The following is a 57,671-nucleotide window of genomic DNA, read 5'->3' on the forward strand; positions in this document are numbered from 1 at the left end:
CCCTGCAATCAAATTGAACCTTAAGCCAAGTCTTTTCCCTCTATTTCGATAACGCTCTGCAAGGATTTTGAAAGTCTTTAATGCACCAAATACATGCTCAATCCCTATTCTTCTTTTATTAATTTCTCGATTATATGTTTTTAGCAAAGGATCTAATTCACAACGTTTTTTAGCCTTGCACGGTAACAGGCTATTGGGATATATAGCATAAATCCCTTGGTAACCTTTATCTGCAAGAATAAATGAATTTGGGATCTAATTCACAACGTTTTTTAGCCTTGCACGGTAACAGGCTATTGGGATATATAGCATAAATCCCTTGGTAACCTTTATCTGCAAGAATAAATGAATTTTTTGGAACTAAATGCAGATTGCGTTTGAACAGTTCAAAGTCATGTACAGCGCCTTTGCTCATACATAAACTTAGTATTTGCTGAGTTTTACAGTGAATGATCGCTTGTACCTTAAATGTGTGAGCCTTTTTCTTACCACTATAGCTTTTCTTCTGTTTTTTTAGGTCTTTGAATTGGAATTTCAGTAGCATCTACGATCACAACATTCCAGTCTATACCTTCACCTTTGGGGATATCTTTGGGTAAATTAAACAAACCTGACTGGATTAAACTATCTTCAACTTGACGAACAATTCTGGAAGCTGTTGGCTCTGATACACCATAACTTGCAGCAACATGAAATAAAGTTCGGTATTCTCTCCAATAGCTTAAGCAGAGTAATACTTGATCTTCAAGACACAGTTTCGGTGGTCTGCCTTTAGATGGAATTTGCATCTGCATTTGTTCAACCATTAAAGAAAATGTCGAACGAGATATGCCTGTATAACGCTTAAACTGAGAATCAGAAAGCTTTTTTGAATCGAGATATTTCATACACAGATTATGCTTGAAAATCTTAATTTTTGCAGGATGAATATTGAATAAAAAGATGTATGTTTTTTGATTTATGAAAGAGGTTTAATAAGAATCAGAAAGCTTTTTTGAATCGAGATATTTCATACACAGATTATGCTTGAAAATCTTAATTTTTGCAGGATGAATATTGAATAAAAAGATGTATGTTTTTTGATTTATGAAAGAGGTTTAATAGTTTGATATATAATGAAGAGTAAAATGAAGTTTTTATGGTTTATTTTAACTGGGGTCTTGATATTAGTTTGGCTTTTTTTCCCATCAATTTTTAATTGGTGGGCTATTCATATATGGAATGTTCCTGTAGATCAACTAGATGAGGTCAGTAAATTAGGCCCACTGGGAGACATATATGGAAGTTTAAATACACTAATCTCGTCTATAGCTTTGTGTGCAGTTGCTTTTTCAACATGGTTGCAAGTGACTTCACTAAAAGAAACAAGGATAGCTTATGAAAGACAATTTAAGTTAGCAGAAGATGTACATAATGAACAGATAAAAGAATCAAGAGAAGCGGTATTTGCGAACAAATTTTATTCTTTACTGAATTATAAAAAAGATAAGTTAAATAATATTGAGCTTACATTAAAAAATAATGAGAAAGTTAAAGCATATATAGTTATTATAAAACTGTCGATGATGTTTGGAAATGAATTTAGAGAAAATAATTTTAAAGAGAATTCGATTAAAGATTTAAGAGTATGTTTTTTTGAGATGTCATTAAGAATATGTAGTGATCCAATAAGCCCTATAATTTCATATTTTTATGCTTATATAGATATTATCAATTTAATAAAAAATGCAAAAATTCCTGAAGATGATAAAGATTTCTATCGAAGTGTTCTAAGTAATTCGATGTTTCAAGAAGAACAAATTGTTTTATTTTGGATAGCACCAATGTTTGCTAATTTACGTCATATTCTTATTGATAGTGAGATATTTAATATGTTCTCTGCTCAAGAGAATTATATTGAATATGCTTTAAAATATCACGATATTTCTAGCTTCAGAATTGAGGAATGGAAAAAAGTTTTCATAGAAAATAATAATACTTCAACCTGAGTTGTGTGGACTTATTTAAAGTTATATAGTTTTTGACATCTCAGAAACTTGATGTATGTATTCGTAATAATAAACTCTTAGTTACTACGTGACATATCACTTGTCATTTCTGAGATTAAATTTGAGTTTGATCTAGTGAGTTATTTCTTACAGTAAGCATGAGAAATATAACAAAAGTGGAGAATACAGTGATATAGCTAGCAATAGTTAACAGTTACAGTATTCCTTACTACAAATTCGGTTAAAGCTAGAGATTTTAAATTATCTGGTAGTTTAAAGCTCAGTTCAATAATTACTTCATATCTTTTCTAATTTTATTATAATTTATAATTTTTTATTCAAGCTATCAATGTGATAGAGTCACTTTCAATACAAAATCAAAAATTGTTGATATGACTTTCAGTTTTATATTTTTAAGAACTGTGTTGGTATAAATTACTAGGAAATATAAGAATAGAAGAAGAAAATAAGTGCAAAATTAATTTTTATTGGTATGAAATCTCAAAATGGTAGAAATTTCAAAAGAATAGTAGTTGATTTTCAGCCTGAATTTGAATTAGTATATCTATAAAATACGATATAGTGAATCGTAACTTAAGAACTAATGTCTGGATAACTGATCTTTCTGATAAGTTAAATAGTATTTGGGTGGTAGGTACGAAATTCTTTATCTGGTTATGACAAGCGATTTAGGAAAGAGGGTATATGCACAAATTTTCAAAAATTGAGCTGGTAACAAATCATTTAACTAATGCGCTAGAGGATTATCTAAAATTAAAAATGAGTTGTGATGGCGTATATACACAGACGACAAAAACAGAAGATGAAAATTATAAAATTGAAGTCGTTATTGATCCACCAAGTGATGTTTTAGAAACCTTCAAGAATATAGCACATGATATTAAAGATTATTTAGATACTATTGATTATAAAGGGAAATTTGAGTTTAAGTTTATTGTGTAGTGATATTTAGATTACATGCAATATGTAAGGTTTTCATTGAAGTAAACTTCGTATTTTTTACTCGCTTTGCATGATTTATATACCCACAAGTCTGGCTCTTTGTGGGTGTTTTTTGAATCATTTTAAAATAAATGCCAATAACTACCAAGTTTCATATCCCATTCTTTAGGTTCAATGACCATTCTTCCAGCATTAGGTGTTAAGGTTATTTCGCTGAAATAGATATTATTTTTTGATATTAGAAAATCTATTCGGCTATAACCATATTTAAGGCAGAGCGCTTGAGATAGCTCAATTAAGATATCTAGCCGAGCTGGTTTCTTTAAATATGCAGGGCTATTGTTTTTTAAATCAACTGTAAATGGTTGGAGAGTCCACGATGTATCGTAAATATTTGAATATTCATTTTTGAGGCCATCTTGTACATCTACTTCAATAAATTTGGGTTGACCTTCAAAGCAATGAACTCTACATGTGGTAATGGTTAATTTAGTCTCTTGGTCAATCAATAAATCAACATATTGCTCAGCTAGAATTGATGGCTTAATATTTTTGTAATGCCATTCTCTTTTTTTGAAATACATATTTTGCTTTAAATGATGCGCTAATTTGTTTTCAGCATTTCTTTGATCAAATTTACGCTTATCATTGCATACAATTGCACTACCACTATCATGATTACATTTCAAAACAAATCTGTCGGGCATTCGACTAAAGTCAATTTCACTGAAAGATTTATATACGCCGATCAATGGGACCAGATGAGAAGAACAAATTTTATTGCTGATCACTTCTCTTACAGCCAATTTATCAGCTAATAAGGTATGTAATGGATCTCTTTCGAAAATCATTCTTGCTGTGACTTTTTCATTAAAACTTTTAGGTTGATCAAAATTGGGAATATAACCAAGTTTATTAATAAAACGTTTGGTTAAATATTCCTTATCAGAGACAAAATATGCTCTTATAACTTTTGCAAAATAGGTGAGATTGTCAATCATTTGTCAAAACCCAATTAATGATCGTATAAGTATAAATAGCCAAAACTTAAAAAATTTTTAAAAAGCGACTGACTTTATGTATGAGTATTATAGGAATAGGCTTATTGTTCTGAATATTTCATATTTACTTTCACTTAGGGGATGATTGAAAAAGTTGATCGGGATACGTTTTAAGATTATAAAATATTATATTCAATCAATAGGTTAAATCCGTTCTTTATATGTGTGATAATGGCATATTGGGTATTAAGAGTGTTGTTTTGTCATTCAGTAAATTTAAGCTTTAGATCGCTTGGAGTACGATCCTTGGGTGATTTTGCTAAGGATTTAATCAGTCTGTTACATAAAATTTACGATACCTATATGAAGCTTTACCAAAAGGTAAAATATTTTCTTGAATCTTAATATGAATTGTGTAAAATTTAACCAGTGAAGAAGGTTGTGCTTTTCACTTTGACTTACTATTTAAGTCTTTAATAAACCCACCTATTTTTTAGGTGGGTTTATTAATTTTAGCCTAATCAATAAATGATAGATGTCTGACTTTTATCTAAAAGCATAAAAACGATTAAAAAAATGAATATTAGTATCTGTGGAGAACTGAATAGTTAAGTTTTATTTGAAGAATATTGAGGGTTTAATGTGAATTTCAGCACGTTTTTTAATAAAGATGAATGAATTCATATTCCGAATAGCTACGGTAAATTGATATTCTGCTTACTAGTTTGACCTAATAAAGTTCAAATAATGTGCTTTTTGGTCCAATAATGTGGTCTATTATTTTTTTGTTTAAAATTTATATGAAGGTATGGGTTGTTTATTTATAGATTTGATGTAAATTCAAAACAACATCTTTAAAATTAATTCTTATGAATATTTGCATAGGCGGTCCCTGGCATGGAAGTAAGTTGCTTGGAAATGATAATAAAAAGTCTTTTAAAGTAAAAGGCAAATTAGCAGATTCAACGACAAACTACTTCAAAAGAAAAATTCAGTTTAAAAACGTATTTTATATTTTTTGGGTATCTGATGAACTGATGTTATTAGATGAGAATGAAATTATTAAAAATTTTTTACTTAAAAAATTAAATATTATTGTTTAAATAAACTTCATATAAATGAAAGGCGCTAAGGCGTCTTTTTTTATATCTTTCCGTTCTGCCTTGGTACACTTGGGTTAGAGTGAAATGGTGATCATTTGCGATCATCCATGATTTTTTTATTTTAATTGTTTGATGATTTATTTTAACAAATGGTAAAAAATATATCTTAAGTTATTTAAATTGTTTGATATTTTTCATAATTTATTGTATAAAAAAGAAACAACAATAAAATGAGGGTGAAATCATGATAGACAAATCAATAAACATCGTTTTTTTCTTTTTTGTATTTATTGTTTTAACTTTACTTGTGCACCTGTTGGGAAATGTGCCAACTGGAATATGGTTTCCAAAGTAGAATTGTTTAATGGAAAAGCTCATCTTGAGATGGGCTTTTTATTTTATGGAGGGATTGATTTTGATCCAACTATTAAAATGTATGTTTGGCTTTCATCGTGTGATTGAGACACATTATTGTAAAGATGGCGAGTTGGAGGTTTGTCATCATTGCTTAAAAGTTGTTAAAAAATAATCATATAAATGAAATGACAAAGAATACATGATATTTCAATTTTTATACCCAATTCAAAGTTAAGCTGTTCATAATATTTTTTTACTTTGCGATTGTGAGTTTTGAAATGCCAATACCTAAAATGAGTGAAGCTAATGTTGATTCCAATCAAGCGCCATATTTTTCAATTGAGCAGCTTAAAAGATTTTTGAAAACACAAATTAGATTAAAAGCCGATCAGGGAGAGTTATTTGTAAGTGAATACATCACTAAAGATTTCGCTCAACATGACATAATTAATTTGGGTGAAGAATTTAAGAAAGCGGGCTACAAGGTGAGGATCAAAAATGCTGGTAAAGAAAAAATATTTTCTGTTTTTTGGAATTAAAACACTGTAAGTTTTAAGATCTCCAGAAAGAAATAACAACAACTTGATTCCACCACCTAAATGAACCAACTTTTATTTTTTGATTGGGTTTAATTTTTCAATCAAGATAAGACTCAATGATGAAAACCATTTCAATAGTCTGTCTCGTTTTATTGTGGGGATGAACCACATGTCAAAAAAAGATACATATTCACAAGATCACTATAAAACTCTGCATTTGCTGGATCGAGACTATGAATAGAAGTCAGCTATTGGTCCTGTAGAGGGAATATGGCATAGTTCTGCTATAGAGATGTAGTCAACTGAATAGCCTCTGAATTAACTGGGAGATGTTTATGTGGGTTTATGAGAGAACAAAGTGAATAATTTAGAAAATGAAGGTTTAGAACAGTAATCTCAACAAGAGCAAAAAGACTCTAGCGTATTGAATGATATCGGGAATTCGATCAATCCATTGGATGCTGTTGATCCGATCGTGGAAACAGGTCGGTTTATTGTGAATACGAGTAAAGATATTGTTTTTGACATTGCCAACAACATCGATATTGATATAAGTCTTTAAAATTACTTAGCGAGTGCACCCATCAAAAGTTGGGGCTTTAATTTATATGATTGAACTTTTTTTGTAGATGACATTCAAATCAATGATGAAAAAAATTCTCTTGGCATTTCTTTTATTGAATTCGAAATTTAGCTTTGCTGATCCAATAAAACCAACTTTTCTTGAAGAAAAATTAGATATTAAAAAGTTTAAAAAAGAGCTAGATGATAAGCATACATCTAAAATAAAAAAGTCGCTTTTTCTTGTAAAAAGAGAGCCAAAATTGGACCAGCCTAGATATAAAGCAGTTATGCTAAGAGTCGCTAAGGATAGGCAGGATAATTCTTTTAAATATATGAAAATGATCAATTATGTAGACTGTGATAAAAATAAAACTTATACATTTTTGTCATTTTATGATGAAAATGGCATTACACATGGTATTGGTTCATCTAATGACGATCTTGCAGATGATAGCCCATTAAGAAAACAAGTCTGTATCATTGAATGATGGTGAATAGTTGAAGAAGTATGCTTATTTTATGATTTAAAATTGACACATTTCACGTTATTTAGTAAAACTGTGATTGTTAATTCATTATAGTGAATAAACATACAATAATCCTTAATCAGCGCAAAATTAAGGGGAAGCCTCACAGTGATGTGAGGCTTTTTTATTCGAATGATTTATTCCAAGCGGCGTTCGAAATCATTACTGAGTAGATCTCTGTGACTTTGTTTAAAACTAATAGAAATCATGCTCAGCTTTAAAACGTTCTAGATTCCGAAGTGCATCTTGATAACGTGAGCGTACTTGACTGCTATTGCTTCGGAGGTCGGATAATTTCTTTTTATAGTCGTCGCGATCTTTGGTAGAGAGGTCTTTACTATCTAACTTTCCAAGATAGTAATCTAGGTTGTTTTGTGAGGTATTAAACTCTGAATTCGCATGATAAAAGTTATTGGCGACTTGATAATAATGACGTAAGGATTCACGTTTCTCTGCAGGGCAAACTCTAAAATTACCGCGACCTTCTAAAGCTTCATAAAAGATATTTTCAGGTTGACAGTAAGCCCCTAAACCTTTTAGGTAACCCATTTCATAAAGATTTTGACTAGGAATAATATTGGCTTTTTTACAAGAGGAATAGTATTTATCTATGTGGGATTTATTTCCAGCAGCGCCATCTTTTTCACCAACGTTAAACCAATTTGCAGTTTTACATTGTTCAACACTCATTGCAGCACAACCGGAAAGTAAAACCGTAAAAGTAGATAAAATTACTATAAGTTTCATGAAAAATTCTTCCAAACGATTTTTGAATTACTTTTAAAAAATGATTTTATCATGACAAGGTCAATAATTTCCTGATCATTAATATTGATTCACATGAAAAGTGAATCTAAATTATTAAAAATACAATAGGGTTTTTATCTTGATTCTGCAGCTATTGCCGATATCGTATTTTAACTTTGGCATATCTTCAGCTTGAGCATAATGTTTGTATCGCAGTTGATAAATATAAACCTAGGAATTCTATCTCCAAAAGAACAGAACTGCTCAATTCTTAACTTCATTTAATTTAAAAATAACGGATGGACAGCTAAATTTAATAGATTGATAATTTGTTCAGATTTTTCTAAAAATAGGATTTTTCATCTAACGCTATAAAAATATAGTGGATTAAAGCAAGACTGCAAATCCAAAACATAGACAATCATTGAGCTCAGTGCAGTGGCGATTACACAGAAATTTATCGTTACTTATTTAATTTCATAAAACTTATATACTATGATTTTATAGTTAAATTTACATTGATCTTTAAAGTGGCTTAATTCTAATGTTTGGGAAGATAGTTTTTACTGTATCGGTAGTCTTATCCATGGTTTTTTTTGTTCTAGGTTTAACGGAAGCTATTGTTGAGTTTATCGTTATTGGATGCCTTGGTTTTATCGCATCGGGCTTGGTTTTTAAACAAATGAAAATATCATTCAAGCAGAATGACGACTAATTTTGTGGTTTTAACCAAGAGTACTTTTGGCTAATTTTTATTGTCAAAAAATGCTATGCAATCATGGTGTTGGAGTTAAAAATTAATTGGATATTTTTGAACTGTAATTATTTTCACAGATTTCTTATCTACTATTTGCCTATGAAAAACAAAACAAACAAAAATTATAAAAGTTGCTAAAAGAAGAAGATCTAATTTTACCATAGTGATGTAAGCACTGAGCTAAAAAGTTCAAAAGGTTGATAGAGCCCTCATTGGAGGGCTTTTGTGTGTCAAGGTGCTGAAAAACATTAAAAAAATCACATATTATTATAATAAGATAATATTTTATTATCATTTTATGATATTTTTATGTTGTTATATAGCGTTATAAATCTATATAAATCATCTTATATTGAATAAAAGGGGCAAAAAATAATGGCTAAAATTGACTTAAATCCATTGGCTGAAATTGATGGCTTCACAGCAGCAGCACTTGTAGACTATACAAGCGGATTATCACTTGCCGCTCAAGGAACGGGGATCGATTTAGAACTTGCTGCTGCTGGAAATACGGAAGTTTTAAGAGCAAAAATTAAAACAGCAAAAGCACTAGATTTGAAAGATACGATTGATGATGTTTTGATCACACTCGGGAAGCAGTACCATTTATTACGTCCACTTGAAAAGAATAGCGATTTATTTTTATATCTGGTATTGGATCGCCAAAAATCGAACTTAGCGATGGCAAGACATGAACTTCGAATTTTTGAAAAAGAGTTAGATTTTTCTTAAAAACATCGATTGGCTATTATATTGGATACGGTGTAATAGCCATTTTAAATCATCAATACTCAAAAATAGAAAGTATATTTAGTATATAAATACAGCCCGAATATAGGTTATCTAAAGATGTTGAAACTTGAGTGAAATAGTCGACTTAAGTCTATGAATGTAAAGTTATAAATATGAATACCATAAAATAAAAAAATATCATTGAAAATCTCATAAATGTTATTAGAATTCTATTTCTAAATAAATTAAGAGATTGGGGATATGGAAAATAAAACAGCAAGATTAACTATTTTGATAGACCCGAACAAAAAGGAAGCTTTTGAGGAATTGTGCAATCGTCAGGATCTAAAGCCTTCACAAGTGGTTCGCCAACTGATTCGTGAGTATTTAGAAAAGCATGGTGTAGATTATGCGACTAAACCCACTTTACCGAAAAAGTAACATTTCATTTAACTATTTTATCAAGAAATAGGACTATGCTTTTAGGGGGAAAAGCGGGTTTTATTTCTATTGAATCAGAAAAAATTGAGTAAGATTGATCAAAAACATTGTACTAATTACTGAAGATTTTGATATTTATAAATTTTTAATGTATTTGATTCTTTAAAGCTGACCAATTTGAGCTTGATGATAGTGAGTAAAATAAGCAAAGGAGAGCTTACAAGCAGGTTGATGGCTTGTAAGCTTTCTTTTTTTGTAGAAAAAGAAAGCTATAAAAAGGACACCCAAAAATAAATTTTTGAATTCAACTTTGATAAAACTATTCCTTGAATTTGGTCTTTAAAAAACAATACTTTTCATGTATTTGAGATTAAGTGTATTTGCATAAATTTACCTCAAGTTAAAAATATATAAATGATAATTATTATTATTAGTAATTGCATTTGAGGTTTTGCTCAAATACAATACGCAACAATTCTTTCACAATTCCTCCGTAATTTAAGTTGCGTATTAACATGAATAAACAATTAAGATTCCAGACACTGTCAATTTCTATACTCACCGCAATGTCAATTTCAGCATATGCAAAAGATACTTCTGAAGATGCGACAAAGTTAAAAACAATTGTGGTGACTGCGAGTAGTCAGGCAGTAGATGTTAAAGAAGCACCAGCAAGTATTAGTGTTATTACAAGTGAAGATATCGAAAAACAACCTGTGGGTAGTCTTGGAGAATTATTAAGTAAAGTCCCCGGGGTAACGGGTGGAATTAGTCCTTCGAAGGAAGGTTCTAAGATTAAATTACGTGGTTTGCCAGACAATTACACATTGATTTTAGTTGATGGCAAACGCATCGGGTCTTCAAGAGATGTCAGTTATCGTCCAAATTTAGGTCGTCAGGATTTAAACTGGATTACACCCGACATGATTGAGAGAATTGAAGTTGTTCGTGGTCCAATGTCTTCCTTATATGGTTCAGATGCCATGGGTGGTGTAATTAATATTATTACAAAGAAAATCCCCAGTGTTTGGGGAGGTAATGTCACTTTAAATTATACTCAGCCCACAACTTCGTCTGATTTAGGTACGTCTTTACAAACAGGTGTTATGGCCGCTGGCCCATTAACTGATAGCTTAGGTCTGCGCTTGACAGCAGGGATGACAGAACGAGAGGCAGATAAAAAATATAAAGCAGGAAATGGGACCACAGGTTCTCAAGATCAAAACTACAATGCGATGTTGCACTATCAGCCAACAGATAAACAGTCACTCAGTTTTGAAGCAGGGCACAGTATTCAAAAGAATGAAAAAGGTTCTCAAATTAACGCCACAACAGGTGCTGAACAGGAGACCAGTTGGGGCGCAAATAAATTAGAACATAATACATATAGCATATCGCATGAAGCTGAATGGGAGATTGGTAAATCCAAATTAAATGCTTATTACAATGATTATGATTCGAGTATAGGTGAGGTTACGAGCAAATCAAATGAAATGATTGTTGAAGGTAGTTTAACCATGCCATTTGAGGCAATCTTTAAGCAGGTCTTAACTGTCGGAGGCCAATGGAAAAAACAAGAATTAACCAATACTGACACGATTGGCACTCTACCAGGCGGGAGTTGGGATGGACAAGGATATAATAATCCTAAGGTAGATAATAAGAGCTGGGCATTATTTCTTGAAGACAATATTTCACTGCTCGATAATTTGACATTAACAATAGGGAATCGTTTAGATCATGACGATAAATATGGTGCACATCATAGTCCACGAGGTTATTTAGTTTATAGTCCCACAGATGATTTGGTAATTAAAGGCGGGATCTCAAAAGGTTTTCGTGCACCAACAGTGAAAGAATCATCTCCTGGTGGGGCAACTGAATCTGGTGGGAATGGTTGTAATGGGCTAAGAGGTAGAACTTGGTATGATGAGAATAAACAACCACATGAATATACGGGTGGTAGTTGTTTTATGACAGGTAATCCTAACCTTAAACCAGAAGAAAGCACAAACTATGAAATTGGAGTAAATTATACTGGTTTTGGTACAGACCTAGGTTTGACGTTTTTCCATACAGATTTTAAAAATAAAATTGATTACTCCCCATTAGGTTATTATTACGGTACTTGGTTTACTCGCAATGAAAATATTCAAAAAGCGGTAACGCGTGGTATAGAAATGGTTGTAAATTTCCCGATTTTAGACAATCTAAAATGGAATAATAATGCAACGTATTTCTTAAAAGCAAAAAATGAAGATACTGGTGCAACTTTACTAACCACTTCAAAATTAACGGTAAATTCAGCTCTAAATTGGCAGCCAACAGATCCACTCAATGTAGAATTGTCCGCGCAATATTTAGGTAAGCAATATTTGACCGATAAAGGTGCTACTCCTACGATGCAAAAACCACATACGATTGTAAATCTAGCAAGTAATTATCAAGTGAATGATAAATTGACTGTACGTGGTGGTTTTACTAACCTATTTGATAAAAAGCTGTCAAATGGTGGAGATAACTATTTGGTAGAACGTCAAAAAGTATTTGTAGGCGCAACCTTTAAATTTTAATCAATCATACTGAAGTGAAAACTCACTTCAGTAATAAATCATGCGTTATGAAAACCATCTGCGAATGGTTTTTTGCTATGTATTTTTTATTTGGATGGATGGAATGCTGTGTATGAAATAGTGAAAACAATGATTTTTTAGGGTTTAGGTATTCTTCTATTCGTACCAAAATTTCCCCCAATATTTTTTGATCATTTTATAGTTTAATAAAATCAGTTGGTTATATATGTTTTAAAAAACTTTGGGTATTTTATGTTTTTTATATTTAACTTGCTGTTATCAGGGTGTTTTTTGATTTAAAATTATAGTTCACTGCCATATAGGCAGCTTAGAAATTTATCTATAAGGTTTTTACAGTCATTTGCTGGTTCACTGCCATATAGGCAGCTTAGAAATATACCGGGTGTTGAACCCATCCCAAAAAATTGTTCACTGCCATATAGGCAGCTTAGAAAATATGATTAGCGATCTTTGCCTCAGTTTTACTGTTCATTGCTATAGAAGTAGTTTAAAAATCAATAAGAGAAAAATAGATGATGTTGACTGCTAGATAAGTAGGTGATTTTATTTTGTATATTTTAAGCAGTGATCATTTTATCTGTAGAGAAAGCCACCTTAACGGTAACTTTCTCTACATCTAACTCATTGGTTTATTTTAAGCTAAATCAATGTTTAGCTAATTATAAATAGGTTTTAGAATTACCAATCGTATTTTAACCCCACTCTAAAATTAGTTGGTGCACCGTAGTAGCTATTGCCTGTTGTTAAATAATACTTTTTATCAAAAAGATTATTTATATTGAGATTGGCTGTTAATTTATTGTTTATTTTATAATGTGCCATTAAATCAACAACACTGTATTCACTCTGGGTAAATTTCTGATCTGCTGATTGAATTTCACTTTGCCAACGTATGCCTCCGCCAACGGTTATTGCTTCATTAAGATAAGGAAGTTTATAGGTTGTATAAAGTTTGGCAGTATTACTTGGAATATTAGGGTTTAAGAGCTTACCATTACGATCTCGGCTTAAATTACGGGCAAAGCTTGAGGAGATTTGCCAAGTATCTGTGAGTTTTCCTGTGGCTTCTAATTCAATACCGCGACTCTTGGTTCCAGATTCTGCTGTATATGCTTGAGATCCATCAGGTGCTAAATGTGAGTTATCAGGCTGTTCAGGAATCGCGACCGCAAAATTATCTTCTTTATTTTCATAAATTGCAGCACTTAGATTAAGTTGATTATCAAAAAAAGCGCCCTTGATTCCAAGTTCTGTACTATTTCCCTCTAATGGATCTATATAATCTCCAGTTCTTGTTTTTAGATCTTGTGGGGAAAATATATTTGTATAACTCGCATAAGCAGACCAATTAGGGGTGAGATCATAAACTAAGCCAATATAAGGGATCAGTTTATTTTCTTCTTTTCGATTGGTTATTGTAATTGTGTTTTTCTCATATTTATTGTCCTCTTTTTTTAACTTCCAATTTTCTAAACGTGACCCAAGCAACAGTGCTAAATCATCACTTAATTTAAACCGAGCTGCGGTATAAAATGATGAACTTGTATTATTTTCTTTGGTCCATCCTACGGCCGGGTTATTTGGACGTGCAGGCGTATTCCCATCCCATTCATATATATTATCAATATCTCCACTCCAACCATTAATCCACCAATTGGTAAAGTACGGCTGGCTATTCTCACTTCTGGTTAATGTTGAACCAAAGATCACATCATGGGTTTGATTAAATAAATTAAATGAGCCGTTTAAGCTAACATTAAACAAGTCTTGAATTGGTTTATAAGCCCAGTGCGTAGAATAAATCGAAACCCCACTACCAGTTTCTTTGTTGGGTGTTCCACCACTTGCATAGCCAACTAATTCGTCTGAGTCCGTAATGATACGTGCTAGTGAAGCCTTTAATTTCCAGTTATCATTAAACTGATGATTGATATCGGCAAAGAGTGAAGTGGTTGTTCGATCTGAGTAAGACCAACTGGGTGCTGCTGAATCTGATCGCGACCAGTTTGTTCGTGTCCCATCGCTATAAAAAGCAGGCAAACCGCCACGAGCTTGTCCAGTAATATAAATTTGTTGATAGCTTAAGCCTAGACTTGCTTGAGTCTTATCTGACAAATCAGTGTCAACAACCGCATAGGCCACTTTGCGTTCTTCATTAAAGCGGTCTATGTATGAGTCCGAGTTCTGATAAGCAACTACAGCACGTCCACGAAGCGTACCCGATTGATTAAGTGGTGTTGAGATATCGCCATCGAAACGGTATGAATCCCATGAGCTAAGATCTGTACTGATTGATGCTTTAAAATCTTGTAATGGTTTTTTTCGAATCATATTAATACTGGCGCTGGCGGAACCTGCACCAGTCATTAAACCTGTCGCTCCTCGTACCACTTCAATTCTATCGAAAAGCGCAGTGTCTTGGCTTTGAAAAATAGAAGAGTAGGTACTTAGGAGTTTTACACCATCAAGTAAATAGCTATCTACACTTTTACCGCGTGAGTAAATTGGTGAAGAATCAGAACCTACATTTCCAGACTGGCTAACTGTTAATCCTGCAACTTGGTTTGCAACATCGGTCAGTTGTGTAAGATTTTGATCTTGCATTCTTTGGTGGGTCATCACACTAACCGATTGCGGTGTTTCTTTTAGGCTGAGTGCCAAGCCTGTTGATGCTGTGGTGGCTTTTGCAGTATATAAACCAGAGCCTTCGGTTGTAAGGCTATTGGTATTATTGGCAGATACAGTGATGGTAGGAAGTTGTGTAGAATTTTGTTCTTGACCATCAGATGGGTTCGGTGCTGCAAATACAGATCCATGTATTAAACAAATAGATCCGCCCCAAAGTGCAGTTCGAATTGCAATTGCTAATGCATGTTTGCTTTGATGTTCCTTCATTAGATTCTCGTATGAGTCATATTCATGTACTTAGTCGTTTATGTTTTAAAAAAAGCTCATTTTTATGATTTAAATGCTGGGCATGTTGTTGGATGTAACAACAGTAGAGAACAGAAGCGAATAGAGGAGAGCAACTATTTGTATGATCAATAGATCGATGTCATGTAAGTTTGAGATGGATTTTTAAATATGTCCAATTGGATTTATATACTAGTTTTTATTTAATCTATTGTTTTATAGGTAAAAATTATTATGAATTAAAGGTTGTGTTATAAATGCTGGAGCAGGCTAAAAAAGCTTGTTTCATATCTCGTTTTACCGTGGCTTCAGAAATATTAAGTTTCTCACCGATTGCGCGGTAGGTCATACCTTCCATTTGTGATAATAAAAAGACCTGTGCTACGCGTTCGGGTAATCTTTCTAGTGTTTGATGAACTTGATACAAACTTTCTCGAATACATATTTCATGTTCTACAGATGGATAGCCATCCTGTGGTGTATGTATTAACGCATCTAAATATAAGTGTTCAACTTGTTGGTGGCGCCAATGATCAATAATTACATGTTTCGCAATTCCCAATAACCATGCTTTGGGTTCTTTAATATTTTCAAAACAGTAATTACTTTTTAATGCACGATAAAAAACCTCCTGACTAAGATCTTCAGAGTGATGATGGTTGTGAAGTTTATGTTTGAACCACAAAAGTAAAGTATTTTGATGGTCTTGATAAATATGATCAAACCATTGCTGCTTTTGTACGTTCAAATGCATAAGAGTTGCCTGTTTAAAAAGCGAACTACATGGAGTTTTGCTGGAGGAAGAAAGTGTTGAAAATAATGATAGTGATAATGATTATTAAATGCAATAATAAAGATTACAAAATGCAACATGATAATTAGCGAAGCTAACCTTTATTTATTCTTGATTATTAATGAGATGAACAATGGATATCTGTGAAATTTCACTTTAATTATTTCGCAATTGTAAATTTTGATCGTTCTGCGACTTTATGAATAAGAGTTTTTATGAGTAAGCCATCTGTAAATGTAAACCCCAAAAAAAGTTTTATTGGCCGTAAATTTAAATATTTAATTGGATTTATGCTGCTGATTATTTTCGGACTAGCAGGCTTCTATTGGAAAAAAACCTCATCCAAACCCGCAGAGGAATATAGCCAATGGAGTAAACCTGTACCCGTGCGAACTGTGCCAGTACAACGACAAGATTTACAGGTTGAAATCAAAGCAATTGGTACAGTCATTCCTACGCATATTGTGAATGTACAAAGTCAGGTTTCCGGGGTTCTACAGCAGATTTATTTTAAAGAAGGGCAAACCGTAAAAAAAGGTCAGCTCCTTGCACAAATTGATCCAGCGCCGTTTCAGGTCTCACTTGCACAGGCTGAAGGAACACGGCAGCAGAATTTAGCACAATTGCAAAATGCTGAAACAGAGTTGCAGCGTTATCAATTGCTGTTTAAACAAGATTCAATTGCAAAACAACAAGTAGAACAGCAATTGGCGCTGGTCAACCAGCTTAAAGGTCAAATACAGGCGAACAAGGCGCAAGTAGATGCTGCAAAACTACAGCTGTCTTATACTAAAATTTATGCGCCTATTGAGGGGCGGGTTGGATTTAGACAGAAAGATGCTGGTAACCTTATTCAAGCCAATGAAAGTGCTGGTTTAGTCAGTATTACTCAAGTTCATCCAATTTTTGTGCAATTTTCAGTGGCAGAAAACTATTTAGCAAATCTGCGTCAATCATTAAAAAATGGCGATAAAGTGTTGGTAACTGCTTGGGATAAAACAGAGCAAAAACAACTTGCGCTGGGGCATGTACAAGCAATAGATAATCAGATTGATATCAGTACTGGGACTTTAAAAATAAAAGCAATTTTTGCTAATCATGATGATGCTTTATTTCCAAATCAGTTTGTCAATGTGCGTTTAAATACTCAAACCATTCAAAATGCAATCAGTATCCCGAGTGATGCTGTACAACATGGTGCAAAAGGCAGCTATGTTTATATCATCAATCCGCAAAATAAAGCCGAAATTCGCATGTTAAAACTGGGGATGACCTCGAATGGTCAAATTGAAGTTTTAGACGGATTAAAGGGGAGCGAAAAAGTAGTACTTGAAGGAATTGATCGTCTTTCGGAAGGCAAAGAAGTTCAAATTGTTGTAGAGAATCAACAGCCAATTTCTACGGCCAAGCCAACTGCTGGATAAATCATGAATATTTCACGGTTCTTTATTTTACGTCCAGTCGCAACCACATTGTTGATGTTAGCACTGTTGTTGAGTGGCTTCTTGGTTTGGCGGTTGTTGCCTGTCTCTGCTTTGCCACAGGTCGATTATCCAATTATTCAAGTCTATACTTTTCAACCTGGCGCCAATCCCGATACAGTACAACGCACAATCACCGCACCACTCGAACGAGAAATGGGTAAAATTGCTGGTTTAAAGCAAATGTCTTCTAGTAGTTCAGTGGGGGCATCCGTTATTACCTTGCAGTTTGAACTGAGCGCAGAACTTGGTGTCGTTGAACAAGAAGTACAGTCAGCACTCAGTACCGCCAGCAGTAAATTACCCAATGATCTACCAGCACCACCGATTTACCGTAAAGTAAATCCTGCTGATGTTCCTGTGATTACCCTTGCCATCAGTTCAGAAACTTTACCTTTAACAACAGTCTACGACATGGTGGATACCCGAGTTGCACAAAAGCTTTCTCAGCTTTCAGGTGTCGGGATGGTCAGCCTTGCGGGGGGGCAACGCCCAGCAATACGCGTGCAAATGAATGCTACGGCACTTGCTGCCTATAAAATGAGTGCTGAGGATGTGCGTTCTGCAATTAATTCTGCCAATGCAAATCAACCCAAAGGCAGCTTTGATGGACCATATCGCACCACCATGTTGGATGCCAATGATCAGATTCGCTCGATTGCAGATTATGAAAATCTAATTTTACGTTGGAACAATGGCGCACCGATACGTCTTAGAGATGTGGCAAAAGTCATAGAAGGGAGCGAAGATCGCTATATGGCGGCTTGGGCAGACAGTCAAGCTGCAATCTTGGTTAATGTACAGCGCCAACCGAATGCCAATGTGATTCAAGTTGCAGATCAGATTAAGCAAATATTGCCTGAGCTACAAAAAAATCTGCCTGAAAATGTCAAAATTCGAGTGTTAACCGATCGAACTGAGAGTATTCGTAGCTCCATTGATGATGTGCAAAAAGAATTGGTTTTTGCCGTGTGCTTGGTGGTGATGGTGACTTTTTTATTTTTAAGAAATTTATCCGCTACGATTATTCCTAGTATTGCCGTACCACTGTCGATTATTGGTACTTTTGTCGTCATGTATTTTTTAGGCTTTTCTGTCAATAACCTGACTTTAATGGCACTCACCATTGCGACAGGTTTTGTAGTCGATGATGCAATTGTGATGTTGGAAAATATTGCACGACATCGGGAGGCAGGGGAAAGCTTATTACAAGCCGCACTTAAAGGGTCTAAAGAAATCGGCTTTACCTTAATTTCCCTGACGATTTCCCTGATTGCAGTATTAATTCCATTACTGTTTATGGGGGATGTGGTTGGGCGACTGTTCCATGAATTTGCTGTCACTTTAGCAGCAGCAATCGCAATTTCATTGGTGGTGTCGCTTACATTGACGCCAATGATGTGCGCATATTTATTAAAAAATGCCAAACATTCAACTTCTCACAGTCGCTGGAGTCTAGACCGAATTATCCAGCAATACGGTAAAGCTTTACAGTGGGTTTTTCGGCATCAAGTACTGACTCTTGCGGTGATGTTGAGTACCGTCATTTTAGCGGGTCTGCTGTATTGGATGATTCCCAAAGGCTTTTTCCCTGTACAGGACAGTGGTGTCATACAGGTGGTGACTGAAGCGCCTGATGATATTTCATTCCAAGCCATGAGTGAGCGTCAACAAACACTCGCGGGGCAGATCTTAAAAGATCCTGCTGTGGAAAGTTTGTCTTCATTTATTGGTATAGATGCCAATAATCCAAAACTAAGTAATGGACGTATTTTAATTAATCTAAAGCCGCATGCTGAAAGAGATCCTGTAGATCAAATTATGGCACGACTTAGAGGACAGTTCGCTCAAGTTGAAAGGATTCAAGGCTGGATGCAACCAGTACAAGAGCTGAGTATTGAAGATAAAATTAGTCGTACTCAATATCAACTGAGTATAAGCGCTGCTAAAACGACAGATTTAGCCGAATGGACTCCTATATTTGTTGATGCTTTACGACTACAACCTGAATTTGCACAAGTCACCAGTGAAGAGGGTGGACAAGGCTTACAAGCATTTATTGATGTCAATCGAGATGCCGCAGCACGTTTGGGTTTAAACATTGAAGATATCAGTTTAGCTTTACAAAATTTATTTGCGCAGCGCCAGATTGCAACTTTATACACGCAATCTAATCAATATCGTATTGTTTTAGAACTGGACCCAACATTCACTCAAGGTATAGATGCTTTAGGGCAAACCTATATTCATAATAAAAGTGGAGAGCCGATATTACTCAGTTCTGTTGCCAATATTGTGCAAAAACGCGTGCCTATTATTCTGCAACAGCAATCACAATTTCCAGCCAATGGGGTATCTTTTAATCTTGCATCAGGGGTCGCGCTCGGGGATGCGATCAAAGCGATTGATCGTGTACAACAGCGTCTAAATCTACCAACAGAAGTCAAAGTCAAACTGCAAGGTGCAGCTGCTGCTTATGAGAACTCGCAACAACATACGTTCTGGTTGGTGATTGCAGCAATAGTGACCATGTACATTGTGTTGGGCATTCTGTACGAAAGTTTTATTCACCCGATAACCATTCTTTCTACCTTGCCATCTGCTGCAATTGGTGCTTTGTTGGCATTGTTTATGGTCAATCGACCACTGGACATGATTGCCTTGATTGGGATCATTTTATTGATTGGTCTGGTCAAGAAAAATGGCATCATGATGGTGGATTTTGCTTTGGCTGCACAACGTAATGACGGATTGTCATCACAGCAAGCGATTTATCAAGCCGCACTGATGCGTTTTCGCCCAATTTTAATGACCACACTTGCGGCACTGGTTGGGGCAATTCCATTGATGCTTGCGTCGGGTTCAGGGGCTGAATTACGTCAGCCTCTTGGGATCGTCATGGTGGGTGGTTTGATTTTAAGTCAAGTCCTCACGTTATTTACTACACCAGTGGTTTATTTATTTTTTGATCGTCTGCAATATTCATTGCAACATACCAATTCAGATTTATCTGTAGATGATTTACCCACAGATCATGATACGACAAGGAAAGAGTTTTGACTTTTCTCTCGACCTTTATTCACCGACCAGTTGCCAGTATTTTACTGGGAATCGCAATTGTATTATTGGGTATATTGGCCTATTTTCGCTTACCTGTAGCCGCTTTACCACAGGCAGATATTCCAACGATTGTGGTGCGAGCAAGTTTACCTGGTGCAAGTCCTGAAAGTATGTCTGCCACCGTGGCGACGCCATTAGAGCGCGCCATGATGGGCGTTTCAGGGGTAAAAGCGATTAATTCTTCAAGTAATCAAAGCGCAACCCAAGTGGTTTTGCATTTTGATTTAAAGACTGACATCAATGAAGCCGCCAGAGAGGTCCAAGCTGCAATCAATGCTGCGATGTCACAGCTGCCTTCTGGAATGCCAAGCCCTCCTGAATATTTCAAGATCAATCCAAGCCAGAGTCCAATTTTTTATTTGGCACTGAGTTCAGAACATCTTTCTGCGGGCAAACTCTATGAAATTGCCAGTAATCAGCTGCAGCCAAATCTTGCGCAAATTAATGGGGTTGGGGAAGTTGTCATTGACGGGGCATCTATGCCAGCTGTGCGAATTCAACTCAATCCAAATGCCTTGATTTCACAAGGGGTGTCTTTGGAGCAAGTTCGTGAAGCGATTGTAAAAAGTAATACAGTACAAGCCTTAGGGGTAATTGAAACTGAACAGTTACGTTGGCAAGTTGAGCTTCCAAGTCGTTTAAAAAAAGCGGATGATTTTGCCAATTTGATCATACATCAAAATGGTCAGACAGTTGTCCGTTTAAAAGATGTGGCTGAAGTACAGGATTCGGTCGAAAACCGTTATGTAAGTGGTTTTCACAATGGCAAACCAGCAGTTATTATTAAAATCAGCCGTCAACCCAATGCAAATACCGTTGCCACAATTGAAAAGATCAAAGAAAAACTACCGGAGTTAAGCAGATTAATTCCAGCAGATTCACAACTGACCACAGTGATGGATGGATCGGAAATTATTCGGGCGGGCTTAAACGAGGCAAGGGATACTTTATTATTTTCCATGCTTTTGGTGATTATTGTGGTCGCACTGATGTTAGGTCGTCTGCAAAGTGCTCTTGTTCCAAGTATTGCTTTGCTGGTGACTTTGATTGGCGCATGCAGCTTGGTTTATCTTGCTGGATTTTCATTGAATAACTTGTCGATTATGGCGGTGATTGTTGCGATTGGGCTCGTGGTTGATGATGCAATTGTGGTTTTGGAAAATATTGAACGTCATATAGAACAGGGTGAACAGCCTATACAGGCTGCCTTAAATGGTATTCGAGAAGTCGGTCTGACCTTGCTGGCAATGAATTTGGCTTTGGTGGTGATCTTTATTTCCGTGCTATTTATGGGAGGTGTAATCGAACGATTGTTTAAAGAGTTTTCTTTAACACTGATTTTTATTATTATTTTATCTGTATTTGTCTCCCTAGTCCTTACGCCAAGCTTATCTGCACGCTGTTTAAAACCATTAGAGCGTTATCGACATCAGGCTTTATATCGCTATAGCCATCGCTTGATGCAGGGTTTGAATCAGCTCTATTTGCATTCATTGAAATGGATGATTAAACACGGTTATTTGGTCATTTTACTATGGGGCGGTGCAATCGCTGCTTCTGTATATGTCTATCAAACATTACCCAAACGGGTATTACCTGAGCAAGATACCGGACGGGTTGAAGCTTTTATTCGGGGGGATGATGGCTTCTCCTTTCAAATTATGCAGCCTAAAATCGCCACCTTTAGTGAAAGTGTATTAAAGGATCCCGCAGTCAAAGATGTGATTGGTACGTCTGGTGGTGCTGGCGGAATCACCAATTCTTTTCTAATGGTGAGTTTAAAACCCAAAGCAGAGCGAGATGGTAAATCTTCACATGAAATTGTAGACAGAATTAAAAAAAATGCCCCATGGCAGGCAGGTGCGATTTTTTCTGCACAAGTCAAACAGGAACTAGAATTGGATGATCCATTTTCAAGTGGAAGTGGGCAAGATTATTTGTTGTTACTGCAATCTGATGATGTTGCGTTGCTACGTCAGTGGGTGCCTAAAGTTGCTCAGGCAATGCAGAAGCTTCCAGAGTTAGAAGAAGTTGAAACCATGGGCGATGAAGGTGCTCAGCATGTGACTTTAGACATTGACCGTGAAGCAGCACGTCGTTTGGGTGTGGATATAGAAAATATTTCAAGCGTACTCAATAACTCATTTTCGCAGCGCCAAATTTCGACAATTTATGATCAAACCCAACAGTTTTATGTGGTGATGGAAGTCGATAAACACTTTACTGAACATCCTGAAGCGCTGGCAAATGTACGCATTCCAAACCAACAAGGTATTGCTGTACCTCTAAGTAATTTTGCCACATGGTCTTATGGTATTACCAATGATCGGGTTTATCGACGCAACCAATATGCCGCAATGGGGATTGGTTATGTGGTTAAACAAGGCTATAGCTATGAACAAGCGGATGCAGCTATTCGTAGTGTTTTACCCGAAGTGATGTTACCCAATGAAATTTTTATCATGACAGATAAAGATGTAGAGGCAGAAAGTTTGCAGGCTGGTTTATCGACGCCGTTACTTGTCTGTGTGGTGATCTTACTTATTTATATCGTTCTTGGGGTTACCTATGAAAGTCTAGTTCATCCATTGACGATTTTATCGACAGTACCCGCAGTGGCTTTGGGGGCTTTGTTGACTTTATGGTTATTTAATTTCCAATTCACCTTAATTGCACTCTTGGGCATGTTTTTATTGATCGGAATTGTTGTAAAAAATGCCATTCTTTTAATTGATTTTACTTTATTAGAAAGAAGAGCAGGCAAGACTGCATATCAGGCTATTTTGTCTGCCGCAGCACTCCGTTTTCGTCCAATTCTGATGACCAATACCGCAGCGTTGCTGGGTGCAATTCCACTGGCACTTAGCTGGGGAGAAGGGGCAGAGCTACGTCAGCCTTTGGGTGTTGTCATTGTGGGTGGTTTAGCCTTGGGTCAATTATTGACGTTGTATACAACACCTGTCTTGTATTTGGTGTTGGAAAAATGTGCTGAATCTTGTTTGAAATTGAAAAATAAATATGCACTTCATTGAGGTAAATAGGAAAATATAATGCAGAGTTTAATCGTTAAAAATGTCATGTGCCTTAGTGTGTTATTGATATTGACTGCATGCAATTCTACTGTTGTGTTGCATCCGCCTGAATATAAAGTGCCAGTCCTTCAAACGGATGATCATTATAAATATGCTGTTTTAAATTGGAAAAAAACCGCAAGCTTAGAAGTCAATGCCAACACTTGGTGGGAAATTTTTCAAGATCCTATTCTCAGTCAATTGATGCAACAATTGAATCAAGAAAATTTGAGTCTGAAACAAGCAGAAGCACGATATCAACAAGCCAATGCCTTACTTGAGCAGCAACGCGCTAACCGTTTGCCAAGTTTAAAGTTAAATGGTTCTGCACAACGTAGTGGAACAAAGGACAGTACGCCAAATAACCAATTTACAACGGGTGTTCAGGTCAGTTGGATTCCTGATTTATGGGGCAGAGTCGCCAAAGCGGTTGAAGGGCAACAGGCAAATTTAGATGCTTCTCATGCAGACTTAGCCACAGTTAAACTTAATCAACAATTATTAGGCACAGAAAGCTATTGGAATATCCGAGTACTGGATGCACAGTTGGATGTTTTACGACAAACCCAACACAGTTATCAGCGTTCCGTCAAAATTTTAAATAACCAATATATTGCAGGGATGATCGCGAGAGCGGATGTGATACAGGCTGAAACACAACTCAAGCAAGTGCAAATCCAGCAGATAGAAACCCAGCGAGAACGTGATTTACAAGAAAATATTTTAGCTGTGGTACAAGGTAAAACGGTTGCTCAATTCCAATTGGTCAAACAGAAACAGCACTTTCAAGTTCCAACATTACCAACTCAGCTACCGAGTCGGATGCTTATCCAGCGTCCTGATGTGATACGTGCTGAACGTGAATTGGCTGCAACACATGCCCAATTGGGTTTGGCTCAAACAGCATGGTTACCCGATCTCAGTATTGGCTTAACGGGTGAATTAAATAGTCGCGTGTTGAGTCAACTGTTTCAAGCACCACAGTATTTGTGGTCGACTGGATTACAAACAACGACATTGATATTTGACGGTGGAAAACGTAAGGCTGAGATTGCACAAGCACAAGCGAGTTATGCTGAAAAAGCAGCAGCGTATAGACAGGCTGTTTTAACGGGTTGGAAAGAGGTGGAAGACGCGCTTTTACAGTCATCCAGTTTTAAACAGCAACAATCTGAACAAGCTCAACTATTTAAACTTGCTTTAGAAAATGAACAAGTTGTAACTCGACGCTATAACGCTGGCTTAGTCAGTTATTTAGAAGTGGTCACAGCACAGAATTTAACCTTACAGGCTGAACAGGCAACTTTACAGGTCAAGCAGTTGCAGTTAAAAAATACAGCCCAACTGATTGCAGCCTTAGGTGGAAATATCAGTTGAAGACGATATGTAAAACTTAAGTGAGTTGGCTTAAATCTTTGAATAGTGTATTTAAATCTTATTGATTTAAAAGCTTACACACTTTTAAAAGTGTGTAAGCTAAGCTGTCTAAACTATTGTTGTTAAACATTTTATGTATTTAAAGATTGCCTATGATTCATCAAGTTTCATGTTGTTTTTTACCATTATTTAAAACAAATAGCACCATTTTAGATGTATAGCAGGATTTAAAGCCTGATATGCACTATGAAAGCGCAAGTTAATACTTGTGATTTGTCGGACAATTTTATTGTTAAAGTGTTATTTGTGTCACATTTATGTGTATAATCAGCGAAATTTATACCCTGATTTGATTTTGAAATGGTAAAGCTTGTAACTTTTTTCGTGTTTAGTAGTGTGATATTTCTAGGCTATTTTTCTTATGTCGATTCGCAACAAAAAAAACAACAAGAAATGCAAAATATTATCAAAGATGCGAATCTAACCATTCGGAAAATTGAGTCTAATCCTAATAATCACAATCATCTCAAAGTAAGTAATACGGTGATTTGATTTACGTACTGTATATCCTTAAAGCACTAAACTTCTGAGTTCACATGAATTGGATGACTAAAAGCATCAGATTGATAAAATTATTTAAACTGTATGTTATAATTTGTAATATGTAATCGATAACGACCGTTAAACCTTCTAGAAAATGAAAGCTGCTAATCTGCAGCTTTTTTAATTCAAGTTTTTTATCGGAAATGTCATTTTGGTATGTTTATTGAATGCTGAATTATGGCCTTAATTGACGGCATTTAGCATTTTTTTAAATGAACTCGATTTTATCAACGAATAGCTCAAACTTAACAGGGGCTCAACAATGACGAATCCAAATCCTTCAGCGGGTTTGCTTGAACGCTTATTTAAACTGAGCGAAAACAAAACAACGTTTAGAACCGAAATACTGGCAGGTTTAACGACATTTTTAACAATGTGCTACATCATCATTGTTAACCCATTGATTCTTTCAGAAACAGGTATGGATCATGGCGCCGTATTTGTGGCAACGTGTTTAGCCGCTGCGATTGGTTGTTTGGTCATGGGGGTTGTTGCAAACTATCCGATTGCACTTGCACCAGGTATGGGGCTGAATGCTTATTTTACCTATTCCGTTTGTTTAGGTATGGGCGTTGAATGGCAAACCGCTTTGGCTGCTGTATTTGTTTCCGGACTTGTCTTCATCGCAATTAGCATGTTTAAAATCCGTGAAGCCATTGTCAATGCGATTCCAATGTCATTGAAATTTGCAATCGGTGGTGGTATTGGATTATTCCTTGCACTGGTTGCATTGAAAAACTCAGGCATTATTGTTGCAAATCAAGCAACTTTGGTGGGTTTGGGTGATTTAAAACAACCTACAGTCTTACTAACTTTATTGGGTTTTTTCCTGATCGTGATTATGCACCACTATAAAATTCGTGGCGCAATTATTATCAGTATTTTAGCAATCACTGGTATTGCAACAGCTTTAGGTTTAAATGAATTTAAAGGGGTTGTTGGTTCGATTCCTTCTATTGCACCGACATTCATGCAAATGAATTTTGAAAACTTATTTACGGTAAGTTTAGTCGGCGTAATTTTCGTATTCTTCTTGGTTGATTTATTTGACTCAACCGGAACATTGGTCGGGGTTTCACATCGTGCTGGTTTATTGAAAGATGGTAAATTACCACGTTTGAAAAAAGCGCTATTTGCAGATTCAACTGCAATTGTTGCCGGTGCTGCTTTGGGTACATCATCAACAACGCCTTATATTGAGTCATCTGCGGGTGTTGCTGCAGGCGGTCGTACAGGCTTAACTGCAGTTGTTGTCGGTATTTTATTTTTAGCGTGTTTATTTTTAGCACCACTGGCACAATCTGTTCCTGGATTTGCGACTGCTCCAGCATTATTATTTGTTGGTGTGTTGATGATTCAAGGCATCATCAATATTGAATGGGATGATATTACCGAAGCAGTTCCAGCATTTTTAACCATTGTATTTATGCCATTTGCTTATTCTATTGCAGACGGTATCGCAATGGGCTTTATCAGCTATGCATTGGTTAAATTATTTACAGGTAAAGCGAAAACAGTTCCATATATGGTTTGGATCATTGCTGTGCTCTGGGTGATTAAATTCGTTGCATTTGGTGGTTAATAAATTTAAATAAGAAAAGGGTGTAAACTCAAGTTTGCACCCTTTTTTGTTTTAATCAGATTGAAATGAATCCAAGCGATTTGGATGATTGAAATTTAATTTAATAAGTTTGAGGAAAAACGTGAATAGATTAGAACTTATTCGTGCCTTACCCAAGGCAGAACTCCATGTACATATCGAAGGCACGTTTGAGCCTGAGCTGATGTTTGCGATAGCTCAGCGTAATCAAATTGATATCCCGTATAAATCTGTAGAAGAAGTCAAACAAGCATATAACTTTCATAATCTACAGTCTTTCCTTGATATTTATTATGCAGGTGCAAATGTACTGATCAATGAACAAGACTTTTATGATTTAGCTTGGGCATATTTTGAAAAATGTGCAGAAGATAAAGTTGTACATACTGAAATGTTCTTTGATCCACAAACACATACTGGCCGCGGGGTTGCCTTTGAAACGGTGATCAATGGTCTACAACGTGCATGCGATGATGCTCAAACAAAGTTGGGTATAAGCTCTCATTTGATCATGTGCTTCCTGCGTCACTTAAGTGAGGAAGCAGCATTTGAAACGTTAAAGCAAGCTTTGCCGTATAAAGATCAAATTATTGCTGTAGGTTTAGATTCAAGCGAAGTTGGTCATCCACCAGCTAAGTTTGAACGAGTTTTTGCTCAAGCACGCAAAGAAGGTTTTTTGGTGGTTGCGCATGCGGGAGAAGAAGGGCCTGCTGAATATGTTTGGGAAGCTTTAGATTTATTAAAAGTAAACCGTATTGACCACGGTGTACGTTCAGAAGAAGACCCAGCACTAATGCAACGTTTAATTGCAGAAAAGATGCCTTTGACTGTTTGCCCACTGAGCAATTTAAAATTGTGTGTGGTGGATGATATGGCACAACATAATATTCACCGTTTATTGCAAAAAGGTGTGCATGTGACTGTCAATTCAGATGACCCATCTTATTTTGGTGGCTATATGAATGATAATTTTATTTCGATTGCTGAAGCACTAGATCTTTCAAATACAGAGTTAAAGCAATTGGCAAAAAATTCATTTGAAGCGTCATTTATTTCAAATGAAGAGAAGCAAAAATGGAACAATCAAATTGATCAATTGGCTTAAATCAAGCTATATTCTTTAAGCATATAAAAGCAGTGTGTGAACACTGCTTTTTTTTCATGAGGGAAATAGAATGAAATTTTTAACAACATGTTTAACCTTATTCATTATTTTACCTGTGACTGTTGCATGTGCAGACTCAAGCACAGAAACGATTACGCAGAAAATGCTAAAGCCTTTAATCGAACAGCAGTGTGCCAGTGAGTTAAAAGCGTCAAAGATTTGGCAAGCATCCTCATTTTTATGGACAGCTGCACAACAGCAACATGCACAGCAAAAAATCTGTGGCTGTGTTAGTGAGAATGCTTTGAACGATGTACCAGCTAAACAGCTGGTGATGGCAACTTTTAATGAAGCTGCAAAAAATAAGCTGATTCAACAAGCAGTGATGAATAGTTTAAAAGGTTGTGCAAAAGAAGCATTAAAGTAAAGATCTAGAATTTAAAGCACCATAAATTTAAACCACAATAAAAATATAAAAAAAGCACACCGTTTTGATGTGCTTTTAATAAGATTTTTTAATCTGTATATGACTAACCTTGTCGTGTCATACTTTTCAATACATTGTCTTTATCAATAAAATGATGTTTGAGCGCAGCGAGAACATGTCCAACAAGAAGTAGGCCAGCAGCCCATGAAATATAAATATGTAAAGGTTTAACAATCGCTGTTAAATCGGGGTTATCTTGTACAAGTCTTGGAATCTCAAATAAGTACAATACAGGCACGGGATGACCAGCACTCCAGCTAAACAAACATCCTGTGATTGGCAATGCCAATAGCATGAAATATAAACCCAAATGACCTAAATGAGCCAAAGTTTTCATCAATGGTGACATGGTTTCAGGTAGTTCAGGGGCAGGGTGAGTGTAACGCCAAAAGATACGGATAATGACCAAAAAGATAATCACCGATGCAATATTCTTATGTAGAGTAATGACATCGCCTTTAAACGGTCCATCGACATCATAGCTTAAAAAATTGCCACTATAAAAACCAATGACCCAAGCGGTAATAAAGATGATTGCCATAATCCAATGCAACCATTGTGCTGTCCTTGTATAGTATTGTGATTTTTGTTGCATGACACAGATTCCAATTTAATTTAGTGCTTATAATATGGATTTTATTAAAAGAAATCAGTTCTAAAAACTCAACGTATTGTTTTAAATTTGCAACGCTTAAAGCAATAATTGTGAAATATTTATCCATTTAGCGTCTAATGAGGTGATTATTCAAATTTTAGTTTAATCCAAGTGTTAGTTTAGGCAAAATAGCCTAGCTTTATCTCATAAAAAGGAAAAAATTGTGAAAAAACGCGTTGTCTTTCTTGCTTCAATCGCTTTAGCTCTATCGGCTTGCGCGACCAATGACCCAACAGGTGCTGCAGCAGCGTCAACAACTCAGCAGTTAGGTGGTGTTGCGCTTAAAATCGCGATAAATGCGAAATGTACAACTGAACTGAATAATTTACCTGCTTGGAAGACTGCAACAAAAGTCATGACTGCAGACCAGAAAAACAATGTACAAAGTGAAATTTGTGGTTGTGTCAGTGAAAAGGCACCCCAAAGTGTTAGCACTGTAGATTTAGCAACAGCTGCTTTAGATCCTCAAGCGCGTGCTACGATTGTTTCAAATGTGGTGACAAAAACAATTAATGCATGTGTTGCAGAAGCGATGAGATAGTTGCATTAAAGCATCAAAGACATATGAATTTATTGATACAGTTTTTTGTATATTGATAAATTCATGGTCTTAGGACTGATGCTCTTTTCTTTAAATGGCGTCTTTCACGCTAAGCAAAATATTCTAAATTTTGATCAGTCGATTGAAGTTATGTAGAAAGAAAAGGGCTTTCGATCTGTCATCATCTCAAGATGATGATCTATGAACTCAGATAAAACCTGTTGAGCTTCTTTTAGGATAGGAAAGAAAATGTTAGTTGCTGGTGTAGATGAAGCAGGACGAGGTCCATTGGTTGGCTCTGTGGTTGCAGCTGCAGTTATTTTAGATCCAAACAACCCAATTCAAGGGTTAAATGATTCTAAAAAATTAACTGAAAAAAAACGTGAAAAGTTATTCATTGAGATTCAGGAAAAAGCGATTGCTTGGGCAATTGCTGAAGCAACACATCAAGAAATTGATGAGCTGAATATCTTGCAAGCTTCATTATTGGCGATGCGACGTGCTGTAGAGGCACTTAAAACGCGACCAGAACATGTGCTTGTAGATGGCAATAAAGTTCCTAAAGGCTTAAGTATGAGCTGTGATGCGGTCGTAGGCGGGGATGCTTTACATGCTGAGATCAGTGCGGCAAGTATTTTAGCCAAAGTAACGCGTGATCATGAAATGGTTGAGTTAGACAAGTTGTATCCGCAATTTGGTTTTGCTAAACATAAAGGTTATCCAACCAAAGCACACTTTGACGCCATCGCTGAACATGGGGTGATTGATCAACATCGCCGTAGCTATTCGCCAGTTAAAAAAGCACTGGGTCTTGAATAAAACGGATGATGTTTTTACTGATCAATAAAAATTTAAAGCGGCTTAAAAGCCGCTTTAGTTTCCAAAACCACTATAATCTTAACGATTATAGGTGTTTTGCGAATTATCATCTTCAAAAGAAGGTTGATAATCTTGATCAATATGTTGCAAATGCTCGTGCATAGCACGCTCATGTTGAATACGTTGATAAATTTCTTCGCGATGTACAGAAACTTCTTTTGGGGCATTTACACCAATACGAACTTGGTTGCCTTTAACACCAAGCACAGTAACACTGACTTGATCCCCAATCATCAAAGTTTCTCCGACACGGCGGGTCAGAATCAGCATGTTTATCTCCTTGCTTAAACGCTAAACCTGCGATGAATTTCTAAAAACTAGAAAACACAACTTTAAATAGCACCGATAATTTTAACAGAATAATGTGACAAATTTTTCATTTTCACATTGCTCTATTGAAATTTCTCTAAAACCTCAAAAACTAATATAACAGAGCCACTATAGAAAACACTATAGTGGCTCTGATTTTTTCTTGGTCAAAACAGCGAATAAGTTGCTATATTTGATCAAAAATTATGCACGCGCACTCGATTCGCCATGTTCACGGTCTAAACCGAAGGCTGTATGGAGTGAACGAACTGCAAGTTCTAAGTAATTTTCTTCAATAATCACAGAAATTTTGATTTCAGAAGTCGAGATCATCAAGATATTAATCCCTTCATCTGCAAGTGCAGTAAACATTTTACTTGCAACACCCGCATGAGAACGCATACCAACGCCAACAATCGACACTTTAACAATGTCATCACGCGTAGCAACTTCACGCGCACCAATCGCTGTAGCCGTTTCTTCTAGGATTGCTTTGGCTTTTTTAAGTTCACCACGATTCACGGTAAAAGTGAAGTCAGTTGTGCCATCTTCTTCAACGTTTTGGATGATCATATCCACTTCAACGTTTGCAGCACCAATAGGCGATAAGATTTTAGACGCAATACCTGGTTCATCAGGTACACCTAAAATTGTTAATTTAGCTTCGTCACGGTTAAATGCGATACCAGAAATAATTGGCTGTTCCATATTGTCTTCCGCTTCAGTAGTGATTAGTGTTCCGACATTGTTTTTGAAATCTTCGTCGAATGCGCCATCATTGTCATTATCAAAACTTGATAATACGCGTAAAGGCACTTGGTATTTTCCTGCAAATTCAACAGAACGAATTTGCAATACTTTAGAACCGAGAGATGCCATTTCAAGCATTTCTTCAAATGAAATACGATCAACTTTTTTCGCTTTAGGTGCAACACGAGGATCAGTGGTATAAACCCCATCCACATCTGTGTAAATCTGACATTCATCTGCTTTTAATGCTGCAGCAAGTGCAACACCAGAGGTATCAGAACCGCCACGGCCTAAAGTTGTTGTATTGCCATCAATGTCGAAACCTTGGAAGCCTGCAACAACAATGACACGACCTGCATCCAAATGATTTGTCATCACATCTGTATCAATAGATTCGATACGGGCTTTGGTAAACGCGCTGTCAGTTTTGATACCAACTTGGCGACCTGTGAGTGACTTAGCTTCAACACCAATTGAATTGAGCGCCATTGCTAACATTGAAATCGTTACCTGTTCACCCGTAGACACCATTTGGTCTAGTTCACGAGGATCAGGGGTTTCGGTAATGGCTTTCGCTAAAGCCAATAAGCGGTTTGTTTCACCACTCATTGCGGATACAACCACTACAACCTTGTGGCCGTGGTCATGCCAACGCTTTACACGACGAGCAACATTTAAAATGCGCTCGGGAGTACCCATAGAAGTACCGCCATATTTTTGAACGATTAATGCCATAGTTGTTCCATATAAGCCATGACCCTAATCGGCATTAGGGTCAGTTACACAAAAGGTGAAGTATTATTTTTGAGCAAGCCAAGCAGTTAAATCTGCCATCACTTGTTCAAACTTCTCGTTTAGTGGCGCGCCACCTTGTGCTAAGTCAGGTTTACCACCACCTTTACCACCAAGCTCAGTTGCTAAGTGTTTGATGATGTCACCCGCTTTTAGATTTGCAGTGAAATCTTTAGCTACAGATGCGATAAGACTAACTTTGTCACCTTCTACAGCCGCAAGCACAATCACTGCATTATCTAATTTTGATTTGACACTGTCATGAAGATGACGAACAGACTTCGCATCTTGTCCTTGAACTGTGGCAATAAGTGTTTGGCGACCCGCAATTTCCGTCACTTGACTGATTAAATCAGAGGCTTGGAAATTCGCCAATTTTTGATTCAATTGCTCAATTTGTTTTTGCAATTGATGTGCTGTTTCTAGCGTTGATTGAACTTTTTCAACAGTTTGATCTTTCTGTGCTTTTAATAAATCGTTGATATGCAAAATGTCTGCATCAAATTTTTGAACGATTTCAAGCGCTTTGGTACCCGTAACAGCTTCAATACGACGAACACCTGCTGCAACACCACTTTCAGAGGTGATTTTAAACAGACCAATATCGCCAGTACGTTTTACATGGATACCACCACAAAGTTCGATAGAGAAATTTTTCTCATCTTGGATTGAACCCATAGAAAGTACACGAACTTCATCACCATATTTTTCACCGAACAACATCATTGCGCCTTTTTCTTTTGCAGCATCAATGTCTAAAAGTTCAGTAGAAACGGCGGTGTTTGCAATTACTTCGCGGTTTACAATACGTTCAACCTGTTGAATTTGTTCAAATGTCACCGGTTGGTCATTGGCAAAGTCAAAACGTAAAATGTCAGAAGCGACCAAAGAACCTTTTTGTTGTACGTGCTCGCCCAATACTTGACGTAGAGCAGCATGTAAAAGGTGAGTTGCAGAGTGGTTGCGTGCAGTTGCTTCACGAAGATCTGCTTTTACAATTGCTTCAACATTTTGAGTCGCTTTTAGGCTTCCCATTGTCACGATACCTTGGTGAACAAACGCGCCACCAGATTTTTTAGTATCTTGGACTTCAAAAATACCAGTATCGTTTTTGAACAGACCTGTATCACCAATCTGACCACCACTTTCTGCATAGAACGGTGTTTGGTCCAATACGATTAGTGCTTCATCGCCTTCAACGACTTCATCAACTTGTACGCTATCTTTATAGATCGCAATTATTTGACCTTGACCTTGAGTTGCTTCATAGCCATCAAATTGAGTTTCGCTATCTACTTTCACAATGCTGTTATAGTCAACAGCAAACTTGCCTGCATCGCGTGCACGTTGACGTTGTGCTGCCATTTCAACTTCAAAACCAGCTTCGTCAATTTCCAGTTCGCGTTCACGTGCGATATCTGCGGTTAAATCAGCAGGGAAGCCATAAGTGTCGTAAAGTTTAAAGACGGTTTCGCCTGGAATGGTTTTACCTTTGAGGTTGGCTAATTCACCTTCAAGCAGTTTTAAACCTTGTTCAAGCGTTTTGGCAAACAATTCTTCTTCACGAATCAAAGCTGCTTCAATCACATTACGACGTTGTTCAAGCTCAGGATAAGCAGTGCCCATAGCATCGATTAATGGTTGCAACATCTTGTAGAAGAATGTACCCGTTGCGCCCATTTTATTACCATGACGTACTGCGCGACGAATAATACGACGCAATACATAACCACGACCTTCATTTGAAGGGTTAACGCCATCTGCGATCAGGAAGCAGCATGAGCGTGCATGGTCTGCGACCACTTTAAGTGAAGCAGGGTATTCAATAGGTTTATTGTTTGCTTGTGCGGTTGCAACCGCTTCAGATGTATCAACACCAATAATTTCAGCAGCAGACTTTAATAGGTCTTGGAACAGGTCAATTTCATAGTTTGAATTGACATGTTGTAAAACAGCAGAAATACGTTCCAAGCCCATGCCTGTATCTACAGATGGTGCAGGAAGATTATGCAGTACGCCATCAGCAGTACGGTTAAACTGCATGAAAACGTTGTTCCAGATTTCAATAAAACGGTCGCCATCTTCTTCTGGTGTACCCGGTAAGCCACCCCAAATATGATCGCCATGGTCAAAGAAAATTTCAGAACAAGGACCACATGGGCCAGTATCACCCATTGCCCAGAAGTTATCAGAAGCGTATTTTTCGCCTTTATTGTCACCAATACGGATAATACGATCTGCAGCTAAGCCAATTTCTTTGTTCCAAATGTCAAACGCTTCATCATCTGTATGATAAACAGTGGCATATAATTTATCTTTAGGTAGTGCTAACCATTCTTCACCAGTAAGGAAATCCCAAGCAAAACGAATCGCGTCACGCTTAAAATAATCACCAAAAGAGAAGTTACCTAACATTTCAAAGAATGTATGGTGACGTGCTGTATAACCGACATTATCTAAGTCGTTGTGCTTACCGCCTGCACGGACACATTTTTGCGACGTCGTTGCACGAACATAGTCACGTTTTTCTAATCCAAGGAAACAGTCTTTAAACTGGTTCATCCCTGCGTTGGTAAAAAGCAGAGTAGGGTCATTGGCAGGTACAAGTGAACTTGACGCGACACGTGTATGTCCTTGCGATTCAAAGTAGCGCAAAAATGCTTCACGTATTTCAGCAGTTGTCATAAAACGAGTACTCACAACCAAGTCACTCCTTAATTTTCGTATTGGCTAAAAGTGTGTTGCTGAGTCTGATTTTGGCGCTCAGTCACCACACGGGCTTATTTTTAAAAACGCCAAAGTATAACGGAAAATGTAGTGTCCACCAATGATTTTAAGGTGAATTATTGGTATTTCTATACATTTTCAACTTTCGTCTGGGGTAAATTTTGGTTGTATAAATTTAAAACATAGCCACATTGCCATTATCGGATTTAAGCTTGCTTAAAAAGGATCAATACTTAAAAAGTTATGATGCTGAAATTTATATACTTGACCATTAAATTTAAGCGTTTGTTGTTGCTTATATTGTTTTTTCACAGAAGTGCAGGTTTTATAGTTGGTTTTGGTCTGTTTTTTGGTTTCTTTTAAAATCATGTCCTGTAAGCCATGTGTCGTTTTATTTGATAAAATGAGAATACTTCTGACCTCTGAATTACTATTCTCTGGACAGTTTCCAATTCGTTCATCGCCGCTATCATTCATACTGATACCGCCAATTTCTTTGATGGGTTGTCTAGGATTAACTTTAAATAAAGTTAAATTACTGTGACTATAAGTGAAACCACCTTGATGCGACGATGAAGTTTCAATACCCACGACATCAATATCAGTTAATGTTGAAAAACGGGTCGTATGGAGTTTTGCTCCATCATAATGATCTGCATCTGAGTAAAAAGTTTCTGGTGCTTTATACTTTTGCAGAATTTTATGCTGAGAAGAGTCAATTAAGTATAAATTTAGATCATGTTCCATTTCATCATAAGATTTATAAGCAATCGGTTGGCTAATGGCAATCAACTGAATTTTTTGTTGATTGTCTAAATGGATACAGCTTTGATATGTTTTGGCTTCAGTATTGGCAAAACGTGGGTTGGTTAGTTTAAATTTTTGAATTAAAGAATCTTGTAATTGTTCTGAGCAAGTTTGATAAGGTGCTGCAAAACTATTTCCAGCAATAAAAAGCAGTGCAGTGTTGAATACAATTTGTAATCTTTTCATGATCTAACCTTTTTAATTGCAAAATTTAATCAAATTCCAAAGTCTAAAAAATTAAGATGTTCAAAACGATATTTTTTCCCATCAAATTTCATGATATGACGTTGCTTTTTGACAATACGGTGGGTACTACAGTTTTTTTCGTTAAGTGTTATACGCTCTGTTTTTTCCGTTAATTGAATATCTGCTAAACCATGACTGTTCTGTTTTAAGGGGTGAAGTAAAATTTGAGTCTCAGTTTGTGCATTATTTTCACATAGAGACGGTCTTTCGCCAGCTGAGTAATTCGTCATAAATTTATCTAAAACCAATTGCATTTGTTGATTGCTGATTTTGAATAACTTTATTTCACTTATTGTATAGTCAATTCTACCTAAATGCCCATAGGTTAAGGCCAATCCAATAACATGAGTATGGGGAGTTTTAGAGTAAGGATTGATATCAAATTTTAAATTTTCAAACTGATGGTTATCTGAAGAAATCTTCATGGGATAATGATAGTGATTTAGAATTTTTTCAGATGCGTTGTCAATCAAATAAAGATTTAAGTCGTAATCTGCATACCCAGACGGCATATGAAGTGGTTGACTAATTGCGATCAATTGCCGATTTTGATCCAGCTTTATACAGCGCTCAAATGTTGGATAGCGTGTATCTCTCTGTTCAGGGGAAATCAATTTAAGTTTATCAATCAATTGCAGAGTCTGTGTTTCGCTGCATCGTGAATAATTATTTTGAATATTCTCCTGTTGGGCATAACTGAAAGGAAGAAATATAAAAATACATATCGCAATACAGCAAAAATAAAATAGGCGCCGCATAAATGTCATTGTGAGCAAAGATGAATACATTTTTTTAACCAATGATGTTTTAAATTCTATTGTTTTCGAATTTTTTCTTGCTAAAGTCAGCTATATATTAACAGTAGTGATCATAAATCTTATACCATATAACTGATTATGGTAATTTGGCTGTAAAAGGACATCTGATGCAACGTGTGGCAATAAACGGATTCGGGCGAATTGGACGGAATGTATTACGCGCTTGGTTTGAAAATCCGAAAAACTTCCATTTTGAAATTGTTGCCATTAATGATATTGCAGATGTTGAAACGCTGGTTCATTTATTTAAATACGATACTACACATGGTCGCTTTGACGGTGCGGTGAATATCGTACAAGAACATGGACAGCTTTATATGTCGATTGACGCACGGCAAATTAAACAGAAAGTTCAAATTTTAAGACAAGCCAATCCTGAATTATTGCCTTGGGAAGCGCTTAACATTGATGTCGTTTTAGAATGTACAGGGTTGTTTCGTTCAAGAGCCGCTGCAACACAACATATAACAGCAGGTGCTAAACGCGTCATTATCGGTGCAGCACCTTTTGATACTGTTGATGCTGCCATTGTTTATGGGGTAAATCATCATGATGTTAAACCCAGTGATCAAATTATTTCAGGTGTGTCATGTACCACACAGGCTTTAGTCCCTTTGGTCAAAATTATTGATGATGCATTTGGAATTGATAGCGCATTAATGACTGAAATCCATGCGGTCACAGCAGATCAATCTGTACTGGATCATGCACATCGAGATTTACGCCGCGCACGTGCCTCAGGACAAAATATTATTCCAACAACATCTTCTGCTTTGGGTGCATTAAAACAAGTCATGCCCAAAATGGAAAACCGTATTGATGGTTTTTCAATCCGTGTACCCACAATTAATGTTGCCGCCATTGATTTAACATTTATTGCTAAAGCGCCTGTAACAGCTCATTTAATTAACCAAACCTTAATTCAAGCAGCAAAATATGATTATGCTGAAATTATGTCTGTCACAGATGAGCAATTGGTTTCAAGTGATTTTAATCATTCACCTTATTCACTGATTGTTGATCTGAATCAAACCATGGTCGTGGGGCAACAGGCGAAAGTGTTTGCTTGGTATGATAACGAATGGGGCTATGCAAATCGCTTGTTAGATTTGTGTGAATCATTTTATTAATCTAATATTTATCACTTAAAAATAACTTTAATGACTTGAGTTTAATCAAGACGAAGATTGACGTGTTTTGTTGGGGGAATGATGTTTTTTATATATTTGGTTATTGTGATTCTTTATCTGGCCATGATGTTTGTGATTTGGCAAATGGGAAAGTTAAAGAAAGAAAACCTTGAATGGCTTAAGCATGTGCAGAATCATGAGCAACAGATCCATGCACAAGAGCAACATCTCAAACAGACCTTACAAATTATGCAAGATTTGGCTAAAAAAATGCATGTACAGCAGGAAGTTTTAGACAATACCTCAACACGTTTGACTCAAGTTGAGTTTCAAAACGGTGAATTAATTAAAATATTACAGCAAAATTCAAAACCTTAATTGAGGTTTTGAATTGCATCAAGTCAAGAGTGACAGGCTATTGAGAACGTTTAAAGCATAAAGTATCTCAAAATCCCTGTTGCAATGATGCTGATCAGTACAGTGGGTAATAATGAAAAATAACAAGCTGCGAACAGTGTGATGATAATTGCAATCAAGTTGGCTGGTTGATCCGTAACAAAGTAGGGTGCAATCACTGATATCAAAACACAGCCGGGGATAACCTGTAAAATTCGCGTGGTTCTTTTGCTGAGGTGTTTATTTTTTAACAGTAAATAACCTAAGATTCGAGTTAAGTAGGTTGTTAATCCCACACAAACAATGGCGATGAATGTCGTCATATGAATCATTCTTCATCTCCAATCAGTAAAAAAGCAGCGATAATTCCTGAAATAGAACCAATCAATACATACCAGCCTTTAGGTAGATAATAATAGGCCAGTGCGGCCGCGATCAGACTTATCAGCCAAGGCAGTGCGGGTTTAAAGCCTTTCCACATTCCGCGTAAAAGCACCAGAAAAACTGCGGGGAATGCCATGTCAAAACCAAACTTTGTGACATCACCAAGGAAAGAACCAATGCCGACTCCCATCGTGGTAAAAACCACCCACATAACATATAACGCAAAACAAAGGCCGATATAAAAAAACACACTAAATCCTGCATAGGGATTGCGAGGGTTTTGTTTGTGTGAATCCGTAATGCTAAGGGCCCAACTCTCATCACACATAAAAAATAATAATGGAAGGGCTTTACGATTGGGCAAATGTCGAATATAGGGTGCTAAACTTGCACCCATTAAAATATGGCGGCTGTTGACCAGAAAAGTGATCAGAATTAAAAACAACAATTGAGGTGGCTGCGTCCAGACTTCAATAATGGCGAACTCAGAACCACCAGCAAAATTGAGTCCTGTTAACAATGGAACTTCTAAGGTAGAAAATCCTTTTTGTGCTGCTTGTGTTCCTAAAACCAGTGCAAAAGGGATAATACCCAGTAGCATTGGAATAGAGGTTTTAAGCCCACGTACAAACTCTCTAAATTCAATTGAATAGGTCAGTTCAGTCGTAGTGTTCTTAAAACTTAACATGAGTCGCTCAATGGTCGCTAAAACAAGGTGATTTTTATTTTATGCCAAATGATTCGCTATATTTCGCTAAACTTGCTGCCTTTAAAATAATTTTTGCAATATTATTGCTGGAATATGTTATTTTTTGGTTTTATCTACTAGAAATAATTTTATGAAATTGGATCAGATAGATCGGCGTATTTTGTGTGCATTACAACGTAATGGAAAACTACAAAATAATGAATTGGCAGATCAGATAGGTTTATCCGCTTCACCTTGTTTAAGACGAGTAAAGCAACTGGAGGATGAGGGGATCATTGACCAATATGTTGCATTGGTCAATCCACACAAAGTAGATCTTAGTTTGACAGTCTTTGCACGAATTTGGTTAAAGAGTCAGGATGAACAAGCGGTCAATCGATTTATCGAAAGCATTATGAATATTTCTGAAATTGTTGAATGTCAACTTATGGCAGGAGATTGTGATTTTTTCTTACGTATTGTGGTTTCTGATTTAGAGGCATATCGTAAATTTCAAATTAATCATTTAAATAAAATTCCAGGGATCCAGAATGTCAAAACTGAAATCCCTTTACAGAAGATTAAACAGACCACAGCCTTACCGCTGGATTAGTTTTTTTGATTCGCTTTCGAATAACTTTAAATATTTTATCGGCACTTGTTCAGTCAACCAAACCCCATTTTCATCACAATAAAATTGGAAACCATCTTGATGCATCTGTTTGGTGTCTAAGATGAAAATGATGACTTTGCCATGTCGTTGTCCCACTTTCTGGGCTGTGACTAAATCAGCAGATAAATGTACGTGATGACGTTCACCTGAAATTAAGCCTTTTTCTAAAATACTGTCGACAAAGCGAGTTGCTGTTCCATGAAAAAGTGTATCGGGTGGCGTAATAGCAACATACTCACGTTGAACCTGAGCACTAGAGTGACCTTGTACTGCGCGGATTTTGTTTTGATCAGGTGAAAGTTGGAAGCGTTTTTTATCACTGCTTTCAACGACCTCAATCAACTCTACGAGTTTAAGTGGTCTTCTGTGTTTGATCATTTGCTGTAAAAGGATGTGTACATCCGTCCAGCCTTCAGAATCGAGTTGGATTGCAATGGTTTCTGGTTGATGTCGAAGTACTAAACTTAGAAATTTACTATGTTCGCGTAATGTTTTTTCTGAAGATTTCATTTGTTATTCTTACATGATATGGATTTGGATATAAAATTAAGGCTGAGTTTCAATTGCTCTTACGACACTATCTACTGAATATTGTCCCCATTCAGAGAGTTGCTCGATAAATAGATTGATTACATGACTATCAAAATGAGCAACCAGCATATAGCAAGCGGAACCACAGACTTTATAGCAACTTTCAATTGACTCAAATTGAGCGATAAATGCTTCAAACTGTTCAAATTCATTAGTCTGCATCATCACACGTATAAATTGTGTTGATTGGTGCTGTAGCGTAATCGTATATTTCTGAATTGTGCCTTCATCTTGCATTCGAGCAATGCGACTTCCTACAGCTTGGCCTGTACGGTGTACTAATTTTCCGATCTCTTTATTGCTTAACCGAGAATCAGTTTTTAGTATTTTTAAAATTTTGAGGTCAATTGGGTCATTTGGCAACATAGTGAATTGAACAAATTTTCAGTTTGAAAGTTTCTAATCTATTATTCTTTCATGAGTGACTGCAAATCGCCAGTTGTTTTGATTAATCTTATAAAAACATCAACACAAGGGTTAGGAAAACACCATGAGCCAAACTGCATTATTAGTAATAGATGTCCAAAACGATTATTTTCCTCAAGGGAAGATGGAGTTGTTCTGTGCGGAACAGGCTTTAAAACACATCAATCGATTAGAAGATCTGTTTATAAAGCGTGAGCAGCCGATTATTTATATTCAGCATATTGCCAATCAACCCAATGCTACATTTTTTGAAGCAGGAACGCAGGGTGTAGCACTACATTCGGGTTTACGTGTTAAGACCGATTCAATTGTGATTGAAAAACATTATCCCAATAGCTTTTTTCAAACCACTTTAAAAGCAGAATTAGAGCGACTGAATGTTGATAAATTAGTGATTAGTGGCATGATGACGCATATGTGTGTTGATGCGACGTCACGTGCAGCGGCAGAATTTGCTTATCAACCGACGATCATTTCAGACGCTACAGCGACGCGTCAATTGAGCTATTCAGACAGAACAGTTGAAGCAGAAGATGTACAAACAGCCTGTTTGTCAGCCTTTCAAATGTTTTCACAAGTGGTCAGTATTGAGGACTATTTAAAATAGCTGAAAGAGTCAAAATAATAGGGAAGTACAGCGATTCGATTTTGTACTTCCCTTTAAATCTGAATGAAAATTTATTCTTGGTTTAAGAAACCTTCTTTGATTTTTTCAGGTAAACCTGTATGCCACCATGTATAAATGGAGGATTTTATTTCTTCATCTTGTTCAGGATCATTGAAAGGTTCATCATCTTCGCGAATCAATTCATCGTCTTCAAATTTAAACCAGAATTCCCACGGGTCATCATCCCCACAACCCCAAGCCAGTGTGTGAATTTCAGGGAGTAATGCTTTTAAGAAAAGTAAGATTGCTTCGATAAACTCATCGCCTGAAGAACCATGCACAAAATGGGCAACTGAATAGCCTGCAATAGCGTGTAATGATTCAGGACCCAAATCAAACTCAATATTGTCAACTGCATTTAAAAGATCTTCTGCAAGTTCTTGCCCCAATTGTGAATTGAGCTCAACTGCAACAGCAATAAATTTGTCTTGTTCACCGCGATGCTCTTGAAATAAACGGCCTATCTTTTGCATGATTTCCGTATTTGGATGCGTGTAATATAAGTTGCTATGTAGTTCCATACTTCCCCAGTTTTTAGTTTTCAGTTGCTTTAAATAGATGCTGTTTTTCTAAACGAATAAATTATATTTTCAACAACGCAAATAGCAATCAACACTGGTGTGAAAAGTTAAATAAATACAAAGAATTGAAGTGGGATAATGTGTAATAGATGGTTTTTTGTCTAAATTATGCATAAGTGGTCAAATTATCTAGGCATCAAAAGTTATTTTATTAATGCATGGCGCAGATGATCGTGCTAAAATAAGAGAAATCGGGTGTGTTCCCGATTTTTTTATGCGGATTACTTCCGCGCTGACAGGATTTAGGTTTACAACATGCCCATTTCAGAGACATGGTTATTACCTGATGGTGTAGCTGATGTATTACCAGAGCAAGCGCAAGTAATTGAAAAATTGCGCCGTGAAGCTTTAGATTTCCTCGCATCACGAGGTTATCAGCTGGTGTATACGCCATTCATCGAATACATCGAATCTCTTTCTTCTCTCTCCGAATCGAATCAAGATTTAGACTTAGCCACTTTTAAAGTCATCGACCAACTTTCTGGTCGTTTACTTGGTGTGCGTGCCGATATGACACCACAAGTGGCTCGTATTGATGCCCATGTACATCAAGTACAAGGTGTGGCGCGTTACTGCTATGCAGGAACTGTACTTCATACTAAACCACAAGGTTTTAATACCACACGTGCACCACTTCAGTTAGGTGCAGAGTTATTTGGATCAGACAGTATTGACGCAGACGTTGAAATGATCGACGTGATGCTCAATCTGATTAATACCGCGGGTTTAGCTGATGGTATCCATCTTGATTTAGGGCATGTAGGACTGTTTAGAAGTCTGGTAAAACATGTGGGTTTAAACAAATCAACAGAAAGCCATTTATCTGATTTGTATCAGCGCAAAGCATTACCAGAACTTGCTGAATTCACTCAAGATTTAGAGTTTGGTTCTGATTTTTATGCTTTAGGTCGTTATGCAAGTGATCTGGATGCATTGCAAGCGAATATTAGCGCAGAAATTTTTGCTGATGAAGCATTTAAAAATGCTTTTGAGGTACTTAAAACAACATATACAGAAATTCAAGCACGTTGGCCAAAACTCAATATTGGTATCGATGTTGTAGAGCTTCGTTCATACCATTACCACACTGGGTTAATGTATGCCGTGTATGCACCAAACCGTGCTGCACCGTTGGCACAAGGTGGTCGTTATGATGGTATTGGTGAACACTTTGGACGCGCGCGTCCTGCAACAGGCTTTTCTTGTGACTTGTATTCCTTAAGTGCGGGTCAACGTCAACAGATTGAAAAAGTGGTTGCACCGAAAGGTACCGAATCCACTTTGCTGGATGCGATTGCCGTAGCACGTCAACAAGGTTTAAGTGTAATTCAGTTATTGGGTAATGACGATTTAAACTCAGTTCCAAATGCAACCCACCAGATGGTGAATGTTGCCGGTGAGTGGAAAATCGAAACAATTTAAGTATCAGATTGAATGTTCATGTCATTCGATTTGGTTTTCTATTTTAACAGCATGATGTAATGAGGCTATTATGGGCAAAAGTGTTGTGGTACTCGGTACCCAATGGGGCGACGAAGGTAAAGGTAAAATCGTTGACCTGCTCACAGATCAAGCAGCTGCGGTAGTACGTTATCAAGGCGGACATAACGCAGGGCATACGCTCGTCGTTGGTGGTAAGAAAACAGTTCTTCACCTCATTCCATCAGGTATTTTACGTGAAAACGTACTTTGCTTAATTGGCAATGGTGTTGTACTTTCACCTGAAGCATTGATCAAAGAGATGGATATTCTTGAGAAAGAAGGCGTACCCGTTCGTGAACGTCTGCGTATTTCTCCAAACTGTCCGTTGATTCTTCCTCACCATATTGCACTTGATCAAGCGCGTGAGAAGAAACGTGGTAATGCCAAAATCGGTACAACGGGTCGTGGTATTGGTCCTGCTTATGAAGATAAAGTAGCCCGTCGTGCGATCCGTGTTGCGGATTTAGTTCGTGGTGGCGAACATCTTAAAGCACAGCTTGAAGAGCTTCTTGAATATCATAACTTCCAATTGACTCAATTTTTCGGTGTTGAAGCAGTTAAAGTTGAAGATGTATTGGCACTTTGTGATCAATGGCGCGAAGTGGTTAAGCCATTAGTTTTAGATGTGATTACAACATTGCATGACTATCGTAAAGATGGTGCAAACATCATGTTTGAAGGTGCGCAAGGCTCACTTCTTGATGTCGATCATGGTACATATCCGTATGTAACTTCATCGAACACTACCGCTGGTGGGGTAAGTTCTGGTTCAGGTCTTGGTCCATTGCATCTTGACTATGTTTTGGGAATCACCAAAGCCTATACAACTCGTGTAGGTGCAGGTCCATTCCCAACTGAGCTTGTTTATGATGCTGCCAATGATGTTGGTGATGCAGTTGGTAAACATTTGGGTACTGTGGGTTCAGAATTCGGTGCGTCGACTGGTCGTCAGCGTCGTTGTGGTTGGTTTGATGCTGAAATCTTACGTCGTTCTGTAGATGTAAACTCATTATCAGGTATTTGCTTAACTAAACTTGATGTTTTAGATGGTTTGGAAGAAGTGAAAATCTGTATCGGTTATGAAGCAGCAGATTCAGGTTGTGTGGGTTCTACAGATGCGCTTGCATTTGAAACATTAAAACCAATTTATGAAACTATGCCTGGTTGGTCTGAGTCTACGTTTGGTGCGAAATCATTGGATCAATTGCCACAAAACGCAATTAACTATGTAAAACGTATTGAACAGTTGATTGAATGTCCTATCGACATCATTTCAACAGGTCCAGATCGTGATGAAACAATTGTGATGCGTCATCCATTTGATGCTTAATTGATTCAAACTTTAAAAAGCTCCTGCGGGAGCTTTTTTTATTGTTATTATTTTCAGGTGTTTTAAATAAAGTGTGATTATATTTTGATTTTTTTTGTAAAATACAACATAATTCAGCCGCTAAGAGCTGAGCTTCGTTTTGAAGCTTGCAATAAGATCTATGAAATTTGGTGAAAATAATGATTAACAAGAAACTATTACTTGGCTTAGGGTTGGCTATAGGCTTAACAGGGTGTACGACTGTTGCTGAATTAACGGGTAATGATTCTGCGACTTTAAACCTCAATGCAGCAGCAGATTATAAACTTCTTGTTGAAGATGCAAAGGCACAAAAAGCACTTGATACAACATCTGCAACATATAAACGAGTTAATGCTGTTTTCTTAAAGATGAAACCTTTTGCTGATCAAGCAAATCAAACGGGTCAAAAATTTGACTGGCAATTGAGCGTGCTTAAATCCAATGAACTCAATGCATTTGTCATGCCTGGCGGTAAGGTTGTGTTCTTTACAGGTATCGTCAATCAATTGAAACTGACTGATGCTGAAATTGCTGCCATTATGGGACATGAAATGACCCATGCCTTAGAAGAGCATTCTAAACGTGGTGCTGGCGCAACTGCAATTACAGATTTTGCTGTGAAAATGGGCAAAACTTATGCAGGCGATAAATTGGGCTCAGTCGGCACTCAAGCTTTAGATATCGGAAGTAAATATGGTGTAGGTTTACCATATTCACGTAGTTTAGAGTCGTCTGCTGACCGTGGTGGATTAATGCTTATGGCGAAAGCTGGCTATAATCCTGAAGCAGCAATCAGCGTTTGGCAAAAAATGAACAAGATTGATGGTGGTAGTAATAATGGGGTACAGAAGTTCACTTCAACGCACCCATCAAATAACGACCGTATTTCAGATTTAAACAAAAACATGGTTGAAGCAAAGCAAATCTATCAATCTGTGATTAAAAAGTAATTTGATTGTAGAACGTTAAGCCCGATGTAAATCGGGCTTTTTATTTACAGCTAAAAAAGACTAAAGTCGATATCAATTAGACTAGGTTTTCAAGCTTAGCTTGTTAAAATGTATTTTTAGACACACATTGAGTTTGTAGGATGCAAAAGAATATATCGAGTACGATATTTTATTCTCTGATTTTCGCAATGGGCGGTGCTCCAACGATCGCAATGCTGATTATTCAGGCACAAACCAATGATCTGAATATCATCAATAATGCATTGCTTGGTTTGAGTGTGATGGTTGCATGTGTACTGGTTCCTATTATTTTGATCCAGAATGCATTTTTGTTTATCAAAAGAAATGATCAACATTTAGAACAAAAGATTATTCCATTGAAAAACATATATTTGACCCTGAATGTAATTTGTCTCATATATTGGTTGGCGATTCAATTTTTGTGATATTTCACTTACATAATTAATATGAATTAATGGATTTTATTGATTTATCCTTATGTAACATTTGCATATAATCCACAATGCTTTTATTTGTTCTCCATGGAGTTGATTATAATGAACAATAAATTAATGCTTAGTCTTTGTGCGGCGACTGCCATTTCAATTTCAGGGTGCTCAACTATCGCAGATATGGCAGGTGCTGATTCTGCAACGCTTAATTTAAATGCAACACAAGGCTTTAATAAAACAGTGCAAGAAGCACGTTTGAATAAGACTTTAGATACAACTTCTGCAACTTATAAAAAAGTAAATGCAGCATTTATTCGATTAAAACCTTTTGCTGATCAAATGAACCAAACGGGTCAAAGATTTGATTGGCAATTGGCGGTACTTAAGTCAGACGAAATCAATGCTTATGTTGCACCCGGTGGTAAAGTGGTTTTCTACACAGGGATTGTAAATCGACTTAATCTATCTGAAGCTGAAGTTGCTGCGGTGATGGGCCACGAAATGACCCATGCTTTAGAAGAGCACTCGAAACAAAAATTAGGTGCGCAAGCGTTGACCAATCTTGCAGTTGGTATTGGTAAATCTTATGCAGGCAGCCAAATTGGTGAATTAGGCAATGCAGCGCTCGATTTGGGAAGTCAAGTCGGGGTAGGCTTACCATACTCACGTAGTTTAGAGAGTCGTGCGGATGAGGGTGGCTTAATGATGATGGCGAAAGCTGGCTATAATCCTCAAGCGGCAATTACCTTGTGGGAAAAAATGGCGAAACAGGGTGGAGGAAAAGGTTCTGCATTACTGTCAACACATCCATCTGATGTCAATCGTATCAATGCAATGAAAAAGAATTTACCTGCTGCAATGGCAGTTTATACTGCGCGAGGCGGAAGATAAGTTTTTTGATAAAACCTATCGAATAGAAAAGGATGCTTATGCATCCTTTTTTATTGAAAACAACGTAGAACAACGAGCGTTTCAAAAATAGCGTTTAAGGTGCAGGGTTTGGCTGCTGCTGATGAATCGCATCTATTTCCAATAAGATTTCTTCAGACAATTGGGTATCAAAGGCCTGAATATTCTCTTTTAGTTGGTCGAGCGTAGTCGCACCAATAATGGTACTACTCACAAAAAATTGTTGTTTAATAAATGCCAAAGCCAATTGGGTAAGGCTTAAACCATGTTTTTCTGCAAGCTGTGCATATTGTTCTGTCGCCCAATCGCTCTGTGGATTGCTATAGCGGCTAAAGCGAGAAAATAGTGTAATACGTCCTTTTTCAGGGCGTGCGCCGTGGCGATACTTGCCAGTTAAGTAACCAAAGGCCAAGGGTGAGTAAGCGAGTAAGCCAACGCCCTCGTGTTGTGCGATCTCAGACATCCCAATTTCATAAGTACGATTGAGTAGACTATAAGGATTTTGTACGCTCACTATTTTTTCTAAGCCCAATTGTTCAGCTAAATGTAAAAATTTTAAGGTACCCCAAGGTGTCTCATTGGATAAGCCAATATGACGAATACGCCCTTTTTTCACTTCTTTCGAGAGTGCTTCTAAGGTTTCAGCAAGTGGTGTAATGTCTTGTGTACGTGCCGCAAGCTGATTGCTGTAGCCTAACGTGCCAAAGAAGTTAACAGGGCGTTGTGGCCAATGCAGTTGATAAAGATCTATATAATCTGTTTGTAAGCGCTTGAGCGAGCTATCAATAGCACTACTGATCTCTGCTTCTATAAACTTGGTATGCCCATCACGAATTTGACTGCCGCCTTGTTGGGGGCCTGCAATTTTGGTGGCGATAATGAGTTTGTCACGTTGACCGTTTTGAGCAATCCAATTCCCTATGATGCTTTCAGTCGATCCCTGTGTCTCTGGTTTAGGTGGTACCGGATACATTTCAGCAGTATCCCAGAAATGAATATTTTGATCGAGCGCATAAGCAAGTTGTTCAAATGCCTCATTTTGATTATTCTGTTCACCAAACGTCATGGTACCTAAACAAATTTCAGGTACAACAAGATCAGAATGCCCTAAACGATTTGACTTCATTTCATGTCCTTCAAAATTAATATTCAGTATCTTATGAGAATAATAACGTAATTTAAATTTGATAACTAAGTGAAAGAATGTTTCTAATTATCAAAATAAGATAAAGTTATCTGATTTTTTTATAAAATGCTCATTTTAGCTTGGTCTTGTTTTATAACATGGTCATGAGACCAGCTCACAGTAATTCTCTGTGTATTTATCGCAACATGAAAAAAGCAAACTCGGGAGTTTGCTTTTAAACTATATTTTAACTTTTTGACAATATTTGATATTTATCCCATTCAACATAATTCTTTAAGGAATTAAATTCTCAAATTTGTTCTTAAGCTTTATTCATCATCTGTGCTTAGTTCGTCTTCAGAAAAATTAGATTCTTCCAAAGATACATCAAATATAAGGATGGCTTTACCGTCGGTTTCGATCATGCCTTGTTCTTCAAGTGTTTTTAGAACACGACCAACCATTTCACGGGAACAACCCACGATACGACCAATTTCTTGGCGAGTAATGCGGATTTGGCGGCCGTTTGGCAAGATCATCGCTTCAGGCTGTGCTGAAAGATCTATTAAACAACGTGCAATACGACCAGATACATCAATAAATGCAAGGTCAGTTACTTTGCGTGTTGTATTTTTTAAACGACGAACAAGTTGTGCAAATACGGCATAACTTAAGTCAGGATATTGTTTACTAATTTCGTGGAAATTGTCATATGAAATTTCAGCAATTTCACATACGTCACGGGTTCTTACTTCCGCAGTACGTTGTGGATTCTGCTCAAATAATCCCATTTCCCCAAAAAAGTCCCCAGGGTTCAAATATGCAACAACAATTTCACGTTCATCATCTTCACGTAAAATAATTGAAACTGAACCTTTTAAAATTAAATACAGTGATTTTGACTCTGAACCTGCATCAATAATCGTTGAGCGTTTTGGAAAACGATTGATGTGGGCTCTTTTGAGCAAAGCTTTGACTGACTCAGGTAGTTGACCAGGAGACAAAGCATCTGTACTAAGTTGTGCAAAATTAGAAGACATGCTTAAAAATTCCGAATTGGATAATAACTAGATCTGTTGATCTAAATTGAACTCGTCACGTAGAAGCAGTAGAGATGAAATTCCTTATCAACTCATTTTATGCTAGTGTACAGGTACCCCGTAAATTTATAGCTTTTTTTAGGTAGTTGCAATGCAAACTAGCGTTCATTGGTTAGAGAATGTTGCTTTCGAAGCAAAATCAGAAAGTGGTCATCAAATTGTAATGGATGGTTCTGCTGAATATGGTGGTGAAAACCGTGGACCACGTCCTATGGAACTCATATTAATGGGACTTGGTGGGTGTGCTTCATTCGATATTGTGACCATCTTAAAGAAATCTAGGCAAAATGTAACAAATGTTGTTTGTCAGCTCAAAGCGGATCGAGCAGACACGATTCCAGCTGTATTCACTAAGATACATTTACATTTTGTGGTGACAGGGCATGAAGTAAAAGAGAAGCAAGTGGCTAAAGCTGTTGAATTATCAGCCGAAAAGTATTGCTCAGCAAGTAAAATGCTGTCCGATGGTGGTGTCGAAATCACCCATGATTTTGAAATTATTTCTGCAGAATAACTGACTTAATTAAAAAAAAGCCAATCAAAAGATTGGCTTTTTTTTAACGCGTTTTGGCTGCTTAATTTGGTGACTTATCCGATCAAAATTAAAAAAAATAAATTATTACAAAATGTGTATTTGTTCAAAAATAAGCATTTTTGAAACAAGCGTTCAAAGGTTTCTTAGCATTTTTCTTGCTAAATTAAGGTGATAAAAATAATTGTGGGTCAACTCTGGCATTATTTAAGCTCATTCCCCAGTGTAGATGTGGACCTGTTACTCGCCCTGTTTTACCCACCAATCCCAATAATTCACCTTGTTTCAAGATTTGCCCTTTTTCTACATTTATTTTACTGAGGTGGCAAAACATACTGATCAGACCTTGTCCGTGATCGATCATGACGGTATTCCCATTAAAGAAATAATTACCTGTCGCAACCACTTTTCCCGCAGCTGGCGCAACAACTTTTTGTCCGATGGGGGGCAGGGATATCTAAACCAGAATGTGGGGCACGCTCTTCACCATTAAAAAAACGTTTACGACCAAATGAATTACTAAATTTTCCTGCTGTAGGTCTGATGAATTTTGGAAAGTCTTTCCATTGTGCAGGGCTAAAAGAGCCGTAAACACTGTTTTGTTCTTTAGCTTCTTGGCTATAACGATCAAGTTGTTCTTGATTTGGATTGACGTAATCCTGATTTTTTACATTGAGGCGCTGCTCAGCGTATTTAAATGGCTTCACTTCAATATTAATTGGGCCAGTAGAGCTTTGTAATTGCAGTGTACCCAGTGGTACTGAAAGCGGAATACCAAAAACAATATGGTTTACTGAATTTTCACCATCCACGATCAAGACAGGTTTGTCTTGGTAAGTGACATTTAACACGGTTTTAGGAACAGGAATAACCGCTATGCCACCTGCACGACGTGAGTCTTGAGGTAAGGCAAAGGATTGAGTTGCTATAATTAAGCTAGATAGTAGGAAAAGTTTTTTGATTGAAGGCATAAATAACATACATGGTTTAATTTTTTGTAGTATCTCGCTTTTTTATTTAGATGCTCAAGCATGTGATTGTTAAATTATAAGACAAGAAAGATGTATGTGATTTACTTTATGCAATTGGTCATAAACTTAATAAGCGAGATAATCAGAACAGAAGCGCCATAAAAGACTGTCGTTAATTTGAGTAAATAAATTTAAATTATTAAATATAATTAACAATTCCATTAAATTTGTCTTAATAGTTGGTTTTATGTTTAAATCGCTATGTTCTTCATTCAATAACAATAATTGGACTAAGTATGACAAAACCTAATTTTTTACATGAATTACCAATTGAACAGTTAAAACAGATGTCTCAAGAAGACATAAAGCAAACAATAAAAGCAGAGCAGCTTTATTTTCGACATAGGCCCAAAAAGATCTATTACCTTGCGGTAAATGGGGCTAAAACCAAAAATGGTGGGTTGGTTAAAGCGAGTGCATTGGAAAGCCGAATTGGTGGAATGCCTATTGCTTTAGTCGGTGATGATGTCATTTATGCAGATGGGGAGATTTCTAAAATCATTTCAGGTGCTGGCAAGGGGTGCCTTATAAATGGTCAGTCCGTTGCATTGGTAGGAAGCCACTTAGAGAATGGTGATGAGATTGTAGATAGCCCTAATAACTCTGTAGCTATAAATATCTTTATCGGTGATAAGGCCCCTGAAGGCTTTTTGTGCCAAGAAGGTGTTAATCATGGTTAAAGGTTTTGCAATTCATAACTCTATGACAAATCATGGAGGCATCATTCAAGCAACACAACAACGAACCTCTCAAATGGGAAATCTATTTCTACGTGCTGGAGATGGTCACTTTTGCCCTAAGTGCAAATGTTGGTCTGAAATTATTAAAAGCCATGATCATATTATTATGGATGGCAAAGCTGTTGCTTATGTTGATGACTTATTGACTTGTGGAGCTAAAATTTTACCTAAACAAGATCATGTTGTTGGAACAAGCCAAGGTGAGAATTATAGACGTTCTTCAGGCTCAAAAGAGCCTTTACAAAATAGCTTTATAGATAAAGTAATCTCAACAAATTTTGGTTTGCAGTATCAATTATTAGATGAAACCACGAATGAGCCTATCACAGAATTACCTTATAGAATAATAAGAGCTTCAGGTGAAGTTATTGAAGGCATCACGGATGCTGAAGGAAAAACACAAGCCATCAACTCAGGAAATGAAGAAGAACAGATACAATTCATTATCCCTGTCTTATCTGAACCTATGGAAAGTTGGGAGTAAGCTATGAGCGATAGTATAGGGTTACCGAATGGTCAATTTCCTGAAGATGTAGAGCTATGTAAGTATAATTCTTTAACTTGTAACCCAATTTTAAAAGTTGATAATTATTACAAGGCAGCACCATATAATTTCTTTTTTGATAGTTGGTATTGGTCACAGGCCGAACTTACTAATAAAATTGAAGTTTTGTTAGCTGTACGTTTTGGACTAGAATATGATATTAATAAATTAGGTGATGGCATGCTTAGCAAGCTCTCATTTAATACTCAAATGTATATAAAATTCAGCCAATACGTTAAAAAACATGCTCAAAAAGAAGCTTTTCAGATTATTCATGAATTTGAAAAAACAGCATTTAGTCTAAAAGTGAAAACTGGCTTTTCACCTACAGATGTTATGCTTATTTTGGGAATCAAAAATGCCATGGATATTAAGCAAGTTCTCTTAGATACAAGGGCGTTGGCTCGTAATAATTATTGCCCTTTATATATTAATAGACAAACTTTTAATAGAATTTTTAAACAAGACTATCATGCAGGAATGGTCAAACAATTAACAGATGACAGAACCTATAGAGGGGAAGGTCCTCTCACCCCATTTCCACCAAATAGGTATTAAAATGAAAAAAAGAATAATTTTTATTTGCTTTATCTCTGTTAGTTTAAGTGCTTGTTCTAATGCTACTGAATTAGACAGTAAGGAATTAAAGCAATCATTTGAATCTTCAAGTGCTTATTTCTCTTTGGATACACCAATTTATAAGGTAATAGATAAAAAAATCAAGAGTGAAGTATCTGATGCTATTTATGATTCAGCATTAATGAAAGTGTCTATTTTAAAAGCTTATGAAGAACAAAGTCTTTTCAATGGAAAAATAGAAAATGATGCATTGCCTAGCTTAATTTCCGACTATTGTTGGATAGGGAAGTTTGTATCTGATTATAGCAAGATTAGACCCACTACAAATCAGGAAGATTTAAAGACGCTTAAATGGCTGGAAGATAAGCGTATCAAATGGAAGGCTATCATTCAAAAGAATTATGCAGACCCACGATTTGTTAGCTCGAAAGATTACTGTCCTTACTAACAGGTACAGTTGATATATTTACTTTAAAGTTAAGAGTAACATCGCCTTAGAAATGATGCAAAAATAGGTTGATAAAAATAATAGTAAGTCATTCTGATTTAAACTAAATAGCGGCTTAATTTTTTTGTTGTAGTTTATCGTTTTATCGTTTTATCGTTTTATCGAATTGAGGGGATATTTTCACTAATTGGATGAATTACGCATCCCCATTCAAAAATAGATTATACAATCTCACCTCGAAAATCACATGCCTAATTAATTAAGCATGTGATTATGATCGATCAATAAAGTCTTTGAAAACTAAAACTTAAAACTAAGCTTTAAAAGCTAAAGTTTAAAATTAGGATTTATAAGGTTTAGCACGGCGGAGTTGATGCAATACTGAAACCAATAAATCAATTTCCTCAGTGGTATTATAAAACGCAAGAGAAGGGCGTACCGTATGTTCAACACCGAAACGGCGTAAGATCGGTTGCGCACAATGATGCCCAGTACGCACGGCGATACCATATTGATTGAGTACTTTCCCGACCTCTTCCGTTTCATAGCCTGCCAGTGTAAAAGACATCACACTGGCTTTATTTAATGCAGTACCAATCAGGCGTAGTCCAGAAACGCTTTGTAGTGCATGTTGACCATATTCAAGCAAGTCATGTTCATAACGTGCAATGTTATGGATTCCAATACTTTCTACGTATTCTAAAGCAGCGCCTAAGCCAACAGCATCTGCAATATTCCCCGTACCTGCTTCAAATTTATTTGGTGCAGGTTGATAGACCACATTCTCAAACGTCACATCCTGAATCATATTTCCGCCGCCTTCCCATACAGGCATGCTATCAAGTAATTCAGACTTGGCATAAACAGCGCCAATACCCGTTGGGCCAAAAACTTTATGCCCAGAAAACACAAAGAAATCGGCATCTAAGGCAGTAACATTGGTGGGCATGTGCGAAACAGACTGAGCACCATCAATCAAAACTCGCACACCTGCTGCATGCGCCAATGCAATAATTTCTTGAGTAGGCGTTACAGTACCCAAGGCATTTGAAACCTGTGTAATCGAAACCAGTTTGGTTCTAGGATTGAGCAATTTTACAAATTCCTCAATCTGAATTTGACCAGTATCATCTACAGGAATTACACGGAGTTTTGCACCAGTTTCTTTACTGAGTTGGTACCAAGGCACAATATTGGCATGATGTTCAAGATGGGACACAATAATTTCGTCTCCCGCTTGAATATTCTGTTTACCCCACGATTTTGAGATTAAGTTGATGCCTTCTGTTGTACCTCGAACAAAGACGATATTTTTTGCTGAAGCGGCCCCAATAAAGCGAGCAACAACATCACGTGCATGCTCATAAGCATCACTGGCACGTGCTGCAAGTTCATGTGCTGCACGGTGAATATTCGAATTTTCATGTTGATAGAAATATGAAATTCGATCGATGACCGCCTGAGGTTTATGGGTGGTGGCTGCATTATCCAACCAAACTAATTGCTTACCATTTACACGCTCTTGTAGGATGGGAAAATCCCGACGGATTTGCAAAATATCAATGGGTTGATAGTTCTGAGCATTCGCTGGTATTTGCACATCTGAATGCGGACGAACAGCTTCAATGGTGGGTGATTGAAGAAAATAATAACCAGACGCTGCTGTTGCAGGTTTGTCATTACGATCTTGTAATACACTTTTTAATTGCTGATCATCTGTCACATGATAATGATCAAACGCATATGGATTTTTAAGCACATCAGTTTGAGCCGCATTGGTATTGACTGTTTGGGCGCTGGTAACTTCAGGGTGAGGCAGATCCAAAAAGTAATAACTCGATTGAGCTTGATGTGGCGCAGTGGTTGTTAGGTTTGATGGTGCAGTCTGTTGTGTGATTTGTGTAGGATTCAAAGACAAATCTAGCTTTTGTCCGACAGCAAATGGATCAGGAGTATTTGCACCACCAACAATGGGCGAAGAAGATAGAATTCTACGCTCGGGATGGTCGGCGGTCGGTTCTACATAGTGATGTGTAGAATCCGGGTTTAAATTTGCCTGTTGCACAATGGCAGGTATGCGCCCAGACAATGCAGTAATCGGGTCTTTAGGCTGTGGTTGGTGACTAATACCTTGAGATCGTTGATCGGGTATATCAAAGTTAAAACCTTGTGGGTTTTGCTTGGGTAAAGTCGAAAAAAATTCAGCAGCCAATTGTGCAATGACAGATTCACTGATGGGTGCATCAGCAATATGATCAGAAGAAATATCTGGAGTAGGTTGATTACTTGTAAGTTGTTGGATAGTCATGGTACTTGTCTACCTCCACATCTTCGAGCACAGCGAGTGCATCATCTGTCAACACAGCAAGAGAACAATATAAGGAGATTAAGTAAGAGGCGATTGCATTACGATTGATGCCCATAAAGCGTACAGATAGGCCAGGTGCCTGTTCACCAGCAAGACCTGGTTGGAATAAGCCAACAACACCTTGACGCTTTTCACCAACGCGTAACAAGATGATTTTGGTTTTGCCGTCTTCAACTGGAATTTTATTTGAAGGAATCAGTGGAATACCGCGCCAAGTGATGAACTGTGAACCAAATAGGCTTACAGTTGGTGGTGGAACACCACGACGGGTACATTCACGTCCAAAAGCGGCAATCGCATCGGGATGTGCTAAGAAGAAGCCTGGTTCTTTCCAAACTTTACGCAGTAAATCATCAAAATCATCTGGTGTGGGTGCACCCGTCAAAGTGGAAATACGTTGCTCATCTGCAACACTAGCCAATAAGCCGTATTCAGGATTATTGATCAATTCACTTTCTTGACGTTCTTTAATGGTTTCAATGGTTAAACGTAACTGTTCTTTGATTTGATCGTGTGGACTACTATATAAGTCAGAAACACGGGTATGAATATCCAGTACAGTGGAAACACCATTTAAAAAATATTCACGTGGATTAACTTCATAGTCGACAAAAGTTTGTGGAAGTGTTGCTTCATCACGTTGTGTACAAGCCACCTGAATGTCATCGGTATTGCTGACTTTGTTGACCCGATAGATACCTGCTTCAACAGGGGTCCATTGCAATAAATGTGTCAGCCAACGAGGTGTAATAGTTGAGAGTTGAGGTACTGTTTTTGTCGCATTGGCAAGTTGACGGGCCGCTTGATCATTTAGCGCTTGGCGTGTGACTTCTTGGTTCTTAGCCATGTTTTAATCCTTGGTGGTATTTGAAATTAATTATTGATTACTGATTTGATTTAAAAATGCTGTTTTTTTATCATCTCCAATAAAGTAAGAATTTTGCTATTGGTGTTTAATTGTGACGGGTATTTATTGCATTAATTTGATTCTAATTAAGAGCGTCTTTAATCATTCTCAACTGCTTATAAAAATTCATAAGGGGAATAAAGCAAAAGCTTTATTCCTGACGCCAAGGTAAGTTGTGGAAACGCCATCCATTGAAAGAACCCCGATGATCATTTTCATCAAGGTCGCC

General features: G+C 36.8%; 55 protein-coding genes and 1 pseudogene (1 of these 56 running past the window's edge). 32 read left to right on the forward strand and 24 right to left on the reverse strand.

What is annotated here, in order from left to right; all coding sequences use genetic code 11:
- The 3 genes from ASC84_RS23455 to ASC84_RS23010 all read right to left on the reverse strand — a co-directional run.
- Positions 1-255, reverse strand: a 255-nt coding sequence (locus ASC84_RS23455; protein ID WP_201784131.1) for a transposase family protein, incomplete at its 3' end; no start/stop codon positions are given.
- Complete coding sequence (locus ASC84_RS23460; protein ID WP_056510472.1) at positions 227-544, reverse strand: transposase; 318 nt, start codon at positions 542-544, stop codon at positions 227-229. The genes ASC84_RS23460 and ASC84_RS23455, both read right to left, overlap by 29 nt.
- Positions 492-887: a transposase family protein gene (locus ASC84_RS23010; protein ID WP_056510476.1), complete on the reverse strand. Its 396-nt coding sequence runs from the start codon at positions 885-887 to the stop codon at positions 492-494. Before ASC84_RS23010 ends, ASC84_RS23460 begins: the two co-directional genes overlap by 53 nt.
- 240 nt (positions 888-1,127) lie before the next feature.
- Between ASC84_RS23010 and ASC84_RS00015 the strand changes: the two genes are divergently transcribed.
- Positions 1,128-1,988: a hypothetical protein gene (locus ASC84_RS00015; protein WP_155860306.1), complete on the forward strand. Its 861-nt coding sequence runs from the start codon at positions 1,128-1,130 to the stop codon at positions 1,986-1,988.
- A 705-nt stretch (positions 1,989-2,693) separates the two neighbouring features.
- Positions 2,694-2,951, forward strand: a complete 258-nt coding sequence (locus ASC84_RS00020; RefSeq protein ID WP_056510477.1) for a hypothetical protein — start codon at positions 2,694-2,696, stop codon at positions 2,949-2,951.
- Between the two features lie 122 nt (positions 2,952-3,073).
- Here the strand turns inward: ASC84_RS00020 and ASC84_RS00025 are convergent, their stop codons facing one another.
- The gene (locus ASC84_RS00025; RefSeq protein ID WP_056510479.1) at positions 3,074-3,952 is read right to left on the reverse strand and encodes an ATP-grasp fold amidoligase family protein; all 879 of its coding nucleotides are present in this window, start codon (positions 3,950-3,952) and stop codon (positions 3,074-3,076) included.
- A 908-nt stretch (positions 3,953-4,860) separates the two neighbouring features.
- Here ASC84_RS00025 and ASC84_RS00030 point away from each other — a divergent pair.
- The 4 genes from ASC84_RS00030 to ASC84_RS00040 all read left to right on the forward strand — a co-directional run bounded on the left by ASC84_RS00030 (position 4,861) and on the right by ASC84_RS00040 (position 7,003).
- Positions 4,861-5,055: a hypothetical protein gene (locus ASC84_RS00030; protein WP_227515065.1), complete on the forward strand. Its 195-nt coding sequence runs from the start codon at positions 4,861-4,863 to the stop codon at positions 5,053-5,055.
- A 635-nt stretch (positions 5,056-5,690) separates the two neighbouring features.
- Complete coding sequence (locus ASC84_RS00035; protein WP_056510484.1) at positions 5,691-5,951, forward strand: hypothetical protein; 261 nt, start codon at positions 5,691-5,693, stop codon at positions 5,949-5,951.
- Positions 5,952-6,375: 424 nt separating this feature from the next.
- A complete protein-coding gene (locus ASC84_RS22060; protein ID WP_227515066.1) occupies positions 6,376-6,513 on the forward strand; it encodes a hypothetical protein in 138 nt (45 codons plus the stop codon).
- Positions 6,514-6,595: 82 nt separating this feature from the next.
- Entirely contained in the window at positions 6,596-7,003 is a 408-nt protein-coding gene (locus tag ASC84_RS00040) for a hypothetical protein (RefSeq protein ID WP_056511845.1), read from the forward strand.
- A gap of 234 nt (positions 7,004-7,237) precedes the next feature.
- Here ASC84_RS00040 and ASC84_RS00045 read toward each other — a convergent pair whose 3' ends face one another.
- Positions 7,238-7,789 (reverse strand): DUF2799 domain-containing protein, encoded by a 552-nt coding sequence (locus ASC84_RS00045; RefSeq protein WP_056510487.1) that lies wholly within the window; start codon positions 7,787-7,789, stop codon positions 7,238-7,240.
- A gap of 1,132 nt (positions 7,790-8,921) precedes the next feature.
- Here ASC84_RS00045 and ASC84_RS00050 point away from each other — a divergent pair.
- The 3 genes from ASC84_RS00050 (at position 8,922) to ASC84_RS00060 (ending at position 12,292) form a co-directional block, all read left to right on the forward strand.
- On the forward strand, positions 8,922-9,278 hold the full coding sequence (locus tag ASC84_RS00050) for a hypothetical protein (protein ID WP_004721210.1): 357 nt from the start codon (positions 8,922-8,924) through the stop codon (positions 9,276-9,278).
- 261 nt (positions 9,279-9,539) lie between these two features.
- Positions 9,540-9,719 carry a ribbon-helix-helix protein, CopG family gene (locus ASC84_RS00055; protein ID WP_004721206.1) on the forward strand — a complete coding sequence of 60 codons (180 nt, stop codon included), beginning with the start codon at positions 9,540-9,542 and terminating at the stop codon, positions 9,717-9,719.
- A 515-nt stretch (positions 9,720-10,234) separates the two neighbouring features.
- The gene (locus ASC84_RS00060) at positions 10,235-12,292 is read left to right on the forward strand and encodes a TonB-dependent receptor (RefSeq protein ID WP_056510488.1); all 2,058 of its coding nucleotides are present in this window, start codon (positions 10,235-10,237) and stop codon (positions 12,290-12,292) included.
- A gap of 699 nt (positions 12,293-12,991) precedes the next feature.
- Here ASC84_RS00060 and ASC84_RS00065 read toward each other — a convergent pair.
- Both ASC84_RS00065 and ASC84_RS00070 read right to left on the reverse strand, forming a co-directional pair.
- Positions 12,992-15,208 (reverse strand): TonB-dependent siderophore receptor, encoded by a 2,217-nt coding sequence (locus ASC84_RS00065; protein WP_056510489.1) that lies wholly within the window; start codon positions 15,206-15,208, stop codon positions 12,992-12,994.
- A 250-nt stretch (positions 15,209-15,458) separates the two neighbouring features.
- The gene (locus ASC84_RS00070) at positions 15,459-15,980 is read right to left on the reverse strand and encodes an RNA polymerase sigma factor (protein WP_004721201.1); all 522 of its coding nucleotides are present in this window, start codon (positions 15,978-15,980) and stop codon (positions 15,459-15,461) included.
- Positions 15,981-16,234: 254 nt separating this feature from the next.
- Here ASC84_RS00070 and ASC84_RS00075 point away from each other — a divergent pair, with 254 nt between their 5' ends.
- The 7 genes from ASC84_RS00075 (at position 16,235) to ASC84_RS00110 (ending at position 28,803) form a co-directional block, all read left to right on the forward strand.
- A complete protein-coding gene (locus ASC84_RS00075; protein ID WP_056510492.1) occupies positions 16,235-17,443 on the forward strand; it encodes an efflux RND transporter periplasmic adaptor subunit in 1,209 nt (402 codons plus the stop codon).
- Positions 17,444-17,446: 3 nt separating this feature from the next.
- The gene (locus ASC84_RS00080) at positions 17,447-20,560 is read left to right on the forward strand and encodes a multidrug efflux RND transporter permease subunit (protein ID WP_056510495.1); all 3,114 of its coding nucleotides are present in this window, start codon (positions 17,447-17,449) and stop codon (positions 20,558-20,560) included.
- Positions 20,557-23,652 (forward strand): efflux RND transporter permease subunit, encoded by a 3,096-nt coding sequence (locus ASC84_RS00085; RefSeq protein WP_056510498.1) that lies wholly within the window; start codon positions 20,557-20,559, stop codon positions 23,650-23,652. The genes ASC84_RS00080 and ASC84_RS00085 overlap by 4 nt, the downstream gene beginning before the upstream one ends.
- An 18-nt stretch (positions 23,653-23,670) precedes the next feature.
- A complete protein-coding gene (locus ASC84_RS00090) occupies positions 23,671-25,068 on the forward strand; it encodes an efflux transporter outer membrane subunit (RefSeq protein ID WP_056510501.1) in 1,398 nt (465 codons plus the stop codon).
- Between the two features lie 865 nt (positions 25,069-25,933).
- Entirely contained in the window at positions 25,934-27,253 is a 1,320-nt protein-coding gene (locus ASC84_RS00100) for an NCS2 family permease (protein WP_004721188.1), read from the forward strand.
- A gap of 121 nt (positions 27,254-27,374) precedes the next feature.
- Entirely contained in the window at positions 27,375-28,376 is a 1,002-nt protein-coding gene (locus tag ASC84_RS00105; protein ID WP_056510504.1) for an adenosine deaminase, read from the forward strand.
- A 70-nt stretch (positions 28,377-28,446) separates the two neighbouring features.
- Entirely contained in the window at positions 28,447-28,803 is a 357-nt protein-coding gene (locus tag ASC84_RS00110) for a hypothetical protein (RefSeq protein WP_004721183.1), read from the forward strand.
- Between the two features lie 103 nt (positions 28,804-28,906).
- Here the strand turns inward: ASC84_RS00110 and ASC84_RS00115 are convergent, their stop codons facing one another.
- A complete protein-coding gene (locus ASC84_RS00115; protein ID WP_004721181.1) occupies positions 28,907-29,458 on the reverse strand; it encodes a cytochrome b in 552 nt (183 codons plus the stop codon).
- 223 nt (positions 29,459-29,681) lie between these two features.
- On the opposite strand from ASC84_RS00115, the gene ASC84_RS00120 reads away from it, so the two are divergent.
- Together ASC84_RS00120 and rnhB are read left to right on the forward strand one after the other, a co-directional pair.
- Complete coding sequence (locus ASC84_RS00120) at positions 29,682-30,059, forward strand: hypothetical protein (protein ID WP_004820799.1); 378 nt, start codon at positions 29,682-29,684, stop codon at positions 30,057-30,059.
- 249 nt (positions 30,060-30,308) lie between these two features.
- A complete protein-coding gene (rnhB, locus tag ASC84_RS00125) occupies positions 30,309-30,878 on the forward strand; it encodes a ribonuclease HII (RefSeq protein ID WP_056510505.1) in 570 nt (189 codons plus the stop codon).
- Between the two features lie 78 nt (positions 30,879-30,956).
- On the opposite strand, the gene csrA is transcribed toward rnhB, so the two are convergent.
- The 5 genes from csrA to ASC84_RS23095 form a co-directional block, all read right to left on the reverse strand.
- Positions 30,957-31,208 carry a carbon storage regulator CsrA gene (gene csrA, locus ASC84_RS00130; RefSeq protein WP_004721174.1) on the reverse strand — a complete coding sequence of 84 codons (252 nt, stop codon included), beginning with the start codon at positions 31,206-31,208 and terminating at the stop codon, positions 30,957-30,959.
- Between the two features lie 243 nt (positions 31,209-31,451).
- Positions 31,452-32,732: an aspartate kinase gene (locus ASC84_RS00135; protein WP_004721171.1), complete on the reverse strand. Its 1,281-nt coding sequence runs from the start codon at positions 32,730-32,732 to the stop codon at positions 31,452-31,454.
- Between the two features lie 63 nt (positions 32,733-32,795).
- Positions 32,796-35,489 carry an alanine--tRNA ligase gene (alaS, locus tag ASC84_RS00140; RefSeq protein WP_171252517.1) on the reverse strand — a complete coding sequence of 898 codons (2,694 nt, stop codon included), beginning with the start codon at positions 35,487-35,489 and terminating at the stop codon, positions 32,796-32,798.
- Between the two features lie 243 nt (positions 35,490-35,732).
- Positions 35,733-36,509, reverse strand: a complete 777-nt coding sequence (locus ASC84_RS00145; RefSeq protein ID WP_056510510.1) for a hypothetical protein — start codon at positions 36,507-36,509, stop codon at positions 35,733-35,735.
- 29 nt (positions 36,510-36,538) lie between these two features.
- Positions 36,539-36,994: a hypothetical protein gene (locus ASC84_RS23095; protein ID WP_227515067.1), complete on the reverse strand. Its 456-nt coding sequence runs from the start codon at positions 36,992-36,994 to the stop codon at positions 36,539-36,541.
- Between the two features lie 500 nt (positions 36,995-37,494).
- On the opposite strand from ASC84_RS23095, the gene ASC84_RS00155 reads away from it, so the two are divergent.
- Both ASC84_RS00155 and ASC84_RS00160 read left to right on the forward strand, forming a co-directional pair.
- Positions 37,495-38,517, forward strand: coding sequence for a type I glyceraldehyde-3-phosphate dehydrogenase (locus ASC84_RS00155; RefSeq protein ID WP_056510515.1), 1,023 nt, complete (start codon positions 37,495-37,497; stop codon positions 38,515-38,517).
- 81 nt (positions 38,518-38,598) lie between these two features.
- Complete coding sequence (locus ASC84_RS00160; protein WP_056510516.1) at positions 38,599-38,895, forward strand: hypothetical protein; 297 nt, start codon at positions 38,599-38,601, stop codon at positions 38,893-38,895.
- A gap of 50 nt (positions 38,896-38,945) precedes the next feature.
- On the opposite strand, the gene ASC84_RS00165 is transcribed toward ASC84_RS00160, so the two are convergent.
- Together ASC84_RS00165 and ASC84_RS00170 are read right to left on the reverse strand one after the other, a co-directional pair.
- The gene (locus ASC84_RS00165) at positions 38,946-39,245 is read right to left on the reverse strand and encodes an AzlD family protein (protein ID WP_004721162.1); all 300 of its coding nucleotides are present in this window, start codon (positions 39,243-39,245) and stop codon (positions 38,946-38,948) included.
- Complete coding sequence (locus tag ASC84_RS00170; RefSeq protein WP_056510517.1) at positions 39,242-39,985, reverse strand: AzlC family ABC transporter permease; 744 nt, start codon at positions 39,983-39,985, stop codon at positions 39,242-39,244. The genes ASC84_RS00165 and ASC84_RS00170 overlap by 4 nt, the downstream gene beginning before the upstream one ends.
- A gap of 151 nt (positions 39,986-40,136) precedes the next feature.
- Here ASC84_RS00170 and ASC84_RS00175 point away from each other — a divergent pair, with 151 nt between their 5' ends.
- Positions 40,137-40,598 (forward strand): Lrp/AsnC family transcriptional regulator, encoded by a 462-nt coding sequence (locus tag ASC84_RS00175; RefSeq protein ID WP_016539073.1) that lies wholly within the window; start codon positions 40,137-40,139, stop codon positions 40,596-40,598.
- On the opposite strand, the gene ASC84_RS00180 is transcribed toward ASC84_RS00175, so the two are convergent.
- Both ASC84_RS00180 and ASC84_RS00185 read right to left on the reverse strand, forming a co-directional pair.
- On the reverse strand, positions 40,584-41,168 hold the full coding sequence (locus ASC84_RS00180) for an RNA 2'-phosphotransferase (protein ID WP_056510518.1): 585 nt from the start codon (positions 41,166-41,168) through the stop codon (positions 40,584-40,586). The genes ASC84_RS00175 and ASC84_RS00180 overlap by 15 nt on opposite strands.
- Before the next feature lie 36 nt (positions 41,169-41,204).
- The gene (locus tag ASC84_RS00185; RefSeq protein WP_056510521.1) at positions 41,205-41,615 is read right to left on the reverse strand and encodes an Lrp/AsnC family transcriptional regulator; all 411 of its coding nucleotides are present in this window, start codon (positions 41,613-41,615) and stop codon (positions 41,205-41,207) included.
- 124 nt (positions 41,616-41,739) lie between these two features.
- Between ASC84_RS00185 and ASC84_RS00190 the strand changes: the two genes are divergently transcribed.
- Positions 41,740-42,282 (forward strand): cysteine hydrolase family protein, encoded by a 543-nt coding sequence (locus ASC84_RS00190; RefSeq protein ID WP_004721153.1) that lies wholly within the window; start codon positions 41,740-41,742, stop codon positions 42,280-42,282.
- Between the two features lie 71 nt (positions 42,283-42,353).
- Here the strand turns inward: ASC84_RS00190 and ASC84_RS00195 are convergent, their stop codons facing one another.
- Complete coding sequence (locus ASC84_RS00195) at positions 42,354-42,863, reverse strand: hypothetical protein (protein WP_056510525.1); 510 nt, start codon at positions 42,861-42,863, stop codon at positions 42,354-42,356.
- Positions 42,864-43,178: 315 nt separating this feature from the next.
- On the opposite strand from ASC84_RS00195, the gene ASC84_RS00200 reads away from it, so the two are divergent.
- The 5 genes from ASC84_RS00200 to ASC84_RS00220 all read left to right on the forward strand — a co-directional run bounded on the left by ASC84_RS00200 (position 43,179) and on the right by ASC84_RS00220 (position 48,049).
- Positions 43,179-44,345, forward strand: coding sequence for an ATP phosphoribosyltransferase regulatory subunit (locus ASC84_RS00200; protein WP_056510528.1), 1,167 nt, complete (start codon positions 43,179-43,181; stop codon positions 44,343-44,345).
- A gap of 70 nt (positions 44,346-44,415) precedes the next feature.
- On the forward strand, positions 44,416-45,735 hold the full coding sequence (locus tag ASC84_RS00205) for an adenylosuccinate synthase (protein WP_004721148.1): 1,320 nt from the start codon (positions 44,416-44,418) through the stop codon (positions 45,733-45,735).
- 179 nt (positions 45,736-45,914) lie between these two features.
- A complete protein-coding gene (locus tag ASC84_RS00210) occupies positions 45,915-46,706 on the forward strand; it encodes a M48 family metallopeptidase (protein ID WP_004820958.1) in 792 nt (263 codons plus the stop codon).
- Between the two features lie 140 nt (positions 46,707-46,846).
- A complete protein-coding gene (locus ASC84_RS00215; RefSeq protein ID WP_056510530.1) occupies positions 46,847-47,152 on the forward strand; it encodes a hypothetical protein in 306 nt (101 codons plus the stop codon).
- A 111-nt stretch (positions 47,153-47,263) separates the two neighbouring features.
- Positions 47,264-48,049 carry a M48 family metallopeptidase gene (locus ASC84_RS00220; RefSeq protein WP_004721143.1) on the forward strand — a complete coding sequence of 262 codons (786 nt, stop codon included), beginning with the start codon at positions 47,264-47,266 and terminating at the stop codon, positions 48,047-48,049.
- A 94-nt stretch (positions 48,050-48,143) separates the two neighbouring features.
- Here the strand turns inward: ASC84_RS00220 and ASC84_RS00225 are convergent, their stop codons facing one another.
- Positions 48,144-49,193 (reverse strand): NADP(H)-dependent aldo-keto reductase, encoded by a 1,050-nt coding sequence (locus ASC84_RS00225; protein ID WP_056510532.1) that lies wholly within the window; start codon positions 49,191-49,193, stop codon positions 48,144-48,146.
- A gap of 329 nt (positions 49,194-49,522) precedes the next feature.
- Positions 49,523-50,233, reverse strand: coding sequence for a cAMP-activated global transcriptional regulator CRP (gene crp, locus ASC84_RS00230; protein WP_004721139.1), 711 nt, complete (start codon positions 50,231-50,233; stop codon positions 49,523-49,525).
- 151 nt (positions 50,234-50,384) lie between these two features.
- On the opposite strand from crp, the gene ASC84_RS00235 reads away from it, so the two are divergent.
- Positions 50,385-50,807 carry an OsmC family protein gene (locus ASC84_RS00235; RefSeq protein ID WP_056510534.1) on the forward strand — a complete coding sequence of 141 codons (423 nt, stop codon included), beginning with the start codon at positions 50,385-50,387 and terminating at the stop codon, positions 50,805-50,807.
- Between the two features lie 184 nt (positions 50,808-50,991).
- Here ASC84_RS00235 and ASC84_RS00240 read toward each other — a convergent pair.
- Positions 50,992-51,805, reverse strand: a pseudogene (locus tag ASC84_RS00240) (peptidoglycan DD-metalloendopeptidase family protein).
- A 287-nt stretch (positions 51,806-52,092) separates the two neighbouring features.
- Here ASC84_RS00240 and ASC84_RS00245 point away from each other — a divergent pair.
- From ASC84_RS00245 to ASC84_RS00260, 4 genes are read left to right on the forward strand one after another with little or no spacing between them, the layout of a single operon-like run.
- Positions 52,093-52,536 (forward strand): PAAR domain-containing protein, encoded by a 444-nt coding sequence (locus tag ASC84_RS00245; RefSeq protein WP_056510535.1) that lies wholly within the window; start codon positions 52,093-52,095, stop codon positions 52,534-52,536.
- Positions 52,529-53,080 carry a PAAR domain-containing protein gene (locus ASC84_RS00250; protein WP_056510539.1) on the forward strand — a complete coding sequence of 184 codons (552 nt, stop codon included), beginning with the start codon at positions 52,529-52,531 and terminating at the stop codon, positions 53,078-53,080. Before ASC84_RS00245 ends, ASC84_RS00250 begins: the two co-directional genes overlap by 8 nt.
- Positions 53,081-53,083: 3 nt before the next feature.
- A complete protein-coding gene (locus ASC84_RS00255; RefSeq protein WP_056510542.1) occupies positions 53,084-53,698 on the forward strand; it encodes a hypothetical protein in 615 nt (204 codons plus the stop codon).
- Between the two features lies 1 nt (position 53,699).
- Entirely contained in the window at positions 53,700-54,167 is a 468-nt protein-coding gene (locus ASC84_RS00260) for a hypothetical protein (protein WP_056510544.1), read from the forward strand.
- 340 nt (positions 54,168-54,507) lie between these two features.
- On the opposite strand, the gene ASC84_RS00265 is transcribed toward ASC84_RS00260, so the two are convergent.
- The 3 genes from ASC84_RS00265 to ASC84_RS00275 all read right to left on the reverse strand — a co-directional run.
- Positions 54,508-56,475, reverse strand: a complete 1,968-nt coding sequence (locus ASC84_RS00265) for a family 2A encapsulin nanocompartment cargo protein cysteine desulfurase (RefSeq protein ID WP_056510547.1) — start codon at positions 56,473-56,475, stop codon at positions 54,508-54,510.
- A complete protein-coding gene (locus ASC84_RS00270; RefSeq protein WP_004721119.1) occupies positions 56,450-57,382 on the reverse strand; it encodes a family 2A encapsulin nanocompartment shell protein in 933 nt (310 codons plus the stop codon). Before ASC84_RS00270 ends, ASC84_RS00265 begins: the two co-directional genes overlap by 26 nt.
- 211 nt (positions 57,383-57,593) lie before the next feature.
- A protein-coding gene (locus ASC84_RS00275; protein ID WP_004721117.1) for a rhodanese-like domain-containing protein crosses the window boundary here: on the reverse strand, positions 57,594-57,671 show its end. It continues 411 nt past the right edge of the window; 78 of the gene's 489 nt are visible here — the last part of the coding sequence; the start codon falls outside the window, past its right edge; it ends in the stop codon at positions 57,594-57,596.

The organism is Acinetobacter sp. Root1280 (genome assembly GCF_001425285.1).
In the GTDB taxonomy this organism is placed as follows: domain Bacteria; phylum Pseudomonadota; class Gammaproteobacteria; order Pseudomonadales; family Moraxellaceae; genus Acinetobacter; species Acinetobacter guillouiae.

What these genes read in the sequence shown, in the direction of transcription:
- ASC84_RS23460 (WP_056510472.1), bottom strand. Translation starts at nt 544, where the DNA reads ATGCTACTGAAATTCCAATTCAAAGACCTAAAAAAACAGAAGAAAAGC.
- ASC84_RS23010 (WP_056510476.1), bottom strand. Translation starts at nt 887, where the DNA reads ATGAAATATCTCGATTCAAAAAAGCTTTCTGATTCTCAGTTTAAGCGT.
- ASC84_RS00015 (WP_155860306.1), top strand. Translation starts at nt 1,128, where the DNA reads ATGAAGTTTTTATGGTTTATTTTAACTGGGGTCTTGATATTAGTTTGG.
- ASC84_RS00020 (WP_056510477.1), top strand. Translation starts at nt 2,694, where the DNA reads ATGCACAAATTTTCAAAAATTGAGCTGGTAACAAATCATTTAACTAAT.
- ASC84_RS00025 (WP_056510479.1), bottom strand. Translation starts at nt 3,952, where the DNA reads ATGATTGACAATCTCACCTATTTTGCAAAAGTTATAAGAGCATATTTT.
- ASC84_RS00035 (WP_056510484.1), top strand. Translation starts at nt 5,691, where the DNA reads ATGCCAATACCTAAAATGAGTGAAGCTAATGTTGATTCCAATCAAGCG.
- ASC84_RS00040 (WP_056511845.1), top strand. Translation starts at nt 6,596, where the DNA reads ATGATGAAAAAAATTCTCTTGGCATTTCTTTTATTGAATTCGAAATTT.
- ASC84_RS00045 (WP_056510487.1), bottom strand. Translation starts at nt 7,789, where the DNA reads ATGAAACTTATAGTAATTTTATCTACTTTTACGGTTTTACTTTCCGGT.
- ASC84_RS00050 (WP_004721210.1), top strand. Translation starts at nt 8,922, where the DNA reads ATGGCTAAAATTGACTTAAATCCATTGGCTGAAATTGATGGCTTCACA.
- ASC84_RS00055 (WP_004721206.1), top strand. Translation starts at nt 9,540, where the DNA reads ATGGAAAATAAAACAGCAAGATTAACTATTTTGATAGACCCGAACAAA.
- ASC84_RS00060 (WP_056510488.1), top strand. Translation starts at nt 10,235, where the DNA reads ATGAATAAACAATTAAGATTCCAGACACTGTCAATTTCTATACTCACC.
- ASC84_RS00065 (WP_056510489.1), bottom strand. Translation starts at nt 15,208, where the DNA reads ATGAAGGAACATCAAAGCAAACATGCATTAGCAATTGCAATTCGAACT.
- ASC84_RS00070 (WP_004721201.1), bottom strand. Translation starts at nt 15,980, where the DNA reads ATGCATTTGAACGTACAAAAGCAGCAATGGTTTGATCATATTTATCAA.
- ASC84_RS00075 (WP_056510492.1), top strand. Translation starts at nt 16,235, where the DNA reads ATGAGTAAGCCATCTGTAAATGTAAACCCCAAAAAAAGTTTTATTGGC.
- ASC84_RS00080 (WP_056510495.1), top strand. Translation starts at nt 17,447, where the DNA reads ATGAATATTTCACGGTTCTTTATTTTACGTCCAGTCGCAACCACATTG.
- ASC84_RS00090 (WP_056510501.1), top strand. Translation starts at nt 23,671, where the DNA reads ATGCAGAGTTTAATCGTTAAAAATGTCATGTGCCTTAGTGTGTTATTG.
- ASC84_RS00100 (WP_004721188.1), top strand. Translation starts at nt 25,934, where the DNA reads ATGACGAATCCAAATCCTTCAGCGGGTTTGCTTGAACGCTTATTTAAA.
- ASC84_RS00110 (WP_004721183.1), top strand. Translation starts at nt 28,447, where the DNA reads ATGAAATTTTTAACAACATGTTTAACCTTATTCATTATTTTACCTGTG.
- ASC84_RS00115 (WP_004721181.1), bottom strand. Translation starts at nt 29,458, where the DNA reads ATGCAACAAAAATCACAATACTATACAAGGACAGCACAATGGTTGCAT.
- rnhB (WP_056510505.1), top strand. Translation starts at nt 30,309, where the DNA reads ATGTTAGTTGCTGGTGTAGATGAAGCAGGACGAGGTCCATTGGTTGGC.
- csrA (WP_004721174.1), bottom strand. Translation starts at nt 31,208, where the DNA reads ATGCTGATTCTGACCCGCCGTGTCGGAGAAACTTTGATGATTGGGGAT.
- ASC84_RS00135 (WP_004721171.1), bottom strand. Translation starts at nt 32,732, where the DNA reads ATGGCATTAATCGTTCAAAAATATGGCGGTACTTCTATGGGTACTCCC.
- ASC84_RS00145 (WP_056510510.1), bottom strand. Translation starts at nt 36,509, where the DNA reads ATGAAAAGATTACAAATTGTATTCAACACTGCACTGCTTTTTATTGCT.
- ASC84_RS23095 (WP_227515067.1), bottom strand. Translation starts at nt 36,994, where the DNA reads ATGAAGATTTCTTCAGATAACCATCAGTTTGAAAATTTAAAATTTGAT.
- ASC84_RS00155 (WP_056510515.1), top strand. Translation starts at nt 37,495, where the DNA reads ATGCAACGTGTGGCAATAAACGGATTCGGGCGAATTGGACGGAATGTA.
- ASC84_RS00160 (WP_056510516.1), top strand. Translation starts at nt 38,599, where the DNA reads ATGTTTTTTATATATTTGGTTATTGTGATTCTTTATCTGGCCATGATG.
- ASC84_RS00165 (WP_004721162.1), bottom strand. Translation starts at nt 39,245, where the DNA reads ATGATTCATATGACGACATTCATCGCCATTGTTTGTGTGGGATTAACA.
- ASC84_RS00170 (WP_056510517.1), bottom strand. Translation starts at nt 39,985, where the DNA reads ATGTTAAGTTTTAAGAACACTACGACTGAACTGACCTATTCAATTGAA.
- ASC84_RS00175 (WP_016539073.1), top strand. Translation starts at nt 40,137, where the DNA reads ATGAAATTGGATCAGATAGATCGGCGTATTTTGTGTGCATTACAACGT.
- ASC84_RS00180 (WP_056510518.1), bottom strand. Translation starts at nt 41,168, where the DNA reads ATGAAATCTTCAGAAAAAACATTACGCGAACATAGTAAATTTCTAAGT.
- ASC84_RS00185 (WP_056510521.1), bottom strand. Translation starts at nt 41,615, where the DNA reads ATGTTGCCAAATGACCCAATTGACCTCAAAATTTTAAAAATACTAAAA.
- ASC84_RS00190 (WP_004721153.1), top strand. Translation starts at nt 41,740, where the DNA reads ATGAGCCAAACTGCATTATTAGTAATAGATGTCCAAAACGATTATTTT.
- ASC84_RS00195 (WP_056510525.1), bottom strand. Translation starts at nt 42,863, where the DNA reads ATGGAACTACATAGCAACTTATATTACACGCATCCAAATACGGAAATC.
- ASC84_RS00200 (WP_056510528.1), top strand. Translation starts at nt 43,179, where the DNA reads ATGCCCATTTCAGAGACATGGTTATTACCTGATGGTGTAGCTGATGTA.
- ASC84_RS00205 (WP_004721148.1), top strand. Translation starts at nt 44,416, where the DNA reads ATGGGCAAAAGTGTTGTGGTACTCGGTACCCAATGGGGCGACGAAGGT.
- ASC84_RS00210 (WP_004820958.1), top strand. Translation starts at nt 45,915, where the DNA reads ATGATTAACAAGAAACTATTACTTGGCTTAGGGTTGGCTATAGGCTTA.
- ASC84_RS00215 (WP_056510530.1), top strand. Translation starts at nt 46,847, where the DNA reads ATGCAAAAGAATATATCGAGTACGATATTTTATTCTCTGATTTTCGCA.
- ASC84_RS00220 (WP_004721143.1), top strand. Translation starts at nt 47,264, where the DNA reads ATGAACAATAAATTAATGCTTAGTCTTTGTGCGGCGACTGCCATTTCA.
- ASC84_RS00225 (WP_056510532.1), bottom strand. Translation starts at nt 49,193, where the DNA reads ATGAAGTCAAATCGTTTAGGGCATTCTGATCTTGTTGTACCTGAAATT.
- crp (WP_004721139.1), bottom strand. Translation starts at nt 50,233, where the DNA reads ATGTCTTCTAATTTTGCACAACTTAGTACAGATGCTTTGTCTCCTGGT.
- ASC84_RS00235 (WP_056510534.1), top strand. Translation starts at nt 50,385, where the DNA reads ATGCAAACTAGCGTTCATTGGTTAGAGAATGTTGCTTTCGAAGCAAAA.
- ASC84_RS00245 (WP_056510535.1), top strand. Translation starts at nt 52,093, where the DNA reads ATGACAAAACCTAATTTTTTACATGAATTACCAATTGAACAGTTAAAA.
- ASC84_RS00250 (WP_056510539.1), top strand. Translation starts at nt 52,529, where the DNA reads ATGGTTAAAGGTTTTGCAATTCATAACTCTATGACAAATCATGGAGGC.
- ASC84_RS00255 (WP_056510542.1), top strand. Translation starts at nt 53,084, where the DNA reads ATGAGCGATAGTATAGGGTTACCGAATGGTCAATTTCCTGAAGATGTA.
- ASC84_RS00260 (WP_056510544.1), top strand. Translation starts at nt 53,700, where the DNA reads ATGAAAAAAAGAATAATTTTTATTTGCTTTATCTCTGTTAGTTTAAGT.
- ASC84_RS00265 (WP_056510547.1), bottom strand. Translation starts at nt 56,475, where the DNA reads ATGACTATCCAACAACTTACAAGTAATCAACCTACTCCAGATATTTCT.
- ASC84_RS00270 (WP_004721119.1), bottom strand. Translation starts at nt 57,382, where the DNA reads ATGGCTAAGAACCAAGAAGTCACACGCCAAGCGCTAAATGATCAAGCG.